This window comes from Synergistaceae bacterium, from assembly GCA_012521675.1.
Taxonomy (GTDB): domain Bacteria; phylum Synergistota; class Synergistia; order Synergistales; family Aminobacteriaceae; genus JAAYLU01.
In genome coordinates this window covers 1-57,671 of sequence record JAAYLU010000065.1, presented here as the reverse complement: position 1 = coordinate 57,671, position 57,671 = coordinate 1, and the positions used below count along the sequence as shown (strand labels likewise).

The 57,671-nt window shown below is 61.7% G+C and carries 48 protein-coding genes and 1 riboswitch (1 of these 49 running past the window's edge); of the genes, 22 read left to right on the top strand and 26 right to left on the bottom strand.

The features are described 5' to 3' along the window. The 3 genes in view from GX181_06415 to GX181_06405 are tightly spaced (at most 46 nt apart) and all read right to left on the bottom strand, a layout consistent with a single transcriptional unit that may run on beyond the window. Positions 1-1,010 carry the 5' portion of a biotin-dependent carboxyltransferase family protein gene (locus GX181_06415; protein ID NLM71574.1) on the bottom strand. It extends 67 nt beyond the left edge of the window, so 1,010 of the gene's 1,077 nt are visible here — the first part of the coding sequence; its start codon is at positions 1,008-1,010; its stop codon lies off the left edge, out of view. After that, complete coding sequence (gene pxpB / locus GX181_06410) at positions 1,007-1,753, bottom strand: 5-oxoprolinase subunit PxpB (protein NLM71573.1); 747 nt, start codon at positions 1,751-1,753, stop codon at positions 1,007-1,009. The genes GX181_06415 and pxpB overlap by 4 nt, the downstream gene beginning before the upstream one ends. Before the next feature lie 46 nt (positions 1,754-1,799). Continuing rightward, positions 1,800-3,035: a divalent metal cation transporter gene (locus tag GX181_06405; GenBank protein ID NLM71572.1), complete on the bottom strand. Its 1,236-nt coding sequence runs from the start codon at positions 3,033-3,035 to the stop codon at positions 1,800-1,802. Positions 3,036-3,293: 258 nt separating this feature from the next. Between GX181_06405 and GX181_06400 the strand changes: the two genes are divergently transcribed. From GX181_06400 to GX181_06375, 6 genes are all read left to right on the top strand, one after another. Next, positions 3,294-3,740 carry a ferritin family protein gene (locus GX181_06400; protein NLM71571.1) on the top strand — a complete coding sequence of 149 codons (447 nt, stop codon included), beginning with the start codon at positions 3,294-3,296 and terminating at the stop codon, positions 3,738-3,740. Between the two features lie 379 nt (positions 3,741-4,119). Further along, positions 4,120-6,846, top strand: a complete 2,727-nt coding sequence (locus GX181_06395; protein ID NLM71570.1) for a molybdopterin-dependent oxidoreductase — start codon at positions 4,120-4,122, stop codon at positions 6,844-6,846. Positions 6,847-6,911: 65 nt separating this feature from the next. Further along, the gene (locus GX181_06390) at positions 6,912-9,182 is read left to right on the top strand and encodes a hypothetical protein (protein ID NLM71569.1); all 2,271 of its coding nucleotides are present in this window, start codon (positions 6,912-6,914) and stop codon (positions 9,180-9,182) included. Beyond that, a complete protein-coding gene (locus GX181_06385) occupies positions 9,179-9,394 on the top strand; it encodes a hypothetical protein (GenBank protein ID NLM71568.1) in 216 nt (71 codons plus the stop codon). The genes GX181_06390 and GX181_06385 overlap by 4 nt, the downstream gene beginning before the upstream one ends. After that, entirely contained in the window at positions 9,394-9,867 is a 474-nt protein-coding gene (locus GX181_06380; protein NLM71567.1) for a C_GCAxxG_C_C family protein, read from the top strand. Before GX181_06385 ends, GX181_06380 begins: the two co-directional genes overlap by 1 nt. Next, positions 9,864-11,147 (top strand): phenylacetate--CoA ligase family protein, encoded by a 1,284-nt coding sequence (locus GX181_06375; protein ID NLM71566.1) that lies wholly within the window; start codon positions 9,864-9,866, stop codon positions 11,145-11,147. Before GX181_06380 ends, GX181_06375 begins: the two co-directional genes overlap by 4 nt. A gap of 106 nt (positions 11,148-11,253) precedes the next feature. On the opposite strand, the gene msrB is transcribed toward GX181_06375, so the two are convergent. The 4 genes from msrB to GX181_06355 form a co-directional block, all read right to left on the bottom strand. Then, the gene (msrB, locus tag GX181_06370; GenBank protein ID NLM71565.1) at positions 11,254-11,721 is read right to left on the bottom strand and encodes a peptide-methionine (R)-S-oxide reductase MsrB; all 468 of its coding nucleotides are present in this window, start codon (positions 11,719-11,721) and stop codon (positions 11,254-11,256) included. A 381-nt stretch (positions 11,722-12,102) separates the two neighbouring features. Beyond that, a complete protein-coding gene (locus GX181_06365; GenBank protein ID NLM71564.1) occupies positions 12,103-12,711 on the bottom strand; it encodes a tRNA CCA-pyrophosphorylase in 609 nt (202 codons plus the stop codon). After that, the gene (gene fdhF, locus GX181_06360; GenBank protein NLM71563.1) at positions 12,708-15,449 is read right to left on the bottom strand and encodes a formate dehydrogenase subunit alpha; all 2,742 of its coding nucleotides are present in this window, start codon (positions 15,447-15,449) and stop codon (positions 12,708-12,710) included. The genes GX181_06365 and fdhF overlap by 4 nt, the downstream gene beginning before the upstream one ends. Before the next feature lie 46 nt (positions 15,450-15,495). After that, positions 15,496-16,512, bottom strand: a complete 1,017-nt coding sequence (locus tag GX181_06355) for a molybdopterin-binding protein (protein ID NLM71562.1) — start codon at positions 16,510-16,512, stop codon at positions 15,496-15,498. Positions 16,513-16,588: 76 nt separating this feature from the next. After that, a riboswitch (molybdenum cofactor riboswitch) is annotated at positions 16,589-16,710 on the bottom strand. Between the two features lie 337 nt (positions 16,711-17,047). Here GX181_06355 and GX181_06350 point away from each other — a divergent pair. The 5 genes from GX181_06350 (at position 17,048) to GX181_06330 (ending at position 24,162) form a co-directional block, all read left to right on the top strand. Beyond that, a complete protein-coding gene (locus GX181_06350) occupies positions 17,048-17,359 on the top strand; it encodes a pyrimidine/purine nucleoside phosphorylase (GenBank protein NLM71561.1) in 312 nt (103 codons plus the stop codon). A gap of 53 nt (positions 17,360-17,412) precedes the next feature. Further along, complete coding sequence (locus GX181_06345; protein ID NLM71560.1) at positions 17,413-20,319, top strand: molybdopterin-dependent oxidoreductase; 2,907 nt, start codon at positions 17,413-17,415, stop codon at positions 20,317-20,319. Positions 20,320-20,396: 77 nt separating this feature from the next. Then, positions 20,397-21,686, top strand: coding sequence for a radical SAM protein (locus GX181_06340; GenBank protein NLM71559.1), 1,290 nt, complete (start codon positions 20,397-20,399; stop codon positions 21,684-21,686). An 11-nt stretch (positions 21,687-21,697) separates the two neighbouring features. Next, positions 21,698-23,962 carry an NAD(P)-binding protein gene (locus GX181_06335; protein ID NLM71558.1) on the top strand — a complete coding sequence of 755 codons (2,265 nt, stop codon included), beginning with the start codon at positions 21,698-21,700 and terminating at the stop codon, positions 23,960-23,962. A gap of 5 nt (positions 23,963-23,967) precedes the next feature. Next, complete coding sequence (locus GX181_06330; protein NLM71557.1) at positions 23,968-24,162, top strand: hypothetical protein; 195 nt, start codon at positions 23,968-23,970, stop codon at positions 24,160-24,162. A 12-nt stretch (positions 24,163-24,174) separates the two neighbouring features. On the opposite strand, the gene GX181_06325 is transcribed toward GX181_06330, so the two are convergent. Genes GX181_06325 through GX181_06305 form a run of 5 tightly spaced genes read right to left on the bottom strand, consistent with a single transcriptional unit; the run spans position 24,175 to position 28,424 of the window. Beyond that, a complete protein-coding gene (locus GX181_06325) occupies positions 24,175-25,215 on the bottom strand; it encodes an ABC transporter substrate-binding protein (GenBank protein ID NLM71556.1) in 1,041 nt (346 codons plus the stop codon). Between the two features lie 24 nt (positions 25,216-25,239). Further along, entirely contained in the window at positions 25,240-26,019 is a 780-nt protein-coding gene (locus tag GX181_06320; protein ID NLM71555.1) for an ABC transporter ATP-binding protein, read from the bottom strand. Next, a complete protein-coding gene (locus GX181_06315; protein NLM71554.1) occupies positions 26,016-27,017 on the bottom strand; it encodes an iron ABC transporter permease in 1,002 nt (333 codons plus the stop codon). The genes GX181_06320 and GX181_06315 overlap by 4 nt, the downstream gene beginning before the upstream one ends. Further along, a complete protein-coding gene (locus GX181_06310) occupies positions 27,014-27,634 on the bottom strand; it encodes a hypothetical protein (protein NLM71553.1) in 621 nt (206 codons plus the stop codon). Before GX181_06310 ends, GX181_06315 begins: the two co-directional genes overlap by 4 nt. Positions 27,635-27,653: 19 nt before the next feature. Further along, positions 27,654-28,424 (bottom strand): hypothetical protein, encoded by a 771-nt coding sequence (locus tag GX181_06305; protein ID NLM71552.1) that lies wholly within the window; start codon positions 28,422-28,424, stop codon positions 27,654-27,656. A gap of 271 nt (positions 28,425-28,695) precedes the next feature. On the opposite strand from GX181_06305, the gene GX181_06300 reads away from it, so the two are divergent. Both GX181_06300 and GX181_06295 read left to right on the top strand, forming a co-directional pair. Then, complete coding sequence (locus GX181_06300) at positions 28,696-29,376, top strand: response regulator (GenBank protein NLM71551.1); 681 nt, start codon at positions 28,696-28,698, stop codon at positions 29,374-29,376. 55 nt (positions 29,377-29,431) lie between these two features. Further along, positions 29,432-32,512: an EAL domain-containing protein gene (locus tag GX181_06295; GenBank protein NLM71550.1), complete on the top strand. Its 3,081-nt coding sequence runs from the start codon at positions 29,432-29,434 to the stop codon at positions 32,510-32,512. Between the two features lie 84 nt (positions 32,513-32,596). On the opposite strand, the gene GX181_06290 is transcribed toward GX181_06295, so the two are convergent. Then, positions 32,597-33,433 (bottom strand): tungsten ABC transporter substrate-binding protein, encoded by an 837-nt coding sequence (locus GX181_06290; protein ID NLM71549.1) that lies wholly within the window; start codon positions 33,431-33,433, stop codon positions 32,597-32,599. A 98-nt stretch (positions 33,434-33,531) separates the two neighbouring features. On the opposite strand from GX181_06290, the gene GX181_06285 reads away from it, so the two are divergent. From GX181_06285 to GX181_06265, 5 genes are all read left to right on the top strand, one after another. Next, positions 33,532-34,227, top strand: coding sequence for an ABC transporter permease (locus GX181_06285; protein NLM71548.1), 696 nt, complete (start codon positions 33,532-33,534; stop codon positions 34,225-34,227). Positions 34,228-34,237: 10 nt separating this feature from the next. Beyond that, positions 34,238-34,891: an energy-coupling factor ABC transporter ATP-binding protein gene (locus GX181_06280; GenBank protein ID NLM71547.1), complete on the top strand. Its 654-nt coding sequence runs from the start codon at positions 34,238-34,240 to the stop codon at positions 34,889-34,891. Positions 34,892-35,016: 125 nt separating this feature from the next. Then, positions 35,017-35,763: a molybdate ABC transporter substrate-binding protein gene (gene modA, locus GX181_06275; GenBank protein ID NLM71546.1), complete on the top strand. Its 747-nt coding sequence runs from the start codon at positions 35,017-35,019 to the stop codon at positions 35,761-35,763. Between the two features lie 38 nt (positions 35,764-35,801). Beyond that, positions 35,802-36,446 carry a molybdate ABC transporter permease subunit gene (modB, locus tag GX181_06270; protein NLM71545.1) on the top strand — a complete coding sequence of 215 codons (645 nt, stop codon included), beginning with the start codon at positions 35,802-35,804 and terminating at the stop codon, positions 36,444-36,446. Next, complete coding sequence (locus tag GX181_06265; GenBank protein ID NLM71544.1) at positions 36,439-37,533, top strand: ATP-binding cassette domain-containing protein; 1,095 nt, start codon at positions 36,439-36,441, stop codon at positions 37,531-37,533. The genes modB and GX181_06265 overlap by 8 nt, the downstream gene beginning before the upstream one ends. 169 nt (positions 37,534-37,702) lie before the next feature. On the opposite strand, the gene GX181_06260 is transcribed toward GX181_06265, so the two are convergent. From GX181_06260 to GX181_06220, 9 genes are all read right to left on the bottom strand, one after another. Continuing rightward, the gene (locus tag GX181_06260; protein ID NLM71543.1) at positions 37,703-39,001 is read right to left on the bottom strand and encodes an NCS2 family permease; all 1,299 of its coding nucleotides are present in this window, start codon (positions 38,999-39,001) and stop codon (positions 37,703-37,705) included. Positions 39,002-39,032: 31 nt separating this feature from the next. Then, positions 39,033-40,754: an adenine deaminase gene (locus GX181_06255; GenBank protein ID NLM71542.1), complete on the bottom strand. Its 1,722-nt coding sequence runs from the start codon at positions 40,752-40,754 to the stop codon at positions 39,033-39,035. Between the two features lie 96 nt (positions 40,755-40,850). Then, the gene (locus GX181_06250) at positions 40,851-42,095 is read right to left on the bottom strand and encodes an HD-GYP domain-containing protein (GenBank protein NLM71541.1); all 1,245 of its coding nucleotides are present in this window, start codon (positions 42,093-42,095) and stop codon (positions 40,851-40,853) included. Positions 42,096-42,235: 140 nt separating this feature from the next. Continuing rightward, positions 42,236-43,855, bottom strand: a complete 1,620-nt coding sequence (locus GX181_06245) for a gamma-glutamyltransferase family protein (protein ID NLM71540.1) — start codon at positions 43,853-43,855, stop codon at positions 42,236-42,238. A 115-nt stretch (positions 43,856-43,970) separates the two neighbouring features. Further along, complete coding sequence (gene buk, locus GX181_06240; protein NLM71539.1) at positions 43,971-45,056, bottom strand: butyrate kinase; 1,086 nt, start codon at positions 45,054-45,056, stop codon at positions 43,971-43,973. A gap of 11 nt (positions 45,057-45,067) precedes the next feature. Then, positions 45,068-45,997 carry a bifunctional enoyl-CoA hydratase/phosphate acetyltransferase gene (locus GX181_06235; GenBank protein NLM71538.1) on the bottom strand — a complete coding sequence of 310 codons (930 nt, stop codon included), beginning with the start codon at positions 45,995-45,997 and terminating at the stop codon, positions 45,068-45,070. A 36-nt stretch (positions 45,998-46,033) separates the two neighbouring features. After that, a complete protein-coding gene (locus tag GX181_06230; GenBank protein ID NLM71537.1) occupies positions 46,034-46,972 on the bottom strand; it encodes a bifunctional enoyl-CoA hydratase/phosphate acetyltransferase in 939 nt (312 codons plus the stop codon). Further along, positions 46,972-48,063, bottom strand: a complete 1,092-nt coding sequence (buk, locus tag GX181_06225; GenBank protein NLM71536.1) for a butyrate kinase — start codon at positions 48,061-48,063, stop codon at positions 46,972-46,974. The genes GX181_06230 and buk (GX181_06225) overlap by 1 nt, the downstream gene beginning before the upstream one ends. Positions 48,064-48,170: 107 nt before the next feature. Beyond that, positions 48,171-50,828, bottom strand: a complete 2,658-nt coding sequence (locus tag GX181_06220) for an HD domain-containing protein (GenBank protein ID NLM71535.1) — start codon at positions 50,826-50,828, stop codon at positions 48,171-48,173. Positions 50,829-50,933: 105 nt separating this feature from the next. Between GX181_06220 and GX181_06215 the strand changes: the two genes are divergently transcribed. The 3 genes from GX181_06215 to GX181_06205 all read left to right on the top strand — a co-directional run bounded on the left by GX181_06215 (position 50,934) and on the right by GX181_06205 (position 53,472). Beyond that, complete coding sequence (locus GX181_06215; GenBank protein ID NLM71534.1) at positions 50,934-51,758, top strand: class IV aminotransferase; 825 nt, start codon at positions 50,934-50,936, stop codon at positions 51,756-51,758. A gap of 87 nt (positions 51,759-51,845) precedes the next feature. Continuing rightward, positions 51,846-52,505, top strand: coding sequence for a bifunctional 2-keto-4-hydroxyglutarate aldolase/2-keto-3-deoxy-6-phosphogluconate aldolase (locus GX181_06210; GenBank protein ID NLM71533.1), 660 nt, complete (start codon positions 51,846-51,848; stop codon positions 52,503-52,505). A gap of 37 nt (positions 52,506-52,542) precedes the next feature. Beyond that, entirely contained in the window at positions 52,543-53,472 is a 930-nt protein-coding gene (locus tag GX181_06205) for an EamA family transporter (protein ID NLM71532.1), read from the top strand. Here the strand turns inward: GX181_06205 and GX181_06200 are convergent. From GX181_06200 to GX181_06185, 4 genes are all read right to left on the bottom strand, one after another. Continuing rightward, positions 53,460-54,038, bottom strand: a complete 579-nt coding sequence (locus tag GX181_06200; protein ID NLM71531.1) for a hypothetical protein — start codon at positions 54,036-54,038, stop codon at positions 53,460-53,462. The genes GX181_06205 and GX181_06200 overlap by 13 nt on opposite strands. A gap of 10 nt (positions 54,039-54,048) precedes the next feature. After that, the gene (locus GX181_06195) at positions 54,049-54,651 is read right to left on the bottom strand and encodes a hypothetical protein (GenBank protein ID NLM71530.1); all 603 of its coding nucleotides are present in this window, start codon (positions 54,649-54,651) and stop codon (positions 54,049-54,051) included. A 64-nt stretch (positions 54,652-54,715) separates the two neighbouring features. Next, positions 54,716-56,149, bottom strand: coding sequence for a cardiolipin synthase (gene cls, locus GX181_06190; protein ID NLM71529.1), 1,434 nt, complete (start codon positions 56,147-56,149; stop codon positions 54,716-54,718). Between the two features lie 26 nt (positions 56,150-56,175). Next, positions 56,176-56,910, bottom strand: coding sequence for an endonuclease (locus tag GX181_06185; protein ID NLM71528.1), 735 nt, complete (start codon positions 56,908-56,910; stop codon positions 56,176-56,178). A 215-nt stretch (positions 56,911-57,125) separates the two neighbouring features. On the opposite strand from GX181_06185, the gene GX181_06180 reads away from it, so the two are divergent. Then, positions 57,126-57,671: tyrosine phenol-lyase (locus GX181_06180; protein ID NLM71527.1), on the top strand; the 546-nt coding region annotated here is incomplete at its 3' end.

Genomic DNA, 57,671 nt, shown 5'->3' with positions numbered 1-57,671 from the left:
CGCGCACCGTAGAAAGCCGACGTCGCGCCTCGAGACAACGAGCGCCAGGAGGCTCGCAGCGAGCGAAGCTCCCTCCGCGCCCTCGCCTCGGTACGCGTAAGCTCGACGGCCTCATCCAGAGTGATCCTCCGGAACTTGACGCCCGCGCCGGGCAGCCGCTGCGAGAGGGCGGCTGTGTCAACCGTGCAGACCACTCCGATCTTCGTGTATCCGCCCGTCGTCTGACGGTCGGCAAGCATCACTATGGGCTGTCCGTGACCCGGCACCTGCACCGCGCCGAGAGGGATGGCGTCGGAGATTATGTCCGCGCCTCCCGCGTGTTCTATGCTCTCCCCCTCCATGCGGTATCCCATTCGATCCGCGCTGTTTGAGATCTGGTACTCGGAGCCGTAGAAAGCCTCGAGGCCCTTCTCCGTGAAGTGGTCCTCCTGCGGCCCGGGCATGACCCTCAGGGGCGCTTCCGGATCCCTCGGGGGACGCAGATCCTCGGGGCAGACCAGCCCGTCGCACAGTCTCCACAGGGGAGCGGGCTCGGCGCAGCGGATCACGTCGCCCTTTCTCAGCGCCCTTCCCTCGTGCCCTCCCACCGAAGCGCGGGTGTAGGTGGAACGGCTTCCCATTACAATAGGCACGTCTATGCCTCCGGATACGCAGAGGTACGCCCTGCAGCCGGACACCGGCCCGCTGAAGCTTATCACGTCCCCCGCGGCCAGCGGCACTACGGTCCAGTTCGGCACGGGCCTGCCGTTGACGGAAAAGCCCAGCTCCGCTCCCGTGACCGCCGCGACGCACTCTCCCTCGACGACATCGAGAGTCGGCCCTATCAGGGTGACCTCGAGCGCCGCATCCTCCTCGTCGTTGCCGACCAGTATGTTGCCAAGCCGGTACGACTGCATGTCCATTGCCCCGGCCACCGGCATCCCCTTGCCCTGGTAGCTCCACCGACCGGAGTCCTGCACGGTGGAAAGCATCCCCGGAAGCCGGACCGAGAAGATCGCCGGACCAGTCATGATGATGCCTCCTCCTCAAGAATCTCCGGCTGATACGAGCGAGACGCCGTAGCGGCCTCTATCTCGTCGAACTCCGCCCTGTCCGCGGGGCGGAAGCGCACCCACATTCCCGCGTCGAGGAAGATCGCGGGGTCGCGTCCGGGATCGAACATCATCATGGGCGTGCGGCCGATAAGCTGCCACCCGCCGGGGCTGGCGATCGAGTAGATGCCCGTCTGCTTGCCGGCTATTCCTACCGACCCGGCCGGGATCAGCTCGCGCGGGTTCTTGAGGCGGGGCGTCTCGAGAGATTGGTCCATCCCCCCGAGGTAAGCGAAACCCGGCGTGAACCCGAGCATGTAGCAGTAGCAGTCGTTGGCCGCGTGACGTCTTACGACCTCCTCCTCCGGGAGTCCCGTGTGCTCCGCGACGTTGCCCAGATCCGGCCCATGCTCCCCGCCGTAGAGGGTCGGTACAACTACCACCTTTCTCTTCGCACCACCCTCGCCCGCGCCGGACGAGGTCATCATCCTCTCCAGGTTTCTATAAAGAGCGTCGACATCGGCGACCACCGGGTCGAAGTAGACCGCCAGCGACCTGTAGGTCGGCACGGCGTCCAGAAATCCCGGCGGCTCCGCCTCCCTGACCGACGCCGCAAGCGCGGCGACGCGCGTGTTGACCTCCATGTCGATGGAGTCTCCATACTCCACGACCACGCAGCCGTCGCCCGCGCCGAGCAGCCTCGGGTATTCTCTGTCAGTCAATCATCGAACGCCTCCTTTCTCTTGACGTCAACCTGCCATCGCAGGATTATTTAAAGAGCTGCACTATGCCCGTGAAGGAGTTGAAGCCCATCCACGCGGTGAAGACCACTATCACCCAGCCGAGGGCCGACATCCAGATCGGATGCCTGTAGTCCTTCATTATGTTCTTGTTGTGGGCGGCCAGAAGGACGCATCCCAGCGACAGGGGAAGGATCAGCCCGTTGAGAGAGCCCGCCACTATCAGAAGGGCGACCGGGCGGCCGACCGTCGCGAGGATGGACGTGGACGCCAGGATGAAGCCTATGATCCAGAAGCGGTAGTAGTTGTCCACGAACTTGAACAGAGTGCGCAGGAAGGAGACGGACGTGTAGGAGGCGCCGACCACCGAGGTGATCGCCGCGGCCCAGAGGACTACGCCCGCTATGCGGTATCCGAGCGCGCCCGCGCCTATCTGGAAGGCCGAGGCCACCGGGTTCGACATGTCGATAACCGTACCGGTCAGCACCACCCCGAGGAAGGCCAGGAAGAGCAGGTAGCGCATAACGCCCGTTATCATGATCCCGTTCACGGAGCCTCTCGTGATCTCTCCCAGATGCTCCTCGCCGACAATACCCGCATCGATTATTCTGTGCGCGCCCGAGAAGGAGATGTAGCCGCCCACGGTGCCGCCGACCAATGTGAGCACCACGAGCCACTTGTACTCCTTGAGCAGATCCACGCTGCTGAACGGGCGTACCATCTCGTAAACCGTCTCCATAACCGGAGGCTTGGTCACGAAGACGATGTAGAACACGAGGATCAGCATAAGGATTCCGAGGATCTGAGTGAACTTGTCCATCGCCTTGCCCAGATCCTTCCACAGGAAGATCGCGATGGCTATGCCTGCGCTGATGAACGCGCCCACCATCTGCTCGGTCCCGAAGAGGACCTCGAATCCCAGCGCCGCTCCGCCGACGTTGCCGACGTTGAACGCCAGCCCGCCCAGCGCCACTGCGAAGCCCAGGAAGTAGCCAAGCCCAGGCATGACCTTGTTCGCCACGTCCTGCCCCCTCATGCCCGAGACCGCGAGCACTCGCCAGATGTTAAGCTGAACCACTATGTCGATCAGAATCGACAGAAGTATTGCGAACGAGAAGACCGTCTTCAGCTCGTTCGTAAACGATATCGTCTGCGTCAGAAACCCCGGGCCTATGGCCGAGGTCGCCATTAGAAACGCAGCTCCCAAAAGAATGCTCAACGTCTCGCTTCTGCTCCTCACCTGAGTCTTTTCCAGTTCCGACATGAACACCTCTCCTTTACTGATTATTCAGATGCTTTGCTGCACGAATACTATTATACACGAGCAACGCCTTTTTTATGCATCGAGATAAAAGAGAAAAAGAACGGATACAGTATCCAGTATCAAATCGAAAAGCTCGCACGGCGCGTACGCGTGCCTGCTCCATTGACATAATCGGCGCATGAGATATATTTGCTGCACGGAGCCGGGCAATTTTGTTTCCACCGGACGAGTGCAATTTTTCCCGAGGAGGCGATAATCATGGAGTACGAGAAGATACTAAGGATGGCGATAGAGAGCGAGGTAGAGGCCTACGAGTTCTACAAGGACGCGGCCGCGAAAGTGACAGACGCCGTGCTCAAGGACACTTTCGAAGAGCTTGCGGAGGAGGAGGTTGATCACAAGCTTCTTCTTGAAGGGTACCTTGCGGACAAGGGTAGAAAAATGAACTTCAAGGCGCCGGACGACTACAAGGTCTCGGAGACAGTGGAGCTTCAGACCCTGTCGACCGATATCGCGTTCAAGGACGCCATCGCTCTGGCCATGAAAAAGGAGCAGGAGGCGATGGAGCTGTACCGCTCCTTCGCCGACATGAGCGAGACAGCCGAGCAGAAGGAGGCCTTCCTGCAGCTGGCGACGATGGAGCAGGGGCACAAGTCCAGGCTGGAGGACATCTACACGAACGCGGCCTTCGCCGAGGCCTGGTAGCGATCCGTGACCGCCCCCGCGGCAGGGGCGGTCTTTTTTTACGCCGGAGCTTGTGTTTTCCTCGACGGGTTTATGCCTTATAATAGACGGGCAAAGGCTGGTTTTCAGAAAATAGCCGACTAATTTTGTCGGAATACGGGATCCGGTTCCATTCAGTGACCGGAGCATGTTACTCCTTCGTTTTGGCAAGGAGGTCCAGAATACGGCGCACGCCGTCCTCCTTGCGCGGAGGGCGGCGTTTATTTGTCAAGACGACGAAAGGAGGAGGGACGGGAGGGATAATTCGTTTCACCAGGCTTTCGGAACGGGACTGAAGAGCGTAGCTGCACAGCGCTCACCCGCATATCGTGTCCGTAAATCGAAAGGAGCTGGAAACAGGATGATTCAGAAGGTGTTTTTTGTCAACGGCGCCGAGCGCAATATCGTGGTCGAGGACGATGCTGTTCTCTCCACGGTGCTTCGCGAGCAGCTCGGCCTGACGGGCGTCAAGGTGGGCTGCGGTCAGGGGCACTGCGGCTCGTGCAACGTCCTGCTGGATGGCAAGGTAACCCGCACGTGCGTGTACAAGATGTCCCGCCTCCCCGAGAGGGCTAACATAGTCACAGTTGAGGGAATTGGCACCCCGGACAACCTGCACCCGATCCAGAAGGCTTTCATCAAGCACGGGGCAGCCCAGTGCGGCTTCTGCATTCCGGGCTTCATCGTCTCCACTAAGGCACTGCTGGACACCAACCCCAACCCGACCCGCGAAGAGGTGCGCGACTGGTTCCAACTCAACCGCAACGCCTGCCGCTGTACCGGTTACATACCCATCGTCGACGCGGTGATGGACGCGGCCAAGGTGCTCAGAGGCGAGATGGACGAGAAGGAGCTGGACTTCGTGATGCCGGAGGACGGACGGATCTGGGGCAGCAAGTACCCGCGCCCGACGGCCGTGGCCAAAGTCACCGGCACTCTCGATTACGGTGCAGACCTTATCCTGAAGATGCCGAAGAAGACTCTTCACGCAGCTCTGGTGCAGGCCAAGGTGTCTCACGCCAACATCAAGGGGATCGACACCTCGGAGGCGGAGAAGATGCCGGGCGTCTACAAGATCGTAACCCACAAGGACATCAAGGGCAAAAACCGCATTACGGGCCTCATCACCTTCCCGACCAACCTGGGCGACGGATGGGACCGCCCGATCCTCTGCGACGAGAAGGTCTTCCAGTACGGCGATGCGGTGGCGATAGTCTGCGCGGATACCTACCCGAACGCCGTCGCGGCGGCGGAGAAGGTCAAACTCGACCTCGAGGTGCTCCCGGCCTACATGAGCGCCCCCGAGGCGATGGCCGACGACGCCATCGAGATCCATCCGGGAACTCCGAACATATACTACACTCAGAAGATCAAGAAGGGCGAGGACACCGCTCCGATATTCGCTCGTTCCGACGTCGTAACCGTCGAGGACGACTTCTACGTCGGACGCCAGCCTCACATGCCGATAGAGCCGGACGTGGGCTTCGCCTACACAGACCACGAAGGCAGGCTTGTAATCCACTCCAAGTCCATCGGAGTGCATCTGCATCTTGCCATGATCGCCCCCGGCCTCGGGGTCGAGCCGGAGAAACTTGTGCTGGTGACCAACCCGGCAGGCGGCACCTTCGGCTACAAGTTCAGCCCGACGATGGAGGCGCTTGTCGGAGCGGCCGCCCTGGCCACCGGACACCCGGTCGCCCTGAACTACACCTGGACGCAGCAGCAGCAGTACACGGGCAAGAGATCCCCCTTCTTCGTCAACATGAAGTTCGCCGCCGACAAGGAGGGCAAGCTGCTGGCCATGGAGACTGACTTCGCGGTCGACCACGGGCCCTACTCGGAGTTCGGCGATCTGGTCACTCTTCGCGGCACCCAGTTCATGGGCGCCGGCTACGACATCCCGAACATCCGCGGGGAGGGGCGCACTGTCTGCACCAACCACGCCTGGGGCTCGGCCTTCCGCGCCTACGGCTCGCCGCAATCGCTCTTCTCCTCCGAGGTGCTGATGGACGAACTGGCCGAGAAGCTCGGCATGGACCCGTTCGACCTGCGCTACAAGAACGTATACCGCCCGGGAAGCACCAACCCGACCGGACAGGCCCCCGAGTCCTACAGCCTGCCCAAGATGTTCGAGGCGCTCAAGCCCAAGTACGAGCTGGCCAAGAAGCGCGCGACGGAGGGATCGACCAGCCGCTTCAAGAAGGGCGTCGGCCTGTCGGTCGGAGTCTACGGCTGCGGCCTCGACGGCCCGGACGGCTCGGAGGCCCGCATCGACATGAACCCGGATGGCACCTTCACGGTATGCACCGCATGGGAGGACCACGGGCAGGGCGCGGACATGGGTGCGATCGGCACCGCGCACGAGGCGCTTCGTCCGATGGGCGTGGCCCCGGAGAAGCTCAGATTCACCTGGCCCAACACCGCCAAGTGCCCGAACTCCGGCCCCGCGGGCGGGTCTCGCTCCCAGGTCATGACCGGCAACGCGATCCGCGTGGCCTGCGAGACCCTGCTGAAGGAGACGGCCAAGCCGGGCGGCGGCTACATGACCTACGACGAGCTGGTCGCAGCGGGCAAGCCGACCTCCTTTGCCGGCAAGTGGTCCGCCGTCGCCGGGGTCGCCTGCGGCCCCGAGGACGGCCAGGGCTCGCCGTTCGTGATCTACATGTACGGCGTCTTCATGTCCGAGGTCACAGTCGACACCGATACCGGCAAGACCGAGGTCGACAGGATGACCCTGATGTGCGACTGCGGCAAGATCAACAACCGCCTGGTCGTCGACGGACAGAACTACGGCGGTCTGGCGCAGGGAATTGGCCTGGCCCTGACGGAGGACTACGAGGATATTGAGAAGCACTCCACCATGCCGGGCGCGGGATTCCCATACATCAAGGACATCCCGGACGACATAGAGCTTATCTACTTCGAGGAGCACCGCGAGGACGGACCGCACGGAGCGGCCGGGATCGGAGAGCTTCCGCTCACCAGCCCGCACGCTGCCATCATCAACGCGATCTACAACGCCTGCGGCGCCCGTGTGACCAGGCTGCCCGCACTTCCGGAGAAGGTGCTGGCAGCACTCGGAAAGTAATTTTATCGACTGGCGGGGAGGCGCGTAACGCGCCTCCCCTTTTCATCTGAAAGACGAGGTGGCTAATGGAAAAAGCGAGACTTATCGAGTTCGAGTCCAAGTGCGTCCAGGACGAGCCTCCCTTCTGCCAGGCCGCCTGCCCGCTCCATCTGGACGGACGGGCGCTCTGTGGCTTCGTTCAAGCGGGGCGCTTCAACGACGCGAGAAAACTGATCGAGAGGGCACTTCCCCTGCCGGAGGTCTTGGCGCGGATATGCGATGCCCCCTGCAGGGAGGCGTGCAGACGGGCCAAACTTGGCGGTTCGATAGAGCTTGGGCTGATCGAGAGGGCCTGCGTCGAGCAGGGAGCGCTCAAGAGGGCCCCCCTGCTGATCCCGAAGAGTGGGAAGAAAGTCGCAGTGCTGGGCTGCGGATTAAGCTCCCTCTGCGCGGCATCCGACGGAGTTAGGAAGGGCTACTCCGTCACCGTCTACTGCGACGAGGACCCGGCATCGCTGCTTACCGGCCTGTCACCCGTCGTGACGGACGACGTCGCGTCGCGGGAGATAGCCTGGCTTCGCAAGGGAGGGGCCTCCTTCCTGCCGTGGAGCGAGCTTTCTCCCCTGGCGGAGCTGATCGAATCCTTCGACGGAGCCTACGCCGGGCTTGACGACCCCCGGGCGGTAGCCGTCCTGGACGACATCGTGTCCACTGATTCGGTCAGCCTGGCCACTCGGGTTGAGGGTCTGTTCGCCGGCGGCGATTCCCCGTCTTTCATAACGAGGGCGGCTGACGGAAGGCGAGGAATGAAGTCGGTGGAGCGGCATATGCAGGGGGCTTCCCTTCACTCGGCACGCGAGAAGGAAGGTCCATACCCCACCAGGCTCTTCACCTCTACGGAGGGAGTCGCTCCCGTGCCGCCGGTCGAGGCGAACGGGGACTCTTTCACTTCGGAGGAGGCTGTCGCCGAGGCGGAGCGCTGCCTGATGTGCGAGTGCCTTGAATGCGTCAAGCACTGCGCCTTCATGCAGAACTACAAGGGCTACCCGAAGAAGTTCGCTCGCGAGGTCTATAACAATCTGTCCGTGATACAGGGGACCAGGCTGGCCAACACCATGATAAACTCCTGCTCCCTGTGCGGCAGGTGCGAGAGGATCTGCCCCGAGGGCTTCTCCATGGCCGACCTGGTGTCCGAGGCGAGGCGTGAGATGATCGAGCAGGAGAAGATGCCCCCGTCCGCGCACGACTTCGCGCTGGAGGACATGAGCTTTTACAATTCCCCGAAGGCCGCCCTGCTGCGCGGCGACCCGGATGTCGCCAGACCCGCCTACCTGCTCTACCCCGGATGCAGGCTGTCGGGCTCCTCCCCGGACGCGACCAAGCATCTCTACGACTTCCTGCGCAAGCGGCTCGACGGCGGGGTCGGGATGTGGCTCCGCTGCTGCGGCGCTCCCGCGGAGTGGGCCGGTCGCGACGACATGGCGAGCGCCGGGCTCGATCTCATGATGGACGAGTGGAGGTCGATGGGCTCTCCTATGGTCATAGTCGCCTGCACAAGCTGCCTGTCGCTGTTCAGGAGAAAGCTGCCGGAGATGAGCACCTTATCGCTGTGGGAGCTGCTCGACGGGATGGAGCTGCCGGAATCGGTGCATGTTCCCGAGCGAGTCCTGGCAGTGGCGGATCCGTGCACAGCGGCCGAGATGCCGGTCGTGCGGTCGGCCGTCCGCAGCATCCTGGCCAAGTCCTCGGTGCGATTCGAGGAGCCGCCCCTGTCCGGCGAGCTGACCTTCTGCTGCGGCTTCGGCGGCCTGCAGGAGTGCGCCAACCCCGACCTCGCCCGCGCGTCCGCTAAGGCGAGGGGCGGCGAGAGCGAGCACGACTTCCTGGTCTACTGCGCCATGTGCCGCAACAGCTTCGTTCAGTCGGGAAAGCCCGCCGCATACCTGCTCGACATCCTTTTCCCCGGCGGCGAGGACGATCCTGCAGGGGGCGTCGCTGTAAGCTACTCCGACCAGAGGGAGAACCGGGTTGCGCTGGTCCGCTCCCTTAAGAGGGATCTGTGGAAGGAGGATGACCTTATGGAGGAGCACGAGTCGGTCATAGTGCACCTCTCGCCGGAGGCGGAGGCCCTGCTGTCCGAGCGCAGAATTATGCTGGACACGGTCAAGAGGACGATCCGGGGAGCGGAGAGGAGCGGCAAAAGAATGAGATCGCCCGACGGCGTGCTGACCGCCTCTCTGAGGCCGGCGTCGGTCACCTACTGGGTGACCTACTCCCCTCGTGACGACGGATCGTATGACGTGCACGGAGGATGGAGCCACAGGATGACAGTGGTCGGTGCGGAGGACGAGCCATGAAAGAGCTGACCAAGTCCTTTGAGAGATACCTGGACGCCGAGTGCGGCGCTTGCGGGGTAAAGATGGAGATGGGAAAGATGGAGCTGACATACCTCGGCAGCGTCTTCACCCTTGATCTTCCTACCTGCCCCTCCTGCGGGATGACCTTTATCCCGGAGGAGCTTGCGACGGGCAAGATGCTGGAAGTCGAAAAGATCCTGGAGGACAAGTGATGAGCGACTTCGACCTCGACGAACTTCAGATCGAACTGCTCTCCTTCGAGGGCAAGGGTTACCACTGCAGCCAGATACTGCTGCTGATGGCCCTTCGCCAGACCGGGGCGGAACACGACGCCTCTCTTATTCGAGCGACCGGGGGGCTGTCGCTCGGGCTGGGGCACAGCAACGCCACCTGCGGCGCTCTGCTGGGAGGCGCGTGCCTTCTGGGCTACTACGCCGGGAAAGGCGCGGACGGAGAGACGGAGCACCCGATGTTCAGAATGATGGTCAGGCGGCTGGTCGAGTGGTTCCGGGACGAGCTGTGCGCGGGGGAGAGCATCATGTGCGGCGACATACTGGACAAGCACGGTCGGGCGCGCTGCGGCCTCCTAGTCCGCTCCGTCTGGGTCAAGTCCATGGAGCTGCTTATGGAGGGCGGCATCGACCCGACCGACGCACCGCCCGCCTTCGACAATTCGATAATATGAGACCGACCCTTGACGAGTGGGTCGCGGGCAGGACGGGAGAGCCTTTCGGCAGGGCGGGGATAGAGAGATACCAGCTTGAGCGCCTTCGTTCCGTAGTCGAGGAGGCGCGGAGGTGCAGCCCTTTTTACGCGGAGAGGCTTTCCGGGATCCCCGAGGGCTTTCCGGCGTCACTGGATGACTTTTTCAACCTCGCACCGACACTTCCGGACGACATCGCGAACAGCCCGATGAGCTTCATGGCCGTCCCCCAGGACGAGGTAGCCCGGGTGGTCACCCTTCGTACATCCGGCACCGCGGGCGAGGGCAAGCGCCTCTTCTTCACGGAGGAGGACCTGGCTGCTACGATCGATATCTTCCGGGTGGGAATGACCACGTTTCTGCCCCCCGGAGGGAGAGCGCTTGTGCTGCTGCCAGGAGAGAGACCCGGCAGCATAGGGGATCTGCTGGTGCGCGCGGTGGCACCGGAGAGGGAGTGCGTGCTGCACTCCCCGCTCGACGGGAGGACGGCGCTGGAGCAAGTCGCCGAGATTGGAGCGCAGTGCCTGATAGGGATGCCCGCCCAGGTGCTGTCGCTGGCGCGAGGGCCGGATTCCAGGCTGGGAAGAGGGCTGTCTCAGGTGTTGCTGTGCGCCGACTACGCCGCGCCTAGCCTTGTGTCCGCGATAGAGAGGGCCTGGGGATGTTCTGCCCGGCGTCACTACGGCCTGACGGAGACACTGTACGGAGGGGCGCTAGAGTGCGAGGAGAGGAACTGGCTCCACGTGATGGAGGGCAACTACCTGTTCGAGGTCGTCGATCCGACGACGCTTGCCCCGCTGCCGGAGGGAGAGTTCGGCGAGGTGGTGCTGACCACCCTGTGCGCGACCGGCACACCCCTCCTCCGCTACCGCACAGGCGACAGGGGGCGCTTCCTTCCCGGCCCGTGCCGATGCGGCTCCATCCTCAGAGGCTTGGAGATCACCGGCAGGGCGAGCAACGGCGTAACAACCGGCGGGGCGTTCATCCCAATGCACGAGCTCGACAAGGCCATGTTCGCGATCCCCTGGCTGGGCGACTACTCGGTCTCAAGCGACGGAGGCCTCTTGAACTTCGAGCTGCACGCTCCCGCCCGAGCCGGGAGATCGCCCGAGCTCACCGAAGAAGAACTATCCGACCTGACTGACGCGCTGAACCGGTTGCCGCCAAGCGCGAAGGCAGCCCTGGAGAGGGAGGCCCCCTCGTTCAGATTCCGCGTGCAGCAGCACGACGGAGTCACGAGCGTCAAGAGGATGGCGCGCTGAGCCGATCATTGCACTGGGAGTCAAGGCAGTGGAGCTTGTCTCGTGGTATTGACCGCCCTCCGCTTATTCCACTGATTTGATCAGTCGCGCACCTAGACGAAGAACCTCATTCGTCCGCCGGGAGGAAGTCCAGCGACGCGGAATTGATGCAGTAGCGAAGCCCTGTTGGCGGCGGGCCGTCGTTGAACAGGTGCCCGAGATGGGCGTCGCACCGTGAGCAGTGCACCTCGGTGCGGATCATCCCGAAAGAAGTGTCGCGCTGCTCCGCTATCGGCGCCCCCTCCAGGGCGGTCCAGAAGCTGGGCCACCCGGAGCCGGAATCGTACTTTGCGTCGGACGAGAAGAGCTCGGCACCGCAGCAGACGCAGGCGTATACTCCCCTCTCGCGATGGTCCCAGTAAGCACCTGTGAACGCGCGCTCAGTCCCCTTCTCGCGCGTCACGTGGAACTGCTCCGGGGTCAGAATGGCACGCCACTCCTCCTCGCTCTTCTCCACTCTCTGGAACGCAATCCCGGCCCGCGCCGAAAACAAAAGCGCAGCGCAGATGCAGCACGCAAGCAGGCAAATCCTCATGTTGCCACCCTCCCTGTTGATGATTTTTATTGCAGAACAGAATGTGGAGACTTGAGAACCCTCCCCTCGGCCCTCCCGCCTCGGGATAGCGAACGATCCGCCCCCTCCTACCCGAATGCGGCACGCCCCTGGCCGCCTTCTCATTCTCGTTCGGGACGACCGGCCCCACTTGTCATCCCGACGACCGGAGGGAGGAGGGATCTCACTTTTCGTCGCCATAAAACCAGATCCCTCGGCTATAAACCTGCCTCGGGATGACAGGAATGCCAGTCCTTCTGGATAACGGTATCCGCTTTGTTCATTCGGGATGACGACGCTGGCGCATCCAACAGGACTCAACAGCAGGAGGGAGGGCTCTCGCCCTCCCTCCGTCCTTGCGCTTTAGTTCTCGCCTACCGCCTTGCCCGGATTCCGCTTGTGATAGTAGTCATCCGTCAGCCCGGCGCAGCCTCTGCAGACCGGACCGTGATCCGGCGGATAGGCCTCGCCGCATACGGGGCAGATCACCGGGGGGACCTTGTCTCGAACCTTTATGAGTTCGGGCTCCACCGTGACCTCCTCGACGTCGAAGAGGGCCGGGCCCGCCTCGTTTATCTGGTCGAGTATGGCCTCGAGGCTCTGCTCGTGCTTCGGGATCAGCTTCAGGTACCACTCCTGGACGCGTGGCCAGTCCTTCAGCTTGTCCATGCTCAGCGATATGCGCACTCCCTCCCCCGTCTGCTTGTCGTAGAATACCCCGGCAAATCGGCCGGTGTCCACGACCTTGAGCCAGTGGTTGCCCACTGTGCAGGGGGTCAGGAGCTGGACCGTGTCCGCCATGCACTTGCGCGTCTCGCAGATCACGTCCATCAGGATGCCCTCGGGGAGCAGCTCCCACGCCATGTTGACCATGTGCAGGGCCAGCACTCCTCCGGGGGCGGGCTTGCCGTGGAAGAGTTCAAGTTCCTTGAGAAAAGCCTCGTAGGACTCGAACCGTCCGTACTTCATCACGCTATCTTCTCGATCCTAACCGCGCACGCCTTGAACGACGGGGTAAGTGTGTCGGGATCGAAGTGCTCCAGGTCGCCGCTCAGCAGATGGTTCGCGTTGGTGTCCCAGAAGTGGAAGGACATCCAGACCATGCCGGGGGCGATCCTCTTCGAAACGTTGGCCTTGATCTTGACCTCGCCGCGCCTCGATACTACGCGGATGGTCTCGCCGTGGGCGATCCCCAGCCTCTCCGCGTCCTGCACGGAGATGTCGGCGAACTCCTCCGGCATGCGCTCGTTCATGCCCTTCGAGCGGCCGGTCTGGGTCCTTGAGTGGTAGTGAACAAGGCGGCGTCCCGTGCTGAGCACTATCGGGTACTCCTCGTCGGGGACCTCGCTGCTGGGCACCCAGTCGATGGCCTGGAAGAGTCCCTTGCCGCGGGAGAACTTGCCGTCCTTGTGCAGTATGGGAGTTCCGGGATGCTCCTCGGTCGGGCAGGGCCACTGGATGCCGCCGATGTTGTCCATGCGGTCGAACTTGACTCCCGCAAATGCCGGACAGAGTTTGGCTATCTCGTTGTCCCACAGCTCCTGTCCGCCGGTGGACGGCCAGTCATGGCCGAACCTCCTGGCGATCTCCTTGAAGACCCACCAGTTGGGCTTCGCCTCGCCCGGCGCCTCCTTGACCTTGCGCACGCGGCTAACCCTGCGCTCGGTGTTGGTGAACGTGCCCTCGTCCTCGCACCAAGCGGCCGATGGAAGGATCACGTCGGCGTACTGGGTGGTCTCTGTGTTGAAGATGTCCTGGGCGATGAGGAACTCCGCGGAGTTCAGGCAGTGAGCCACGTGACGCGGGTCCGGTTCGGTGGCGACGAGGTTCTCGCCGAAGATCCAGAAGGCCTTCAGCTTGCCATCGGCCAGGCCGTTGACCATGTGGCCGATCATCATGCCCGGCTTGTCGGGCAGCGACTCGTTGCCCCAGAAGTCCGCGAACTTCTTGTTGAGCTCGGGGTTCGCCACGCTCTGGTAGCCCGGGTACATGTTCGGAAGCGCGCCCATGTCGCACGCGCCCTGCACGTTGTTCTGTCCGCGCATCGGGTTCACGCCGCCGCACTCCACTCCCATGTTGCCGAGAAGCATCTGGAGGTTGGCCAGCGTCATGACGTTGCGCTTGCCCGACACGTGCTCGGTGATGCCGAGCGTGTAGATCACCATGGCCGGCTTGATGCTGCCGAGCATCCTGGCGATGTCGATTATCGTCTGCTCGGGCACTCCGCTGATCTCGGCGGCCCGGCTGACGGGGTACTCCATTATCTTCGCCTTGAACTCGTCGAAGTTCTCGCAGTTCTTCTCGACGAACTCCTTGTCGTACAGGTCCTCGTTGATGAGGACGTTCATAACTCCGTTCAGGAAGGCGATGTCCGAGCCGACGCGAAGCTGGGCGAAGATGTCGGCGTAGTCGGCGAGCTCCTGCCTCCTCGGGTCGACCACGATGAGCTTGGATCCGGACTCCACCCCGTTCTTGAGGAAGGTCGCGGCCACGGGGTGCGCCTCGGTCATGTTGGTTCCGATGCAGAACATGAGCTTCGCCTTCGCGAACTCGCCCACCGTGTTGGTCATTCCGCCTGCTCCAAAGCTAGTCAGTAGCCCCGCTACTGTGGGAGCGTGTCATACACGTGCACAGTGGTCGATGTTGTTTGTTCCAAATACCGATCGGAAAAGCTTCTGCATGCTGTAGGAGTCCTCGTTGAGGCTGCGTGCGCAGCTTACTCCGCCAACGGCGTCCGGCCCGTGCTTCTGCATCACCTCCTTCAGCTTGGTGGTGACCAGGTCGAGCGCCTCGTCCCATGAGGCCTCGCGGAAGGTGTCGTCGAGGCTTCTGTCCTTGCCCCTGCGAACGCGGATGAGGGGCTTGGTCAGCCTCTCGTCGGAGTAGATGAAGTCGTAGGCGAAGCGGCCCTTGACGCAGAGCCTGCCTAGGTTGGGCATTCCGTCCTCGGTGCCGGTGACCCTTACGATCTGGTCGCCCTTCATGTGAAGGTCGAGCTGGCAGCCGACTCCGCAGTACGGGCATGTGGTGCGGACTGTCTTCGTCTGCCACGGCCTGCCCTGCCCCATGGACTTCTTCTCGACCAGCGCGCCCACGGGACAGACCTGCACGCACTGTCCGCAGAAGACGCAGTCGGAGCCCTCGTCCTCTAGCTTTACCCCGACGGGCGGGTCGATCTGTGTATTTATTCCTCTGAACATGAAGTCGATGGCGTGGTAGCCTGCCCTCCAGTCGCATGCGCGGACGCAGCGGCCGCAGAGGATGCACTTGTTCATGTCGCGGACGTAGAAGGGGTTCGTATCGTCGAGCTCGAGGTGGGTGTTGACGTCGCCCTCCTCGCGGAACGGCGATTCTTCAATCCCGAGCTCGTAGGCGAGATCCTGCAGCTCGCATCTGCCGTTGGCCTCGCAAGAGAAGCAGTCGAGGGGGTGCCTGATGAGTATCATCTCCACGACGGCCTTGCGCGCGGCGTGGATCCTGGGGCTGTTGGTCTTTATGACCATTCCCTCCGTCAGGGGAGTCGTGCAGGCGGTGAGAAGCTTGGGGTTCTTCTCCGCCTCGACGACGCATACCCGGCAGGCGCCGCTGGGCGGCAGAGCGGGATGATCGCATAGAGTCGGTATGTAGATGTCGTTCGCCCGGGCCGCCTCCAGGATCGTGGACCCGGGTTTCGCCGTGATCGTACGCCCATTGATTACGGCGGTGATCATTTTTGTCTCCATGGTTCGGTCTCCTTTTTCAAAGATTTTCGACAGGCTACCGCGCCGCGAAGGCGCACATAGGATAGCCGCAGGAATTGCAGTTAACGCACAATCCCCCCTTTCCCCATTCTCTGACCTCTTTTCCGTCGGGAGGAACGCCTCCGAAGATCCTGTCGAGAAGTATGTCGAGCGACGTCCTCTCAATGAACGCTGCCGCGGCCGGGACCCCGAGCACACAGGAGCCTCCCGAGACCGCCATCATTATATTGGTGCCCGGAATGACCGGCACCCTTCGAAAAACAACTCTATCGCAGACCTCGCTTATCGCCGAAGGGGTGAGATCGTCGGCGTCGACGCTCATTCCTCCGGTGCACAAGACCAGGTCGGCCCCCTCGTGGAGCCACGCGGAGATCGCTCCCGCTATCATGTCCCGGTCGTCCGGAACCGTGACTCCACCGAGGAACTCTCCCCCGTAGAAAGCAAGCTTTTTCTCAAGCCTGGGTTTGAATGCATCCTTAACAGTACCGTCGAACAGCTCCCGCCCAGTGATGACAAGGGCGCTCCTGAGAGGCAGCCACTCCCTCACCGAGATGGGCTTGACCGCCTCCGCCCTGGCGACCTGATCCTCTCTCGCGACCAGCGGCCCAATCCTGAAGGAGGCGACCGTATGCCCCTTCTTCACAGGGACCTTGTTCGGCAGTGTCGTGAGAATCCAGTCCGGATCGTCGTTGACGAAATCGACGTCCGAGTCCTCGTAGAGCAGCAGCCCGTCGCGATTGGCCTTCAGGGAGCACTTGCCCTCCTCCGGGCCGACCAGGTCGACGCCGTACCCCGCCAAACGCCTTCCCAGCCGGAGGGCCGCATCGTCCTCGTGAACCTCGTCCGGGCTAAGCTTCAGGAACGAGATATTGGATTTGCCCATGCGCCGGAGAACTGCAATGTCCTCCGGTCGAATGGTGTGTCCCCTGCGGAACTTCGCCCCCTTGAACCCGGTGTCCGGGTCGATGAGGGTCAGGTCGTGCTCTATGACTCTTCCGACCGCCTGCTCCACTGGAACTATCTCTCTTTCCATGCGCCGAACTCCTCCTGAAAACACACAAAAAACGGGGACGCCGGTCAAAAAAGGTCGACGATCCCCGCAGACACATCAGCAGGCAGCTCGTCCTCCTTTCCTAACACGGGAGGCATGTCCGTTTCCGGACATACCCTGTCGACCGCACCCCTTGGGGATCGACCCTTTAGGAAGCGCGGCTCGGAGGCTTTTACTCCGCGGGGCTCGCCTTGCGACCTCGCAAATGCAAAGAAGTTGTCCGTTTCACAAACTTCGTCCCGCTGGGCGGTATTATACCCTATATCCGACTCCATTGCCAACAAGAAAATAGTTTTCTGAATGCGAACTTCATCTCTGATAAGATCAAGGCGCCACCCCTTCCTTTTGGCACATTTCGACCGAGAGAGCCCTGTTGATTTTAATTGGCAAAACATGTCAAAACAAAACAGTTCCAACCAAAAAAATCAAAATATTGCATATCCACTCCCTCTTTACTTATACTAGTAGAAACCCGCGGGCTCCGCGACGGAGCCCGCATCTGAAAGGGGCGATCCTCATGGATGTCTTCAAGTCCGTGGACATGGCGGTGACGGGAAATGTCTACGAGGGAGGCAAGGTGACCAGCCGTTCCTTCTGGACCACGGAGGGAGAGAGGAAGACCGTGGGCATCATGCTGCCCGGGAGCTACTCCTTCTCCACCTCGACCCGGGAGAAGATGGAGATCAGCAACGGCGTCGTAGAGTACCGGCTCGACGCGAAGGACGATTGGAAGAAATGCCCGAAGGGCGAGCACTTCATGGTGCCGTCGGACCATACTTTCGAGATACGCTGCACCGAGATTGCGGAGTACGTGTGCAGCTACCTGTAGCTTTTTTCAGCACAAGCGACGAATAAGGAGGAACTGACGTGGCTTTTCGCAAGATGTGGCTCAAGATCAACGGAGTGAACAGAATTTTTATCTGCGACCCCGCCAAGGATTCGCTGGCGGAGGTGCTTCGCAGGCTGGGTCTTACCAGCGTCAAGATCGGATGCGACACGGGGGTCTGCGGCTCCTGCTCGGTCATTTTGGACGGCAAGCTGGTGCGCTCGTGCACAAGGAAGATCTCCAACGTGCCGGAGTACAGCGAGGTCATCACGCTTGAAGGCATAGGGACCCCAGCGAACCTGCATCCGCTGCAGGTCGCCTTCATGAAGCTGGGCGCGGTGCAGTGCGGCTTCTGCACACCCGGGTTCATCGTATCCGCCTACGCCCTCTTCATGGAGAACGACAGCCCGACGCGCAAGGAGGTCCGCGACTGGTTCCAGAAGCACAGGAACGTATGCCGCTGCACCGGCTACAAGCAGATAGTCGACGCTGTGATGGAGGCGGCGAAGGTCGTGCGCGGGGAGGGTGCGATGGACGAGATCGGCCCCTCCTTCTCCACCGAGGACGGCTACTACGGCAAGCCGGTGGTCCGTCCGACCGCTCTGGCCAAGGTATGCGGCCTGGCGGACTACGGCGACGACCAGGAGCTGAAGATGCCGGCGGAGACGCTGCACGTGGCTATGGTCCAGCCGAGGGCGGCGCACCACGCGAAGATACTGAACATCGACATATCCGAGGCGGAGAAGATGCCCGGCGTCAAGAAGATAATCCTGGCGGCCGACATCAGGGCCGCGGGCGGCACCAACATCATGGCGGAGGGGCAGATGCACGAGCGCACGACCGTCATGGCGCCGAGCCGCGAGGTGCTCAACGAGAAGAAGATCTTCCGCTACGGAGACGTGGTGGCGCTTGCCGTTGCCGACACCAAGGACCACGCCCGTGCGGCCGCGGCCAAGGTCAAGGTCGAGATCGAACAGCTTCCGGAGTACCTGAACTTCCTGGACGCGGTTATGCCGGACGCCATGCGCGTCCACGAGGATACGCCGAATATCTTCTGCATGCAGCCGCTTCTGAAGGGAGCGGGGCTCGAGGACGCGTCCAAGGTCGCGGAGATCATCGATTCGTCGGCCTACAGCGCGGAGGGCAGCTTCTACTCCTCGCGCCAGCCGCACCTGACCATCGAGGGCGACAGCGTGCAGGCCTACTTCGACGAGGACGGCTTCCTGACGTTCCAGTGCAAGTCGCAGGGAGTGTACTCCTCGATAGGGCGCATCGGCAACTCGATCGGCGTGCCGAGGGACAAGCTCCGCGTAGTTATGAACCCGACCGGCGCAAGCTTTGGCTGGTCGACCAACGCGGGCGACCTCTGCCTCGCAGGCGCGGCGGCGGCGGTCATGAAGGCCCCGGTCTCTCTGTCGATGAGCTACGAGGAGCATCAGCACTTCTCCGGCAAGCGCTGCCCCTGCCACTCCAACGGCCGGGCCGCGTGCGACGAGAACGGCAAGATCACGGCGGTGGAGTTCGACTACGGAATGGACCACGGCGCCTACTCATGGGGCGGCGACGACATAGTCACCAAGCAGCCGCGATTCGCCTTCTTCCCCTATTACGTGCCGCACGCCGCCGGGCTGGCCCGCATAGCCAACACCAACCACAACTTCGGCACGGCCTACCGCAGCTACGGCTCCCCGCAGGCCTACACCCTCAGCGAGGCGCTCATGGACATGCTCGCCGATAAGGCCGGAATCGACCCGTTCGAGTTCCGCTGGAGAAACATAGCCCGCGAGGGCCAGACCAACATCAACAGCTACCCCTTCCGCCAGTACCCGATGGAGGAGATGATGAAGATGATGCGCCCGAAGTACGAGAGGGCGGTAGTCGAGGCGAATGCCGCCGACACGCCCGAAAAGAGGCGCGGGGTCGGACTCTCCTGGGGAGGCTTCAACGTCACCGAGGGCGGCACGGACAAGTCCACCGTCGCGCTCGAGATCAACCCGGACGGGACCTTCACCAAGTACGACACCTACCAGGAGCTCGGGCAGGGAGGTGACATAGGCTCCCTCATGCTGACCCTGGAGGCGCTCAAACCCCTCGGAGTGACGCCGGAGCAGATAAAGCTGGTACAGAACGACACCAAGCTCTGCCCCGACTCGGGAATGTCGGGCGCCAGCCGCACCCACTTCATGAGCGGCAACGCCACAATCATCGCGGCGGAGAAGCTGCTAGGCGCGATGCGCAAGCCCGACGGCACCTACAGGACCTACGAGGAGATGAAGGCGGAGGGGCTAGAGACCAAGTACTTCGGCACCTACTCCAACACCTCGCTTCCCGGCCTGTGCAGGCTCGACCCGAACACTGGAGTGGGCGACCCGACCCCGGCCTTCACCTACTGTCTCAACCTGGCGGAGGTCGAAGTCGACACGGCCACGGGCAAGACGACCGTGCTCCGCTTCACCTGCGTCAGCGACGTGGGCAAGATAGGCAACATCGATTCGGTCAACGGACAGGCCTTCGGCGGGATTTCGCACGCGATCGGCTTCGCCCTGGGCGAGAACTACGACGACGTCAAGAAGCACACCAACATAGCTTCGAGCGGAGTGCCGTACATCGATATGATTCCAGACGAGATCGAGGCGATCTACTACGAGCGTCCCGACGAGGCCGGCCCCTTCGGCTCCTCCGGAGCGTCCGAGGGCTTCCAGTCCTCCGGGCACATGGCCGTGCTGAACGCCATCTACAACGCCTGCGGAGTGCGCGTGCACGAGATGCCCGCCACCCCCGAGAAGGTGAAGGCGGGAATAGACACGCTGGCCGCCGGTGGTAAGATAGAGCCGCCGAAGAAGTACTTCCTCGGCTCCGATCTTTACGAGGAGCTTGAGAATATAAAGGCCAACCCCGTCAAAGTCGGGCCGGACGACTACTTCGTCCCGCTTGGAGGCGCCGAGGGGGAGAGATTCTTCTAAAGGACTCGAATTGCTGATTCAAGGGGCGGACCGGGTCCGCCCCTTTTTTATCGAACTAAGCAAAGCGGAGGTCGCACATGAAAAAAACAGCCAGACACACCTACAGCGTATGCCCCGTCTGCCTGGAGAGGATCCCCGCAACACAGGTCGAGCGCGACGGGGCGATCTACCTGGAAAAGAGCTGCCCGCGGCACGGTGACTTCTCCGCGCTCCTGTGGCGCGGCCTGGTGGACATCGACTCCTGGAGAGGCGAGGAGCCGACGATCGCGACCGGGGAGAACGAGAGCTGTCCGCACGCGTGCGGTCTCTGCCCGGAGCACCGCCAGGAGACCTGCTGCACCGTGCTGGAGGTGACCAAGCGCTGCAATATCCGATGCACCTTCTGCTTCGCGGACGGCGGCGAGGGCGAGGACATACCCTTAGAGACGATTCACGCCCGTCTGAATGCCCTCGCGAAGCCCGGCAAGACCCTGGTTCAACTAAGCGGCGGCGAGCCGACCGTGCGCGACGACCTGCCGGAGATAGTCAGAGCGGCCTTCGAGGCCAGATGCGCCCACGTTCAGCTCAACACCAACGGCATTCGACTGGCGGAGGACCCCGCCTACGTGGCGAGGCTGGCCGAGGCGGGGCTGTCCTTCGCATTTCTCCAGTTCGACGGCACGGACGACGAGATCCACCGCTCTCTCCGAGGAAGGGACTTGGCGGAGATAAAGAGCCGCGCAATCGACAACTGCGCCGCCAACAATATCGGCGTCACCCTCGTCCCGACCCTGGTCCCGGGAGTGAACACCCACCAGGTGGGAGAAATCATCAGATATGCGGTCGCCCGCTCCCCCGCCGTCCGAGGCGTCCACTTTCAGCCGGTCAGCTACTTCGGTCGCATACCGTCGCAGCCAAAGGACGAGGACCGATTCACCCTGGACGAGCTGCTAACCGCCATTGTCGAGCAGACGGACGGGCTGGTGGGGATGGACACCCTTCTCCCCGCCAGGTTCACCCACCCGCTGTGCGGTTTCCACGCGGACTTCGTGGTCACCCGCAAACAGGGACTCTACCCCCTGCACAGGAGAGGTTGCAGCTGCGGGTCTCCCGTCACGGCCGACCAGAACCGCTCCTTCATCACCAGCAAGTGGAAGCGCCCCGAACAGGACGAGAGCGCGACGGAGACCGGCTGCTGCGAGGCGGACCTCAAGACGCTCGATGGCTTTCTGAAGTTCGCCCGCACGTTCAGCTTCACTCTGACGTCCATGCCCTTCCAGGACGCGTGGAACCTCGACCTGGAGAGGCTGCGCAGGTGCAGCCTGCACGTCTTCGACGACGGGAAGTTCGTACCGTTCTGCTCTTACTACCTGACAGCGCAGGGATAGGGAGCCAAGTCATGGATGAGATGAAACGTAGGATAATCGAGAACTGCCTTGAGAAAGAGGCCGCTTTCTGCACTTCCGCCTGCCCCTTCGGGCTGGATGTGAGGGAGTTCACGGCGCGGATGAAGCGCGGCTCGTTCAACACGGCCTTTCGCCTGTACTCGAACACCGTCGCATTCCCTGCCATCGTGGCCGCACTGTGCGACGAGCCTTGCAGAGCCGCATGCCCGAGGGGCGAGGTGGACGCCCCGGTTTCGCTGAGGCTCCTGGAGGACGCGGCCATAGTGCATGCGGCCAACCGAGCCCCGAACAGCTACAACCTGCCCGCAAAAAAAGAGAGGATAGCCGTGATCGGCGCGGGCATCGGCGGGCTAGCTTGCGCCCTGAGGCTCTCTAACAAGAAGTACCATGTCGACCTGTTCGAGATGAGCGGACGAATAGGAGGAGGCCTGTGGGACGAGCTGGATTCCGATGCCTTCCTCAAGGACATCGAACTCCAGTTCTCCAATGAGAAGTACGGACTCTTCCTCGACCGAAAGATCACGGACATGGAGGAGCTTAGACGGGATTACGACGCCGTGTATGTCGCCACCGGCCCGAAGGGGGAGTCGTTCGGCCTGCGGCCGGAATGTCCCGACGGCGTGCCGTTCGCCTCGGCTCTGCCCGGAGTCTTCCTGGGGGGCGGGCTGCTCGGGGCGGGGCGCATGGAGGCGCTGAACCAGGGACTGAAGGCGTCCCTGTGCATCGAGGATTTCTTCAAGACCGGGGCGATGAGAAGCCATGTCCCTCCTCCTCCCACCAGGATGAAGCTCGCTCCCGGCACGATGGCGCACGCTCCCGCGGTGCTACCGTCGTCGGGCGCTTCGTACACGAAGGAAGAGGCTGCTTCCGAGGCCGCTCGCTGCATACAGTGCCGCTGCGACGCCTGCGTGCGCCACTGCGGCATGATGAACTACTTCAAGAAGTTCCCGAAGAGGATCGAGGAGGAGGTCAGGATAACCATCACCCCCGGCACGCTTGACGGCGACGGCACGGTGGCCACCAGGCTGATCTCCACCTGCAACCAGTGCGGTCTATGCGGAGAGGTCTGCCCGGAGGGGATAGACGTCGGCGAGTTCCTCCGGGGCGCGCACCAGGCGATGCACGAGAAGGGCGCCATGCCCTGGGCGTTTCACGAATTCTGGCTTCGCGACATGGATTTCTCGAACAGCCGCAGGGCCTCGCTCTACGCTCCCCCTCCCTCCGGCGCACCTTGCACTTTTCTCTTCTTCCCCGGCTGCCAGCTTGGCGCGTCGGACCCGAGGTACGTGTCCATGACCTACGGCTTTCTGCTCGAACGGTCGCCCGGCACCGCCCTCGGGCTTGGCTGCTGCGGCGCTCCTGCGGTCTGGGCGGGCGACATGGCTCTGTTCGGGTCCGCCAGGGAAAAGTTTCTTCGCGAATGGCGCGAGCTGGGCGAGCCGGAGGTGATACTGGCATGCCCCACCTGCATGACGATGTTCGAGCGCTACATGCCGGAGGTTGAGTGCAGACTGCTGGTGGACGTTTTGGCCGAATCCGGCGTATCCCCCGCGGACAGGGGGAACGGCGCGGCCGTGTCGGTGTTCGACCCGTGCGCGAGCAGGAACATGCCCGGCTCCCAGAGGGCCGCGAGAGATTTGGTCCGCGCCGCGGGATACGAGCTTGCTCCTCTGCCCTACGAGGGGAGGTACGCCCAGTGCTGTTCGTTCGGCGGGCACATCGACATAGCGGCCCCCAACTACTCGGCCTGGCTGGCCGACCGCAGGCGCAACGACGGAGAGGCTCCCTATGTGGTCTACTGCTCGAACTGCCGCGACGTGCTCTCGCACGAGGGCAAGCCGGTCAGGCACGTGCTGGATCTCTTCTTCGGCATCAATGATTCGACCTCGCCCCTTCCCTCCTTCGACGAGCGCAGAAGGAGGCGCGAACGCCTGAGGACCGAGATGCTGTCCGAACACTGGCCCGGGTTGGAGCCTTTCGGAGGTGAGGATGGGGTGAAAAGCGGGGCAAAGCTGATCATGTCGCCCGAGCTGCGCGAGAAGATGAACAGGGGGCGCTTCCTGGAGGAGGACGCGCTGACCGCGGTCGAGCAGTGCGAGGCGAGCGCGCGCAGGGTTAAAGACCCGGAGACGGGCAGATTCCACGGGTACGAGGAGATAGGCTACACCACCTACTGGGTGGAGTACGAGCCCTCTCCCGAGGGCTTCATCCTGCACAACGCCTATTCGCACCGGATGAAGATAGAGCTGGAGGACTGACGGAGATGGAAGAGACCAAAAGGCTTGTCTGCGCCAAGTGCGACGTGGAGATGATCCCCATGTCGACCGGGTTCAGCTACCTTGGACACGTGTTTCGCACCGACGTGCCCCGATGCCCGTCGTGCGGGCAGGTCTTCATCTCCGAGGAGCTTGCCTCGGGGCGGATGGCCGAGGTCGAGACGACACTGGAGGACAAGTAGGCACGCCAGACCCTACATTGCGTCCTTCATGACCTCCTCGTACAGGGCGTCCGAGAGATCTATCGAATAGAACAGCCTGAAAAACTCGACCACGTCCTCCTTGGTGTTTGTCTCCTGCTTCTCCGGGTATAAGAGATGCCCGAGCCAGAGGATACCGAGCAGTCGGTTCACCGACGGCGGGTTGGCGACGAAGCTGTACGGATTGTTCGGTATGCGGTGCACGCGACCCTCTCTCACAGCCTTGATGCCGCTCCACGCGGAGTCCTCCAGTATCCGACACCTCACATCCTCCGTCTCGGCGAGTATGACACCGGGATCCCAGAGCAGAACCTGCTCAAGGGACACGGCGCTGCCCGCTCCCTTCGGATCGGGCTGGACGTCCGCGACGTTGCACGCTCCCACCCTGTCCAGGACCTCGGCGTGGAATGATCCCCTGGCGTTGGTGTTCAGCCCCGCCACTCCCATTGCAGCGTACACCCCAGGCGCCTCTCCGCTCCGCAGGCCATCCTTCACGGACGCCGCGCGGGACAGTATCTCCCCGGCCCTCCGAGAGAGCATCCCGGCCCTCTCCTCCTCTCCGAGTAGGTCGCCCAGCGCTATGAAGGCCTCAGGGAGGGTGTCGAGCGTCGCCCGGACGAAAACGGTCGGTATTCCGACCTGCTCCTGCAGCGCGTCCATGTCCTCACGGATGCTCTTCTTGGCCTCTCCTACGTCCACGATCACCTGCGGCGCCGCTTTAATCAGGGCCTCCATGTTCAAGGAGACGTTCCTTCCGTAGAACTGTCCGAAGAGGGGCAGCTCCAGGTACTTTCCACCGATATACCCCTCGGCCTCCTGGGAGAAGCCCGCCGCTATCCCGGACAGTTTGTCCGGTGCCAGGGTGTAGAGGATTATCTGGGCGAGAGGACCCGATGGCGCGACCCTCTCTATCGACGAGGGCAGCTCCACCTCTCTCCCAGCCGAATCCACGAACAGCCTCGCATCCGCCAGGGGCGCACACGCCAGCAGGAGCGCCAACACCAGCGAAGCCTGCGCAACAAACCTTCCTCTCATCTTTCCACCTCTTGTTCTTCTCCGTCAAATATAGTCGAGCATCAGCTCGCGGGCCGCATCCGCGCGGAGCACGACCGGCTCGAACGGCACTCCGTACATACGCTCGAGCGCTCCGGCGCTCAGCACCTCCGACGGCGTCCCCGGACGCTCGATCGAGCCGTCGATCAGCAGCATGGCCCGGTCGGCGAACGACAGGGCATGCTCGGGGCTGTGGGTGGACATGATAACCAGGTAACCCCGGTCCGCAAGCCTCCTGGCGCATGCCATCACACCGATCTGGTGGCCGTAGTCCAGGCTGGAGCAAGGCTCGTCCATTAAGAGGATAGGCGCGTCCTGCGCGAGCGCCCTCGCTATCAGCACGAGCTGCCTCTCCCCTCCCGACAGGCGGTCGCATCTCCTGTTCGCGAGGTGCGATATCCCTGCCTCCTCCAGCGCCCTCATCGCGCGCAGATTCTCCCTTTTTCCAGGCGAGGACCAGAAGCCCAGCGCCGCCGTCGTGCCCATCAGCGTCATCTCGAAGGCCGTGTGGGCGCAGGCGTTCCCGTGGCTCTGCGGGATGTAGGCGAAAAGCCGCGCCCTCTCGGATGGGTTCAGCCGCCTCGTGTCCGTGCCCCCGGCTCTTATCTCCCCGCGAAACGGGATCGCGCCGAGGATGCAGCGGAAGAGGGTGCTCTTCCCCGAGCCGTTGCGACCGAGCAGGGATACTAGCGATCCGCCGAAGAACTCGAACGATACGTCCGACAGGACGCTTCTCTTTCCGTAGCGTGCGGCAAGGCCCTTGACGCTCAGGCCCGCCCCGCTCATGACTCTCTCCTGTCGCGCATTATCAGGAACAGGAGGAAGGGCGCCCCGACGAACGCGGTCAGTATCCCTATCGGGACCTCGCTTGTGGACAGAGTCCTCGACAGGATGTCCGTGGCGGGAAGCAGAGATCCGCCGAGCAGAATCGAGGCCGGGATGCTCCTTCTGCAGTCCGCGCCGACCGCAAATCGGGCGAAATGCGGAACCACCAGCCCTATCCACCCGATCACTCCGCTGACGGATACGCATGCCGCCGTGACGAAGGTCGCCCCGAGCACGGAACCGCCTCGCACCATCCGGACGTCCACCCCCATGGAGCGGGCCTCCTCCTCGCCGACGGACAGGATGTTTATGCGCCACCTCATAATAAAAAGGACCGACAGGCCGGATAGAATCAACGGGGCGGCGAAGAGCACGTCCTCCCTCCTGGCCGAGGCGAGAGAGCCCATGAGCCAGTAGGTGATCGCAGGCAGAGAATCGTTGGGGTCCGCTATCAATTTGAGGTAGGAAAGCCCCGCGGAACAGAGAGAGCCGACCATGATTCCCGCGAGCAGGAAGCCCAGGATAGGATCCACCCTGGAGCGGACGTTCACCAGCACCACCAGACCCACTGCCGAGATGCCGGATAGGAATGCGAACAGGGAGACTGTCTTCCAGCCGAACCCGTTCAATATCGCGAACGCAGCGCCCAAGGCCGCTCCGGACGAAGCGCCCAGAAATTCGGGGGATACCAGCGGGTTCCTGAAAATGCTCTGGTAGACCGTTCCGGAACATGAGAGTCCGGCACCGACCAGCGCCCCGAGCAGAACCCTTGGAAAGCGCACCCGGAACAGAACCGTCTCCACCTGCGGGGACAGGCCTCCCTCCGGTTCCATCGACAGCATCGCCTTGAACACGGTGCCGAACGGTACCGGGAATCTCCCCACACTCATGGAGAGGAGAAAGACCACGATGAACAGCCCGGCCATGAGGGCAAAGGCGACAGTGTGGCGGGAGTTCATCCCACGGCCTCCTGCGGAGCGGCGAGGAGAGGGCGCATGAAGGCACCGACGATTTCCGCCTCCCTCTCCTCCGGACGGGAGTCAATCCTGATCAGCTCCGCGCCGAAATCCTCCGTCAGGCGGGATCTCATCTCCTCGTACCTGTCGAAGTACTCGGGCGGCAGCCCAAGCCCGGAGGCCATGTTGCGGGCGTTCTCCCGCGCCTTGAAGACCCCCGCGCACGGCACGCCGGAGGCCAGCGCCTCCGCGATCCGCGCCGCGACCCTCGGGTTCAGCAGCTCCACTCCCCCTATTTCGTCAAGGATAATCAGCCTCTTCATCCCCGAATCCGCGAGCAGCGACATGATCCCATCCTCGAGCGCCCCGGGCCGGCGGACCGAACCGTCGACCGTGTGCTCGATGAAGATGTTGGGCGCATCGCTGGAGTACGGAAGCGAGGGCAGTTCGGAGGCGCTCGGCGGGGTCAAGGAAAAGCCTTTCACCCTTCCATCCTCGCCCAGCAGGCGACGAACGATGAAGCCGCCCGCCGTCATCCGCAAGGGCCCCATGCATCTCATCAGCAGGCTCGTCTTGCCTATGCCTATCGGCCCCTCCAGAAACAGGCTTTTCGCTCCCATAACGGCCCCCTCCGCCCTCTCACTCCGCCTCGAAGCAGAACCTCTCAAGCCCCAGCAGCTCGGCGGGGATGGCTATCGTCGTGCCGAAGAAGATCGTCCTCTTGCCCGCGAAGGCCTCCAGTATGCCGTCGATCGTCCCGTTGGACATGGACGACCCGGTGGCCAGAGCCACGTCCGCCAACGAGGCCGCGCGCGTCAGGTCCTTCTCCCCGTCCAGGACCGTCACGCCGTGGACGGTCCTGCCGATGTTCTCGGGGTTGAGATCGAGCACCAGAACTCGCTCCGGGCCGAGCGACTCGGACAGCCCCTTCAGAATGGCGGGCTGGTAGCCTATTATGGCGACCTTTTCGCCATTGACCAGCTCTTCGGCGAGCCTCCGCCCCATCTTCTCGCCGCAGGTCTTCGGCGAGGCGTCACGGCAGTGGATCGTCTTGTCTCCCCAGTTCAAATGCAGCCCGATCGCGTTGATGCCCGCGGTCGCTATCGCCCTCTCCCTGTCCTCCGACAGGGGCAGGCTCAGCATCTCCGAGACGGTGCCGCTCCACGACGACAGATGAGAGGTGAAGGCCTGGCCCTTCGCCCCTCTCACCACCGCCTCGACCAGCCGCTCCTCCCCCCTCTGCAGGGCGAAGTCGGTGAAGGGCGCAGGGTCGCCTATCGCCTGCTCGACATTCAGCGCACGGATCTCCACTATCTCGTCGAGAAGGTCTGGGGCCTCGCACTCCAAACGGTCCCGAACGGCAACGGTCAGTCTCGTCATCAGATCCAAGCTGCTCATCTTTTTCCTCAAGACTGGGACACCTCCAAATGGGATATGCAACTGAGTTGCATAATACTATCACCCAACATCTCGCTTTGCAATATTTATGATACTTTTTTCACCGCCTACACGGCCTTGTTTCACTTCTCGCGCTTGAATCGTTAGTTTTCATGTATAATTATGGGTTAGTGAGACCCTGAACAGACGGGCGCCTCCGCGGTAGATAGTGTTCTAAGCACTCTTTAAGAAGGGAGAGCTGGGATTGCACCCTCTGAACGTCCTCATCGCCGAACCGGATATCATGTTGCGCACTCTTTATCGCGACATTGTAACTGAAAACACCGGCTACTTGTTCGCCGGCTTCGCTGACGACGGCGTATCCCTCGGCTCTCAACTGGCAAGTTCGTCCATCCACCTGGTTCTATTGGACATACTTCTGCCGGCGTTCAACGGTCCAGAGGACTTCAGGAGATTGCGAGCGGAGCAACCGAGGGTCGACTTCATCATCCTCTCGTCCGAGAAAGCCCCGGACATAGTGAGAGGCACTATCTGCTCGGGTGCCTTCGACTACCTGATAAAGCCCTTCGAATGGGATCGCTTCCGGCGCGCCCTCAAGGCATACGAGGAGTACCACCGCAGCTTGGTCGGGAGAAAACGTCCATGGAAGCAGGAGGACATCGACCGGGTAACCGGCTTCAAGAAACGCATGGCTGATTTTTCCCGGGGAATCCCGAAGGGCTTCCAGGAGACACTGATCAACCGCATAACCAATCTGCTTGACGAGTCGGAGCTTCCCCTATCCGCCCAGGATACCGGGCGGATGCTGGGGATCTCCAGGTCCAGCGCGCGCCGCTACCTGGAGTATCTCGCCGAGGAGTGCGGGATATCGGTGAAGTTCCAGTTCTCCCAGGTAGGGCGCCCCAAAAAACTGTACTTCATACCTGAAAAGCCCGTTGACCACCGGCGGGAGGAGGAAGCATGAAGACCGAACCGCTCATTGACGGACCGGCCTTTGAAAAAACATGGAGGGGTATCACATGGAGTTAGCACCTCTTCTAACGTCTCTGCTCTTCTTCGGGATCTTCGCTATTTACCTTTTCTTCGGAATCTACGCGGTTCACCTGAATAAGGATGACAGCCTCAACAAGACCCTGTTTCTTCTCTGCTTGTCATTTGCCGTACACTCCCTTGGAGTATCGATAGCAAGCTCCGCCCCCAGCCCGGAGTCATGTCTTATTTGGAATAAGTTCGCCTTTTCCGGACACGCCGCCCTATACGCGCTGTTTCTGCACTTTGTAATGCTCCTTACGAGCACGGTAAAAAAGCGGAGAGGGGGATTGTTTCCACACCTTCTCTACTTGCCGACCATAGTCCTGATCTTCGCGTTCTCTCTATCGAACGACTTCTCATCCTCGCTTTACAAGCTTCAGAGCACAGAACTGGGATACGCCCACACTCTTGAAAGAGGCGAATGGTTCTATGCATTTTTAACGTACCAAGTCCTGTACGTCCTCCTGGGGCTTGCCCTGCTATGGCGATGGGGCAGGGGTTCACAGGACGGAAAGATAAAAGGGCAGGCGAGGATACTCATGTTTTCAGCGATCCTCGCCTTCGTGCCCCCTTGGTTCATGGGCCACCTGCTTCACTCTCTTCGGCTTTACAATGTGCCGTCCCTAAAGGCGTTCTTCCCTCTTCTGCTGCTGGCGGGGATGTATATCGCCATGGTAAAATTCGGGCTGATGAGGACGTCGCCCGACCCGGACGACGAGCTCTTCCTGGAGGAGCTGACCAACTCAAAGCTGGTGTTCAGCCTGGGGGCGGCGTTCATCATGGGCGGGATAACAACCGGCCTTGCCCACTTCTTCCCCTTCGCAGTCCAGAGCGATCTTTCCATGCGCTCGATGCTCCAGGCGAGCTACATCTTCTTCCTCTTCGGGTTTTTGACGCTGGCGACCCAGTTCATCGCGACCCTCGACATCAGAAAGAACGCCATGCTGCTCGTCATGCTGCTCAGCATTCCCGCCTTGACCTGGCAGTTCATTGAGTATGCGGCCATAACCATCTGGGTCTTTCCCGTGGTGATAATGATGGTTACCCTACTGTTCACATCGCGTTTGCCCCTGATCCTCGTCACCGCCGTGGCGATCGCGACACAGATACCGGTGGTCATAAACGCGCCGTCCGATTTCGTGATCATGGACACGTTCGACTACGCGGCGAGGATCAGCATCCTCCTGGTGGCCTTTTTCGTCGGGTTGCTGGTCAACAAGACATACGTGGTCAGGGTGAAGGAGATCGAGCTGCAGACCCGTTCGCAAAAGCTGATCTCGGAGATATCCACCGAACTTGTGAGCATCAATATATCCAGCTTGGACCGGAAGGCAAATCTGCTTCTGGAGAAAATCGCGACATTCTTCCAAGCCGACAGGGCCAGCATATTTCTGTTCGATGCCGAAAGAGAGGACGCTCTCTACTCCTACGAATGGAACGCCGAGGGAGTCCCTCCCGTTCCACGTCACGTCAACCCCATAGCCCGCGATGCCTTATCCAAGTGGATCGATCATTTTAGTGAGAACAAGTTCTTTTTCATCGACAACACCAAGATCATCTCCGATGCTCTCTCGGATGAAAGGGGAGAGCTCTTGCAGCAGGGAGTCAAGTCCGCGGCGGCCGTCCCGATAGAGGAGAACGGGGAGATACTCGGCTTCCTCGGAATGCAGTCGACAAAGGAGAGCAGGAAGTGGTCCGAGACTCACACGGAGCTGCTTAACATCCTGTCGAACCTGCTCGCCGACGGATTCATACGTATCCGCTCGGAGAAGGAGATCGAGCTAATGGCCTACTACGACCAGCTCACCGGCCTGCCGAACCGCACCCTCTTCTCAGATAGGCTGGCCCAAGCCATACATCTTGCGAAGCGTAACAACAGGCTGGTCGGCGTAATCCTCATGGACCTGGACAGTTTTAAGATGATCAACGACACTTTGGGGCACAGCGGAGGCGACGCGCTGCTGAAGGAGGTGGCGCGCAGCCTTCAGCAGCGCCTTCGCAGGTCGGACACGGTGGCCAGGTTCGGCGGAGACGAGTTCCTGATCCTTCTGAACGACGTCGCGGACTACGTCAGCATCGCCAAGGCCGTGGAGGACATAATGGAGATATTCGTCCACCCATTTTACGTGCACGGACAGAACTTCTTCATCTCGGGCAGCGCCGGCGCGGCTGTCTACCCCCACGACGGAACCGACGAGGAGACGCTGCTTAAGAACGCCGACGTGGCCATGTACATGGCCAAATCCAGGGGGAAGAACCAGTACGTGATGTGCACGGAGGACATGAAGGACGAGGTCATGAGGGCCAATGAGCTCTCAAGCGAGCTGTACGGGGTCCAGGACAGGGGCGAGCTGGTCATGCACTACCAGCCGCAGTTCAACCTTGAAACGGATGAGATAGTCGGGGTCGAGGCCTTCGTCCGATGGAATCATCCGGTGATGGGCATCATCCCGCCGGGCTCCTTCATCCCCCTGGCGGAGATGAACGGCACCATAGACGGCATAGGGGAGTGGATACTGCGTTCGGCCGTGGGGCAGAGAAAACGCTGGACGAAGAAGGCCCCGGCCGGGATGAGGATCGCCGTGAACCTCTCCGTGGTTCAGCTCTACAACCCGGACTTCGTGGACAACCTCGCGGTCATCCTGAAGGAGGCCAGGCTGGACCCGAAATACTTGGAGCTGGAGATCAAGGAGTGCGCCGCCATAAGGGAGACGGAGCTGGTGCTGGGCAAGTTGAAGAAGCTGAAAAAACTAGGGGTGTATATCTCGATCGACGACTTCGGGACCGAGTGCTCCTCCCTCAGCCGCCTGAAGATTCTACCGATAGACAGGTTGAAGATAGACATGCCCTTCGTCCAGGGGACGGAGAGAGACGCAAAGGACCGGACCATCACTACAACGATCATCAACCTGGCCAAGGGGCTGGGGGTCGAGGTGATGGCCGAGGGGGTCGAGACGGAATCGCAATTGAACTACCTGAGGCAGGAAGAGTGCGACGACGCGCAGGGTTTCTACTACGGCAAACCGATGCCCGCGGACGACCTCGAGAGGCTTTTCCTCATGGGATGACCCGGCGGGGCCATTCATAAAAAAAATGGGCCAAGGCTGTCGATGACTGCCCCGGCCCTGGATTCTCAAAGACGGATCGCGTCTTTACTGCTCGGCGTTAGGGAAGAAGAGCTGCTTGCCCAGCAGGGAGAAGTCTGCGATGGCCTTCTGGGTCGACGGCGAGGCCATCCAGTCTATGTAGGTCATGGCCAGGTCATAGCGTGTGTTCTCCCACTTCTCCGGGTTGACGGCTATGACACTGTACTGGTTCTTAAGCGAGTCGTCGCCCTCCAGCACTATCGCCAGGCCGGCGTGCTCCTTCTGCGAATCCTCGTACTTGATGAAAGTCCCTCGGTCGGTGAAGACGTAGCCCTTGCGCTCCGCGCCTATCATGAGCGTCTCGAGCATACCCTGCCCGGTCTGGATGTACCACTTCTCCCTGTCCGGCTCCTGCACGCCGGCCGCGGCCCAGAGGCGAAGCTCGGCCATGTGAGTGCCGGACTTGTCCGCGCGGCTGGCGAACGGCTCTTCCTCGGTCGCAATCTTTTTATAAGCCTCCGTGACGGAGAGCCCCCGGATCTTCGCCGGGTCCGAGTCGGGCCCCACGATTATGAAGTCGTTGTACATGACCTGGCGGCGGTTGACTCCCGCACCCTCTTCCACGAACTTGGCCTCGGCCTCGGGGTCGTGAACCAGCAGCACGTCGACATCGCCGTTTCTACCGTACTCCAGGGCCTTGCCTGTGCCGACCGCTACCCACTGAAGCTCGATGTCCTTCTCCTCCAGCAGGAGCTCGGCGAGGTAGTCGAGCAGGCCGGTGTTGTCGGTGCTGGTGGTGGTGGCCATGCGAAGGACCTCCGTCGCCGAGCAGGCACCCGCACCGAATACGACCAAGACAACGATCAGAACGAAGGCACAAAGTCTGCGAAGACTCACAACTATCTCCTCCTTGCTTTCATGCGTTTTTACTGCGCAGGGGATATGATATCATATTTCCCCGTCAACCAGTACGACTGCTTCCGATGAAAGGGTGTTGCGCGTTGAACTACCTCTCCGAGGGCTTCATACAGGGCTTCTCTCTCCTCTTCTCCGGCGACGAGGAGGTCTGGTCCGCAGTTTTCGAGACTCTGAGGCTATCGAGCCTGTCAATGTCCGTCTCCCTTCTCATAGGCATACCCGCGGGTTTCGCGCTGGGGCACTTCTCGTTCCCCGGCAGGCGAGGGATTCGACTGCTGGTGGACACGCTTCTTTCGATACCCACCGTGGTCGTCGGCCTGTTCGTCTATTCGTTCATATCCAACCGAGGCCCGTTCGGCAGGTTCGAGCTGCTCTTCACCACCACTGGAATGGCGATCGGACAGACGATATTGGCCCTGCCGATCATCATCGCGCTCACCGCCTCCGCAGTCGAGAACACCGATCGTCGCCTCCGTTTCACTCTTCTCACGCTTGGCGCCAGGGGACGGAGGCTGCTGCTGTCCACCCTGTGGGAGGCTCGCCACCAGATACTGCTGGCCGCGGTCACAGCCTACGGGAGAGTGACAGCCGAGGTGGGCGTGTCGATGATGCTCGGCGGCAACATCAAGTGGCACACGAGGACCGTGACTACCGCCATAACGCTCGAGACAGGCAAGGGCAACTTCGCCACCGGGATAGCGTTGGGGGTGCTGCTGCTGTGTCTCTCCTTCGGGCTCAACTGGAGCGTCTCATTCCTCCGCGGAAGGAGCGCGGTGTGATCCGGTCGCCATGAAGACCCCTGTCTACAAGCTGAAGGACATAGTCTGCGGCTACGACGGCAAGCCGGTCCTGTGGATCGACTCGCTGGCCCTTAATGACGATGGCCCCGTGGCCTTCGTCGGGCATAACGGCAGCGGAAAGAGCACCCTGCTGAACCTCCTCGCGTTCCTTCTGCCTCCCATCTCGGGGAACCTTCTTTTCATGGGAGAAAGTGCCGATATCGACGGCAAGGACGCGCTGAACGTAACCATGCTGATGCAGGACCCCTACCTGCTGAGGCGGTCCGTGTTCGATAATGTCGCCTACGGACTGAAGGCCCGCGGGGCCAGGGATGTCCGCGACAGGGTCGTCGAGGCGCTGGAGATGGTCGGCCTCTCCCCTGACTTCGCGCGGAGGGAGTGGTACCAGCTCTCAGGCGGGGAGGCCCGGCGAGTCGCGCTCGCCTCGCGCCTGGTGCTCAGGACGAAAGTACTGCTTCTGGATGAGCCAACCGCTAACGTGGACGAGGAGAACGCACAGCTGATAGCTCGAGTCATACTCGACGCGCGCAAACTCTGGGGCGCCCTTCCCTTCATAGCCACGCACGACCTGCAGTGGCTCGACGGAGTGACCCAAAAGAGAATCTTCCTGCGGCGCGGGAGGATCGAGAGGATGGATACCTGATACGATCGCGCGATTTTTCCGGAGGTGATTCTCACCCTGACCCCTTGTACCATTCTTACCTCTTGCCAAGAATCGTCTACGCCGCTACAATAATGCAACCATGTTGCATTTAGGAGGAATTCCGTATGAGAGTCTTTCTTAACAGGCTGTTAATCTGCTCAATGATAATCGCATTCGCCTTCGGCGTTTCCAGCGCCGCGGCAAATGACAGGGCGGGGATCGTCGCGGCCGCCGCGTCGCTTCAGTCAATGCTCGCTGAAGTCTTGCCCTGGTTCAACGGAGCCCGGGACACGGAGCTCGAAGGAGTATTCGGAGCGTCCGGCAACCTGGCAAGGCAGATAGAGACGGGGGCGCCGTTCGACCTGTTTCTCAGTGCGGACGAGCAGTGGGCGCGCTACGCGGAGGAGAGGAAGTTGCTGGAAGGATCTCCCCTTCCATTCGCGGTAATGCCGCTGGTCCTCTGGCACTCCGGAGAGGCTTCACCCTCCCTCGATCTGCTCGGTGACAGGACGAAGAGCGTCGCAATCGCCAACCCCGAGACGGCGCCCTTCGGAAAGAGAGCCCGGACCTACCTGTCCGAAAAGGGACTGCTTGAGGATTTGGAGGCAGATGAAAGGCTTTTCATAGGGGGAGATGTGCTGAAGACAGGCCTTGCCGCAATGAGCGGCGCGGCGGATCTGGCTATCCTGCCGCTGAGCACCGCGGCCTCGCTCGGCGAGGGAGCCTGGACACTGCTGGACGCCGAGCCCCAGACACTGTTCGGAGGGCTCGTCAGTGGGCGGGCATCCCGGTCGGCGGTTGAGTTTTGGGAGTTCATCCGCTCACCGGAGGCACTCCCCTTTCTCGAGAAGTACGGCTTCATGGCACCCTGAGGCGCCGGACTCGGTAGCTGCGTGATTTGTCCGGGACGATGATACGCCCGCTGTTGCTCAGCCTGCGAGTCCTCTGCTTCGCTATCCCGCTGCTGATACTTCTAGGGGGCGGGATAGGATGGATTCTGGCCCGCTCCCGGTTTCCCGGCAAGGGATTCGTCTCCCTACTGGTGCAGCTTCCATTGATACTGCCCCCGTCCGTGATGGGCTTCTACCTGCTCTTTGCGATCGGCAAGTCACCCATGCTGAAGCCGCTCGGAATCCTCTTCTCCTTCCGCGCGCTGGTGCTGGCGGCGGTGGTCTCGGCCCTTCCCATCATGATCCAGTCCGCCCGCGCTGCGTTCTCCTCGGTGGAGCGCGAGCTGGAGGACGCCGCGCGCACTCTCGGCAAGGGAGAGTGGACTGTATTTCGCACCATCACCCTTCCGCTGTCCCGCCGCACTCTGCTGGTAGGTCTGGCTCTGTCGTCCGCAAGGGCACTCGGCGACTTCGGCGTCTCCCTGATGATCGCGGGCAACATTCCGAGCAGGACCCAGACTCTTCCCCTCTATATCTACAACCGGGTGGAGACGCTGGACTTCGCGGGGGCTCATGCCGCATCCCTGCTGCTTGTGGGCGCAGGATTCGCGAGCCTCTACCTGGTCAGGCTCCTAGAGGAGGGGAGGAATGAGCACCATGCTTGACGCGGAATTCTCCGATTCGTTCGGCGGTTTCTCCATGAACGTAAACCTGTCCCTGGGGGAGGAGACGGGGGTTCTGTTCGGTCGAAGCGGTTCGGGCAAGAGCATGACCCTCAGGACCATCGCAGGGCTGCGCACCCCGAAGGAGGGCCTGCTGACCCTCGGCGACAGGACCCTCTACTCGTCCTTCGGAGGTGTAAACCTTCCTCCGAAGGAGAGAGGCGTCGGACTGCTCTTCCAGGGGCTTGCCCTCTTCCCTCACATGACGGCATTGGAAAATGTCGCCTACGCCTTGCCGAAAGGCAGGGCCGGGCGAGAAAAGGCGGCCCTGTGGCTGGCGCGCATGAAGATGGAAGGATTCGAGGACAGGTTGCCTTCGCGCCTGTCCGGGGGGCAGCGCCAGAGGGTGGCTCTTGCCCGGGCACTCGCTGCTGAGCCGGCACTGCTGCTGCTCGACGAGCCCTTCAGCGCACTGGACGGACCTCTCAGACGCAGCCTTCGCAGAGAGTTGAGGGAGGTTCGGGCCGAGGCGGGAATACCGATGCTGTACGTAACGCACCAGATCGAGGACCTATGCTCGCTCGGGGACAGGGTCTTCGTGATCCGCGACGGGCTTGTGGAGGAGAGTTTCCCCGTGGAGCGCCTTTGGGAGAAGGGCGCGCGGGGCGAGGCTTGGAGCGCCCTGGGATGGGGCAACCTGTTCAGAGGCCGGATAATCGGCTGCGACAGCGAGTGCGGCTACCGGTTCGAGGGCGACAGCCTGTCGCTCTCGCTTGACGGCGGATCACACACGACGGGGGAAAGCCTCGTGTTCGTCGCGCCTGACAGGATACGCATACTCTACCCGGACATTCCGATCGACCCGGACCTTCGCGGCAACGTCTTCTCCGCCGTAGTAGAGGAGACCACGCCGCTGGCAGGCGCGATGCGCCTGTACCTTACCTCCGAGCACGGGATAATCTGGCAGGCGGAGCATCCGTCGGAGTCCTACCAGGCATTGAACTTGCGCCCCGGTTCAAAGGTTCGCTTCGCTGTGCCTCCGTCAAGCATAGAGTCGTGGGGCGGAGAGCGCAACGGCGAGAGACAGTGACTACGGAATTGGTCTGAGATCCCTCGGCAAAAAACGCCTCGGGATGACACAAACCAAGAATGGCAAACACAAAACAGCCGCCTCGGGATGACACGGATCACGGGATGGCAAGTACCAGGTACGACAAAAAAAGGAGCGCCCTGGAGGGCGCTCCTTTTTCCGTCCGTTGCTAGAAGAACAGCTCCTTGGCGACGAATAGCACCGCCAATCCCATCATTATGACGCTGACGTCCTTCGACTTTCCGCTGAGTATCTTTATCCCCACGTAGGAGATGATGCCGAACTCAATGCCGACCGCGATGCTGTAGCTGAAGGGCATGACCATGATGGCGATGCAGGCCGGGACGAGCTCCGTCCAGTTGTCGTAGTCCATGTCCTTGACGCTCATCATCATGAAGACTCCTACCAGCACCAGGGCCGGGGCCGTCGCGCAGGACGGCACTATCGCCACTATGGGCGAGAAGAAGAGGGCTAGGATGAACAGGGTCGCAGTGACGAAAGCGGTGAGTCCTGTCCTGCCTCCCACCTCCACCCCGCTGGCGCTCTCCACGTAGGATGTGACAGTCGAGGTTCCGAGCACGGCGCCCGCCACTGTTCCAACGGCGTCGGCCATCAGGGCCTCCTTCGCCTTGGGCAGGCAGCCGTCGCAGTCAAGCATGTCCGCCCGCTTGGTGACCCCGACGAGAGTGCCGACCGTGTCGAAGAAGTCCACGAAGAAGAAGGAGAACAAGACGATCCAGAAGTTGGGGTTGGCCAGTCCCGAGAAGTCCATCTTCATAAAGGTGGGCATGACCGAGGGGGGCGCCGATATCAAGCTCTCCGGCGCCTGGGCGATGCCGAGCGGTATCGCCGCGGCTGTGATCACCAAGATCCCGATGAGTATCGCGCCTCTGACCTTTAGAGCCTGCAGCACGGCCATGATGAAGAATCCCGCTACTGCTAAACCTACCTCCAGGTTCTTGAGGTCTCCGAGGGCCACCAGCACCGCGTCGTCCTTTACAATTATCTTCGCGCCCTGCAGGCCGATGAACGCTATGAACAGCCCTATGCCGGCCGAGATCCCTATCTTGAGGGACATGGGGATGTCATTGACCACGCTCTCGCGCAGCTTGGTGAGGGTCAGCAGAATGAAGAGTATTCCCTCGATGAACACCGCCGCGAGCGCGACCTCCCAGGAGATCCCCATCCCCAGCACGACGCCGAACGCAAAGAAGGCGTTGAGCCCCATGCCCGACGCGAGCGCTATCGGGTAGTTGGCCATGAACGCCATCAGGTAGGTGGCGATGGCCGCGGACAGACACGTGGCGGTCATAACCGCGCCGAACGGCATCCCGGCCGCCGATAGGATGCCGGGGTTGACGAAGATGATGTAGGCCATCGTCATGAAGGTGGTTATCCCCGCCATGACCTCCGTCTTAACGTCCGTGCCGCACTCCTTGAGCCTGAACTGCTTCTCCAAAAACGACATTGTTTTTCTCCCGCCTTTCTGTTATGTGGTCTTATTCTATGAACATCGACTGCAAGCCGCCCCTGCCGAGATCGACATACCCCTGGTCGGTCAGCTTCAATTCGGGTATGACCGACAGCGAGAGGAAGCTCATAGCCATGAAAGGGTGCTCCAGATCCGTCCCCAGGCCCGCCGCAGCCCGCTCGACCTTCTCGAAAGAATCTATGACTTCGTCCGCCGGCGATGGGTTCATCAGCCCGCCCACAGGCAGGGACAGAGACGAGAGCACATTCTCGCCCCTTACGGCGGCTATCCCCCCGCCCTGCTCAACGAGGAAGGCGAAGGCCCTCCTAATGGAAGCGATGTCCATCCCGGCCGCTACGAAGTTGTGAGCGTCGTGGGCCACGGAGGAGCAGATAGCGCCCTCCTTCAGCCCAAGCCCCCGGACAAAGCCCACGGCCAGCCTGCCCGTCCCCTGGTTCTTCTCGAGTACCGCGAGGTACGCCAGGTCGCGCGAGGGATCGGCGACGGCCAGTCCATCGCGGACGGTCGGCTCGATCAGCAAATGTTCGGTAACCACCTGCCCCCTCTTGACGCCGATGGCCCTTATCCTAGCGCCGCTCGGCACCTCGACCCGGAAGGACTCCCCGGGCGGAACGGAGACCGGCTTCGTCCTGACTACGGGCGGCTTCGCGCGGGGTAGCTGGCCAGCCAGCAGCCTTCCCTCCTCGGCGACAAGCTCGCCGTCCTTCCAGACCTTCAGTGCGTTGCAGTTCTCAAGCGAGTCGACCGCGACCAGGTCCGCCCGGCGGCCCGGGGCTATGGCGCCCCTGTCGCGCCAGCCGAAGTACTCGGCCGTTGATAGGGTGATCATTCGAAGGGCAATCAGGGGGGGAATTCCAAGTCGGGTTGAAAGTCGCATCTTCTCGTCCATGTGGCCGAAGTCCCTGAGGTAGCGGGCGGTGAGGTCGTCGCTGACCATCATGCAGCGGCTTGAGCGGGCGGGGTCCTCCTTTACCAGCTTCGCGAGCTCGGCGAGGTTTTTCTCGGTTGCACCCTCGCGGATCATGAGCCACATGCCGCGCCGTAGCTTCTCCCGGCCCTCGTCGATGGCAAAGCTCTCGTGGTCGGAGTCGCAGCCGGATAGAAGGTAGGCGCAGAGCTCCTTTCCGGAGAGCCCGGGGGCATGCCCCGAGCGGGGTCTCCTTCCGGATGCGTACAGCTTGGCCCACAGGGCCGCATCCCCGTGGATGACGCCGGGGTAGTTCATCACCTCGCCGAGCGAGTCGCACATGCCTCGCTCGAACATCTCGGCTATCGCCTCCGCGTCAAGCGGCTCAAGCGGCGTCTCGAAGGGCGAGGCAGGAACGCAGGAGGGGGCGGTGAAGAGGATGTCCACCGGGCAGTCGAGGCTTTCGCGCCACATATACTCGACCCCGGCCATGCCACAGGTGTTGGCTATCTCGTGCGGGTCTGCCGCTGCCGCGGAGGTGCCGCGCACAGAAGTCAGCTCGGAGAAGCCCGCAGGGGTCAGCATGGTGCTCTCGATATGGCAGTGCCCATCCAGAAAGCCCGGCGCAAGCACAAGACCCGAGAGGTCCTGCTCGTCGCGTCCGTCGTACCCATGCCCCACCCCGGCGATGCGACCGCCGTATATCGCCACGTCGACCTTCTCGTACTCCAGGGTGAATACATTCGCCACCAGCGAACCCCGCAGCACCAAGTCGGCAGGAGAGTCGCCCCTGGCGACCGCCAGCAAGGAATCGATGTTCACGCCCGATCCCCTCCTTTTCGTTCGATAAGTATAATCGAAAGGGCGGTGCTTCGCAATCGAAGAGCCGCCCTTGACGTTTGCCGAAACAGGGGAGGACTATGTCAAGGCCTTCTCCAGGGCCTTCGAAAAAAGCTCGTCCCACAGGGGAAGAGCCGCCTGCAGGGAGATGCGCTTGTCCCCTCCCCGAGTAAACATCCGGGAGTCGCCCTCCTTGAAGAGCCTTTCAACAAGTCCTTCCGGACACGTCGCGCCCAGCAGGACGTCCAAGCGGTCTTTCAGGGTGAAGACGTCCCCCAGCGGCCTCCGGACCTCTTTCGACAGTGAGGCCACCGTTATGCACTCAGGCCGCTGAGAGCGTTCATTCAGGCCTCCGGGCGTCTGGACCGAGGCCACCGAGCCGTCCTTCATCAGCAGGAGGGAGCCTGCCGGGAACGGCACGACCACCCTGCCCATCAGGGGAGCGATGTCCGGGTCGAACTGGCTGCCGGCACCATCGAGGACGACCTCCAAAGCCTCGAAGGGGAGCATGCCTCTCTTGTAGGGTCGCGAGCTCGTCATGGCGTCGAAGGCGTCGGCGATCGATACGAGCCTCACCAGCATCGGTATGTTCTCGCCATCGAGGTGTTTCCCCTTGACAAGGCCGTAGCCGCTTCCGTCGAGGCGCTCGTGATGGAAGGCGACGATGGCCCGTACCATGGGCATGAGGTAGTTGTAGGAGCGCAGCAGGTCGAAGCCCTTTTTGGGGTGAAGGCGCATCACGTCCCACTCGGCCTCGTCCAGCGGTCCTGGCTTGTCCAGGATATCAGGGGGAACGAATGTCTTGCCTATGTCGTGGAGCACGGCCCCCATACCCAGGTTGAGCCTCGCCGTATAGTCGAACCTCTTCAGGACACCGCTCTCCCAGGCCGCCCTGCTCAGGACCACGGAGAAGAGAGTAACCGACCATGAGTGCTCATAGGTGTATTCGCTGTGGTTGGAGAGGGATCTTAGCTCGGAGAAGACATGGCCCTCCCCGGCGAAGAGTGCTTCGATCAGGATCGATATCTGACCCTCCACCTCGGCGAGCAGCTTGGGGGAGATCCTCCGGCCGCGCGACGTCTGGTGCATTATTTTCTGCACGCCCTGTTTCACCGTGGCCTTCAGGCCGACCGGTATCGGCGATTTATGGTCGTAGCTCTTCTCGTCGGGGGTCCTGACCCTGATGGTCATTATCCCGTTTCGGATCATGGCGTTCTTCAGCGACGGCGTTATGGGCGCCCCGCTGACGACCAGCGGTACTCCGCTGGGAGAGAGGATGTCCTCGTCTATGACCCAGGGGGGCTGGATTTCACTTACAGGCAAGACAACGCGAATGACACTCACCCCCGACTGCTGTTCAAAGACCTTTTCAACATCGTAATGCAAAAAGCCCGGCGGTGCAAGCATCCGGCAGTAAAAACGGGCTTTCGGGGAGACGCACGCTTTTTGCTAACGTGCCACCATCACCATGCCGCCGCGCAACCGTCGGTCCTGGACTCGGTCGCGCCCGCCAGGGTTCCGTACGGCGTCCTCCAGATTACCTGCCCTCGTCCGAAGCCGCCCGGCTCCATCTCGTATTTCATGGAGTGTCCCCTCCTCGCCAGGCTGTGCGCAAGGTCTTGGTTGAACGAACATTCGACCGATACGTCGACCCCGCCGGTCCACTGCCATCGCGGCGCGTCCAGGGCCTGCTGGGGGTTCATGGCGAAGTCGAGAGTATTCATGACCACCTGCACGTGACCCTGCGGCTGCATGAAGCCACCCATCACCCCGAAGGGCCCCACCGGCACTCCCTCTTTGGTGAGAAAGCCGGGGATTATCGTGTTGTACGGGCGCTTTCCTGGGGCGAGGACGTTCGGATACCCATCCTCCAGGGAGAAGCAGTGGCCCCTGTTGTTGAGGGCAATGCCCGTCCCCGGAATCACAACGCCAGAGCCGAAGCCCATGTAGTTGCTCTGGATGTAGGAGACCATCGTCCCTTCGGCGTCGGCCGTGCAGAGGTAGACCGTGCCTCCCGGCTTGGGGTCTCCTGCTCTCCAGTCGGCGGCCCTGTCGCCAATATCGGCGCGGCGGGAGTCGGCGTATGCCCGGGAGAGCAGCTCCTTCACCGGCACTTCGGCAAAACGAGGATCCGCTACGTAACGGTGAGCGTCCGCGAAGGCGGCCTTCATCGCCTCTATCTGAAGGTGGACGCAGGCCGGGTCGTCGTGATACGAGAATTCGAAGCCGTCGAGCAGCGACAGGGCTATCAGGGCGGCTATCCCCTGCCCGTTCGGGGGGATCTCCCAGACGTCGTACCCGCGGTACTTCACCCCTATCGGCTCCACCCACTCGGGCGAGAAGGACGCGAGATCCTCCCCGGTGATGTACCCCCCGCTGCTGCGGGCCGCGTCGATGATGCGGGAGGCGATGGCACCCTCGTAAAAGTCCCTCGCCCCGCTTGCGCCGATCCGCTCAAGGGTCGAGGCGTGGGGCTCGGACCTCCAAACCTCTCCCGGTCGGGGCGCTCGTCCGCCATTAGCGAAGGTATCGAACCAGGCGCGGAACTCCTCTCCCTTCTCGGATGAATATCTCTTTATCCCCATCTCCCAGTAGCGGGAGGTCGACACCGACACGGCGTGCCCGCGGCGGGCCAAATCGATGGCGGGAACCAGGTCCGTCTCGAGCGACAGCCTTCCCATCCTGGACGCAAGCTCCGCCCAGGCGGCGGGAGCACCGGGGACCGTCACGGGCGCCCAGCCGAACCTGGGCATTTTCCCCGTGTCCTTCCAGCCGCGCGACTCGGCGACGGACATGGTGATAGCCGCCGGGGACGGGCCGCTGGCGTTGAAGCCGTAGAGTTTGCCCTCCTTCCAGATCAGCGCGAAGGCGTCGCTGCCGATCCCGTTTGCGGTCGGCTCCACGACGGTCAGAGCCGCGGCAGTCGCCACGGCGGCGTCCACGGCGTTTCCTCCCGCTTTCATTATGTCAAGCCCCGCGTTCGCCGCCAGAGGATGAGAGGTGCACACCATCCCCCTGGATGCGTACACCACGCTCCTCCTGGAGGGGTAAGGGTAGTAGTGAGGGTCGTATTTTAAATCCATCGCTATCGCCTCCCGGCTGTTTCATCAAATTCCTGAACAAAGAATACGGAGCGCCGCACCGAAAAGACATGCGACGCTCCTTCGCCTCTTCAATAATCGCTCCCGGCCGCTGCCGCTAGACTCTCTTGTATTTTCTGGACGGCTCGTCCCCGCCCAGGGCCCTGAGGGCGCCTTCTGCGAGGGCCAGCATCTCGTCCTCTCCCGGATAGATCTTAACCTGCGCGACGAACTCCACCCTGGAGCTTATGAGGTCCGTGAAGCGCTCGTTGTAAGCCAACCCCCCGGTGAGCACTATCGCGTCCACCTTTCCCCCCAGGGAGGCGGCGCAGGAACCGATCTCCTTCGCTATCCGATAGGCCATGGCCTCGAACAACATGCGCGCGGTCTCGTCTCCGGAGTCCATCCGGCGGACTACCTCCCTCAGGTCGTTGGTACCGAGGTGGTTCACCAGGCCGCCCTTTCCCGTGAGCATCTTCAGCATCTGCGGGAGCTCGTACTTCCCGCTGAAGGCCATCTTTATCAGACCGCCCGTGGGCAGGCTGCCCGCCCGCTCGGGCGAGAAGGGGCCATCCCCGTCGAGGGCGTTGTTCACATCTATGACCCTGCCCTTCTCGTGGGCGCCCACGGAGATCCCGCCCCCCATGTGGGCGACTACCAGGTTGCACTCGGAGTAGGGCTTGCCCAGTTCGGCGGCTGCCCTCCTGGCCACGGCCTTCTGGTTGAGTGCGTGAAATATGGAGCGGCGCTCGATCTCAGGCAGGCCGGAGAGGCGCGCCACCGGGATCATCTCGTCCACGACCACCGGGTCGACTATGAACGCGCCCGGGTTACGACCCTCGGCCGCCAGCCTCATCGCAAGCGGTGCTCCGAGGTTGCTTGCGTGCTCCCCCCACTTGCAGCTCCGAAGGTCCGAGAGCATCTCCTCGCCGACCTCGTACGTCCCGCTCTCGATCGGCCTCAGCAGGCCGCCCCTGCCGACCACCGCGTCGAGCTCCGATGCCGAGGTTTCGTGCGCGGCGAGGCACTTGCGTATCTCCTCCAGGCGGAACTCCTCCTGCTCCATCACGCCGGAGAAGCGCCCAAGGACATCCGTGTCGTAGCGCTGCGTGTCGCTCCAGAGCTCTTTGGCACCGTCCGGACCGCACTCGTACAGGGCGACCTTGGTGCTGGTGGAGCCGGGGTTCAGCGCAAGGATCTTCATCGTGGATATGCCTACTTGTTGAAGTCGGACAGGACCACCGCAGCGGCGATAGAGAGGAGCTTCGCCCTGTTGGAGTCCGCCCTGCTCGTCAGCACTATCGGCGCGGAGGCGCCGAGGATCAGCCCCGCCGTCTCGTTCTTGGAGAAGTAGACAATCCCCTTCGCGAGCATGTTGCCCGAGTCGATGTCGGGCACTATGAAGATGTCCGCCTTGCCCGCCACGGGGGAGACTATCCCCTTCGTCCTGGCCGACTCCTCGCTGACGGCGTTGTCGAGGGCGAACGGTCCGTCCACTATGCAGTTCTTGATCTGCCCGCGCCTGTTCATCTGGGTGAGGGCCGCCGCGTCCAGGGTCGCGGGCATGTCCGGGTTCACGACCTCGACCGCGGCCAGAACCGCCACCTTGGGCTCGGCAACTCCGAAAGAGCGGGCAAGGTCGACGGTGTTCTGCGTTATATCGGCCTTCGCGGCGAGGTCGGGGTACATGTTGAAGGCCGCGTCGGAGATGAAGAAGATCCTGTCGAAGCCCTCCACGCTGTGGAAGTAGCAGTGGGAGATGGTGTTCCTTCCCCTGCGAAGGCCGCACTCCTTGTTGAGCATGGCGCGGAGGAAGTTGTTGGTGTGGATCTGCCCCTTCATGTAGATGTCCGCCTTCTTCGACGAGACCTGGGTCACTGCGGCGATGCCCATCGCCGGTTCGTCACGCTCGTCTATGAGCTCGTAGTTGGACAGGTCGACCCCGGACTGCTCCGCGGCCGTCTTCATCTTGTCGCCGTTTCCGACCAGGATGGCCTCGGCGAATCCCGCCTTGCGCGCCTCCTCTATCGCGGTAAGAAGCCCCGCGTCCTCCGCCATTGCCACCGAGAGCTTCTTCGGGCCCTTCTCCGCGCCTATCTTGCCTGCGTACTCCAAAAGCTGCGAAAGCGAACGAATCTGTTCCATTAAAACGAGTCCCCCTCTTTTAGGATGTGATATTTATCAACCACGGGCGACCACGGCGCCCAGTGAGATCGAAAGCAGCTTGGTCTCCACGCTGTCGAAGCGGCTGGTGAGGACTATGGGCTTCCTCGCCCCGAGGACGACGCCCGCGCCCTTGCAGCCGGTCATGTAGATCAGCACCTTGCCCACGAAGTTTCCGGACTCTATGTCCGGGACAAGCAGCATGTCGGCGTTGCCCGCCACGGGTGAGGAGATGCCCTTTATCCTGGCCGCCTCCTCGCTCACAGCATTGTCCAGGGCGAGAGGGCCGTCCACGAGGCAGCCCTTTATCTGACCTCTCTCGTTCATCTTGGCGAGCGCCGCCGCATCCATCGTGGCCTTCATGTCCGGGTTGACCGCCTCTACCGCCGCCAGCGCGGCTATCTTCGGCTGAGGGACGCCTATCCTGTGGAAGCAGGCGACCGAGTTCTCGATTATCTTCACCTTGGCGTCGAGGTCCGGGTAGGTGTTCATGCCTCCGTCGGAGATTCCGACGACCTTGCCCCCGAGGGCCCCTATCTCGAACAGGAAGAGGTGCGACAGGAGGGACCCGGTCCTCAGGCCCCACTCCTTGTTAAGCACGGCCTTTAGAAGGGCCGACGTCTTGACCAGCCCCTTCATGAGGAAGTCCGCGTCGCCGGAGGAGACCATCTGCACGCTTCTGGCTATCGCCCTGTCGTCGTCGGACTCGTCGATTATGGTGACGCCGGTCGTGTCGCAGCCGTCCTTCTCCGCTGTCGCCCGGATGCGTGCCTCGTCGCCGATCAGGATGGTCTTCACGACCCCCTCCCTCTGCGCCCTGCACGCGGCGCCCAATGCGTCATCGCCGTACGGGCAGGCCAGCGCCAGCGTCATCGGACGCCCCTTCCTGCTCTCCTCGATCAGAAAATCGATCCCCTCCCCCGCACGGCGGGAGAGCGACTTGCCATCTGCCGTCATCAGCGATCTCCTCCTGTTGCGTAGTCGGAATAAATCTTCTCCTTCTCCTCGTCCCTCAGAACACGGAAGGCACCCTCGGCCAGAGCGGGCATCTCGTCCTCGCCCGGGTAGGTCAGCACGGGCGCAATCCACTGAACCCGCTTCTGTACAAGTGTCACAAAATCCCCGTCGTAGGCGACGCCGCCGGTGAGCAGGATCGCGTCCACTTTGCCGGAAAGGGCCACTGCCATGGCACCTATGTCGCGGGCCACCCAGTAGGCCATGCCCTCGTAGGCCAGTTTCGCCACCCTGTCGCCCTTCGCCGCCATTTCCTTGACCTCGCGGACATCGCTGGTGCCCGTGTAGGCGACGAGGCCTCCCCCGCCGACCACCCTCCTGAGCATCTCCTTCTCGGTGAGTCCGCTCTCCAGGCAGCGGCGTATCAGGTCCCCGGCTGGAAGCCCCCCGCTCCTCTCGGGAGAGAAGGGGCCGAAGTCGTTGGCGTTGTTGAGGTCGGTCATGCGCCCCTTCTCGTGGGTGCAGACCGTGATGCCGCCTCCTACGTGCGCGACGACGAAGTTGAGCTCGTCCCACATTTTTCCCAGGTCCGCGGCGGCTCGGCGTACCGTGGCCTTCACGTTGAGAGTATGACTCAGCGACACCTTGGGCAGCTCCTTCAAGCCGGTCAGCTTGGCCATGGGGATCATCTCGTCGACCGCGACGGGGTCGACGATGAACGCTGGGATTTTCCTCGGGCGGCAGATCGCGTCCGCCAGGATCCCGCCAAGGTTGGAGGCATGCTCCCAGGGCTTGCCCATCCTAAGGCGAGCGAGCAGCGAGTCGTCGACCAGGTATGTGCCTCCCGGAACCGGTTCGACAAGGCCTCCCCTGCCGGCGACGGCGGAGAGATCGTCGAAAGAGGCGCCCTTTGACGCCGTCGCCTCCGCTATCGTGTCGAGCCTAAACTGAAACTGGTCCGCCACCGAGGGAAAATGCGACAGCCCCTCGGGATCGTGTCTGACCGTCTCTCTCCACTCCTCATGGCCGTCGGTGAACCATGCGATCTTGGTGCTCGTCGAGCCGGGATTGATTGCGAGCACGTGCAACGACATACGAACCCTCTCCTTTCGCATCAGCCGCTTCGGTGTGTCACTGTTTTCAGATTCAACACCTATTGACAGAACTCATTATACATTACGTGCGCAAAACGCACAAAGGGTCAGGGAAGGGCCAGCTCGTAGTTTTTCTCGTCGAAGAGGAACCCGTCCTCCATCACCGCGAGGCACAGCTCGACGGCGAGCGGGTCGAACAGTTTGCCGCTTCCGGAGCGTACCTCGTCCAACGCCGCCTCGATTCCAAGCCCGGGGCGATAGGGCCTGTGAGAGGTCATCGCCTCCACGACGTCCGCGACTGCGATCAGGCGCGCCTCCGCCATGATGTCGGAGCCCTTCAGCCTATTGGGGTAGCCGGAGCCGTCGAGCCGTTCGTGATGCTGGAACACGATCTCCGCCAGGGGCCAGGGAAACTCCGCCGATGAGAGTATTTCCCATCCGTGAAACGCGTGCTCTTTTATTATGGCGAACTCCACGTCGTTGAGTCGCCCCGGCTTTGAGAGGATCGACGACGGGACGACGATCTTTCCGAGGTCGTGCACAAGGCCGGCGTAGTAGACCTTCTCGACGAAATCCTCGTCGAATCCCCCGCGAATAGCCATCGCACGAGCGAGCCTGGCCACCTCGAATTGGTGCCCTACCGTGTAGGGGTCCTTCATAGCCAGGGTTCGCCCGAGGATCTCGACCATCCCGTGGGACGTACCCTCGAGGATCCTCGCGTTCTCCGTCGCCGATGCGCGCCGCCTCTCCTGCTGGATGACGCTTCCCATAAGATCGCAAAAGACCGTGAGTGCGGAGTCGATCGAGGAGGGCAGCGAGTCCTGCAGCATGCGCAGCCCTACCCACCCCCGGGCGGATTCGCCGGAGAAGACCGGCATGATCAGGAGAGGGCTCCCGAAACGACGGAGCAGCTCCCTCGCGCGGGCGGCGTTTTCAAGGGGCAGCTCCCTTCTAGCGTCCAAGAGAAGGCGTCCTTTCTCCTCCAGGCGTCGGTTGATCTCGTCTACCCCCTCTGTGGAGAGGATGTCGGACACATGCGGAGACGAACTCCAGGAGGCCTTGTCCTCGTAGAAGAGCGCCTCTCGCTCTATCATGCCGGAGGGGTCAAACTCGACGAAGAACCCATTGTCCGCTCCTGCTAGAATTGCCATCTCCTCTAGGGTCCGGGGGATCCCTCCGAAGGAGCTGCCGGACAGCAGAGTACGGGATGCAGCCGCTACGGCGGACTCCGAGATTATGTGGTGCTCCATCGCCTGTTCGTCCCTGACTCGTCCTGAGATGTCGGTGTATATCGCGTAACCATAGGCACCGCCGTCGGGCCAGGGGAACAACGACCCCTGGATGCTTACTTCGACGCGTTTTCCATGCTTGCCGGTGCGGACGCTCTCCTCGTGGACGGCCTCGCCCCGTTTCAGCCTGTTCGTCACCTCTACGGCCTCGGGCCTGATGCCGGAGTTCGCCGCGACCAAGTCGTCCACGTCCCTTCCGATAGACTCTTCCCTGGAGTAGCCGAACAGCCTGGTGAACGCTTTGTTTACGTTGTGGACCACGTTCTTGTCGTCGATCACTACGAACGCCTCGGGGGCGTTGCCGAACAGCCCTTCCCACATGGATTTCCGAAGGGTCAGAGACCGGGCGGCCCTCCTCCGGCGGCGCTCGTTGAAGAGCAGCAGGGAGATGTACAGAACGCATGCCGCTATCACGGCCGCGTTGACGAGGACAAGCCGCCAATTCAGCACAAACGAGGGAGGAGGCTCGTGAACCACTATCGCTCCCTCGGGAAGAGCGCTCGCCGACAGTCCAAAACGGAAGAGCTCGTCGTGGTTGAGCACGGAGATGAAATCCCTGTCTGTCAGCGCGGGGATGTCCGCGGGCGGCTCGCCGTGGAGAAGCCTCAGCCCGATCTGGCCGGCTTTCTCGCCGTGCATACCCGCCCGAAGAACGCTTCCCCCCAGGGCGCCCTCGTCTGGAAAAATGCTCCAGAGGCTGAACAGCGGGTAGGAACACGAGTCCCTCACGATGGCGGAGCTCTGGCGGGGGGAGAAGTAGTTGCCCCTGCCGTCCCCGAAATACACGAGCATGAGGATGACGGTCGCGGGGGGAAGGGCCGAGAGGCTGTCCTGAAGCTGCGATTTCGTGAGGCCGAACAGATCGATTATGTTCAAGTTATCCCTCAGGCCGAAGAGCTCCCTTCTCGCGCGGCTCACCACGCCCATCCCGGCGTCGGACATGTCGCTCACGAGCGCCAGGTTTTGTGTGCGCGGGAAGAGCTTGAGGGCCAGCTCAGCCGTCCCGCGAATATCCAGACCCTCGAAAATTCCAGTCATCATGGGGCTGGCCCGAGGGTCGTACATATCGTCCACCATCACCCCGCAAAAGACCGCCGGCACATCGGGGAAGAACCTCGGCTGGATGCTTTTGACGAAACTCAGCGCCTCGTCGCCGGTGCAAACTATCAGGTCCAGCTGCCTGCCCGAATATTTCCTGATGACGTAGTCGCGGAAGGCCTTTATGGACTCGGCCGAGCTGTCGTGCTTGGAATCCAAGAACTCCATCTGCAAGTCGAGCTCGGCGCCCTCGGACAGGAGAGTCTGCCTGATCCCTTCGATGGTCTCCGCCGTCCACGAGTCGGTGGAGTGATAGGAATTTATCATCATCACCCGGTAACCGCTGTTCTTTGCCAGCGCTCCACCGCACGTGAAAAGCAGGAGGAGCAACGAAATTGCAACCCGGCCGGCCGGGCGCAGTAGAGTCGACTTGGGCATAATTGGTCTCCCTTACGAGTATTTCGCGGACAAAAGCCGTGCATTTTATCTATAATACCCTTATACTGCAAAGGTTCCAAGACCGAATTTTCGAGGTGAGACTTTATGTCATTGTGCTATATGGACGGCGAGTTCATGCCGAAGGAGAGGGCGACACTCCCCGTCACCGATTACATCATACTGCGCGGGGTCGGAGTCTTCGAGTCGATCAGTACCTTTAGAAGGCGTCCACTGATGCTGACCCCTCACCTGGAGCGCCTGGCAAACTCGTCCGACAGCGCCTCCATGACGCTTCCCCTCTCCATCGAGGAGATAAAAGAGGTCATACGAGAGGGGATATCGAGGATGACAGAGGATTGCCTGGTCCGACCCTACATCACCGGAGGGGACATCTCCATATCCGGGACTTTCCCGGCGGCGCGGCTCTTCATACTGTTCGAGAAGGTCCAGAAGCCGGCGCCGGAGGTATACTCCAACGGAGTGCTGCTCTGCCCCGTGGACGGAGGGCGCCACATACCGGGCATCAAGAGCATCGACTACATGTTATCCTACTCCGGCTTCGCCAAGCACGAGGACGCGTTCGAGGTACTCTACTGCCCCGACGGGGAGATAACGGAGGCCGCACACAGCTCGTTTTTCCTTTACTCCGGGGGCAAGCTGATCACCGCTCCTCTCTCCCGCGTCCTCAAGGGAACCATGAGGGCTATTATTCTGCAGCTCGCCTCGGAAAAGGGGATGGAGATCGAGGAGAGGTGCCCTCTCCTCTCCGAGTTGACAGACGCCGATGAGGCCTTCATCACCGGCTCGGTGAAGGAAGTGGTCCCCGTGGTCAGGATCGGCGACCAGGTCATTGGGAACGGAAAACCGGGATCGGTTACAAAGATGTTGCACCGAACGATGCTGGAGGAGATTGTGCGCTGGCTCGAATGAGAAACCTCCTTTGACGCCGCCGTCTCCATCGGAGGGAACGGCCTTCTGCCATCATTTCAGGAAGATCATGCCGGGAGGATGCGGAAAATGAACGTTCAAAAGCATGAAGTGCTCCAGCGACTGTCCGACCTCGGAGTGGTCGGGATAATAAGCGCCAGGGACATGGACGACGGGGTGTCCACAGCCGAGGCCGTCTTCGAGGGAGGAATCGACGTGCTCGAGTTTTCGACCTCGTGCCCGTATGTCTTCGAGATCATGTACGAGGTGGTCGAGCGAGGACGATGCAAGGGATTGACCCTGGGCGCAGGGGCGGTTTCCGATGCCTCCACCGCGAGACGGTGCATCGACGCGGGGGTAGACTTTATCGGCTCGTTCTTCTTCGACGAGGACGTCGCGAGGATGTGCAACAGCTTCGGCACGGCCTACATACCAGGAGTCGGCACAATATCGGAGATAGCAAAGGCCATGGAATGGGGCGTGGATCTGACGAGGGCCTTTCCGGGAGACGTTCTGGGCCCCAAGTTCATCAGGGCCGCCCGCACCGCCCTGCCGAAAGCCAGGGTCATGCCCCTGGGCGGGGTCGCACCGGTCAACTTGGATGACTGGTTCCAAGCGGGCGCCTTCGCCGTGGGGGGAGGAGCGGGACTCCTCAAGCCGGCGGGAGTCGAGGGCGACTACCAGGCCATCGCGAAGACCGCAGAGCACGTGGTCACTCAGATAGCCCTTATTCGAGCATGCCTGGAATAGTCGGCTCATTACTTCATTTCAGAAGGGATTGAACAGTATGTCCATGCACTGGGCGGGCGTCATGGCCGCGTTGGTAACCGGCGTCTCTTGGGGAGTGGTGAGCCCCGTCGGTCGGATACTCGCCCTCAGGGGCGTAGATATGACCACCACCGTAGTTCTGCGTGCATTTTTCGTGGCGATTTTCATGCTCCTGTGGATTCTCCTGACGGATCGCAGGGCACTCCGGCTGACGCCCAAGGAGGGCATCTCGCTGGCGATCTACTCCATCTTCGCCATCCCAATGACCGGCGCCTGCTTCATGTACTCCCTGGAGTACCTCACGGTTCCGCAGGCTTTGATAATCCACTACACCTTCCCGCTCGTGACCCTGTTGGGCGACCTGTGGATCACGAAGGAGCGCCCGACACCGCTCCAGTACGTGGCGGCGGCGCTGGTGATCGCGGGCGTATGGACGGGGGTTTTCTCGAAGGGCGAGCCGGGGGAGAGCTTCTCGCTTCCCGGCATACTCTGGGGAGCGATGGCGGTGGTCGGGCTTTCAGGGCAGTTCATCGCCGGACGGGTGATGATCTCGCGCGAGAAAATGCCGGCCGCGAAGCTGCTTTTTTACTCCCACCTACTCGGTTGGCTGATAATGGCGACGATAAAACACCTCTCGGCCGGATGGGGCGACATCCCCGCCCTGGGGGCTCACGACCTGGGGATGATACTGATCATAACCTTCTTCGGGAGCATCCTGGCCTACGGCGCCTACTGCGTGTCGCTGAAGTACATCTCTGCGGCGACGTCAAGCCACATCTGCACGATAGAGATACCCACGGGCATCATCCTGGCGGCGCTTATGAGCAACGAGATGCCCACCGCACGAGAGGTGACGGGAAGCCTCATGATCGTAGCGGCGATACTGCTCGCCTCCATGCCGAAGGGCTCGCTTCGAGGACAACGAGAGGATGACGGTCAGTCCATGTAGGCGATGCGCTTGTTCTTCTCCTCGATGAAGCGCTCCCTGAACATGTGCTCAACTATCAGATCCGTGTCCTCCTTCGACACCTGGCTCGAAAAAAGAGTCTCGATGCTGGAGGAGAGCGTCTTCCTGGTCTTGGGGCGTCGGATCTTGTCCTGCTTCTTCAGTATCTCGATCGCCTTGGCGTACTTCTGCGCGAGCTCGGGCGCCAGGACCGCCTTCTCCTTTATCTCCTCCGGCGTGATGATCCGCTTGACTTTCTGTCCAAACCTGGCGACGTGCTTCACCAGCGGGTCGTACCCGGCGTCCTTCGATAGGATGTAGTGAGTGGCGCCGCTGTAGACGTTGTACTTGGCCAGGTAGTAGGCTATGTGGAAGTCCAGTGCGTTCCTGCCCGAGCCGCTTATTGTGATCCACTCGACGCGCTCCCCAAGCGGCTGCATCTTGACTATAGTCTCGGTGGGCAGCTTCTTCTGGTTCTGCCCTATGAAGATCAGAAACTTGGTCTCCTCCACGTCCTCGATATTGACCCCCGGCATGTTCTCGTAGTCGATGTAGACTATCTTCTTCATGTCCGCCCCCTTACCCCTGGAAGAACGTCTCGCCGGGAACAAGGTCGAAGGTCACCCTGCCGACCGCCCCGGAGCCGCTTGTTATCGCGATAGGCAGTTTTTTGTAGGTCGCGGTCGGCATGTTCAGCATAATGCGCCCGGCCTCCCTGTCGAAATGGTAGGAGTCCTTGCCGCCGAGCGGGGTGAAGTGCATCTCCCGCGGCAGGTGAAACGCGGACCAGTTGACCGGCGCAACCTGGGCCAGCAGGTTGATGCAAAAGTCGACTATCTCCAGGATCCCCTCGTACACCATGCAGACGTTGAGAAAGACGTTCACCGGGTAGTCGAGGTAGCGGTGATGTCGTCCAAGGACCCTGACCTTCCTGCCCGCCAGCAGGTACTCCGCGGTGTAGTCCGGGTCGCACGGCTTCATTCCCTGTTTTTCAAGGACGTCGAAGTCCCATAGCACATCCACCCCCATCACGGAGCCGCAGAACCTCGGGTGCCCGCTCAGCTCCTTCACGTAAGGCAGCCGCCCCGCCATTGCCGCGACCGGCGATCCCCCTCTGGCCTCGACAGGGTGAAAGACATCCTGGACTCTCTCAAGCAACATCGGCATCATGCCGGTTTGCATCTTGAACACCTCCATAGGCGTCGGGTGGAAAAAAGAAACATTGAAACAGCCCCCTGCGCCCGACCTACAGCAGGGGGCTGAACAGCTTTGTTATTCCGTGTATGACTCGCACGACCGTCGGGCGCTCGCCCCACTCCTCCCGTGTCAGTCGGCGCGAAGAGGCGATATATGCATGCTGCGCCTTCCTCACGGCCTCCGTCTCCCCCCTACCGTACAGCACAAGGTTGAGCTCGAAGTTCAGCGCGAAGGAGCGGATGTCGAAGTTGCTCGTCCCGAGGAAGGCCAGGTCGTGGTCGACGGTCATCGTCTTGGAGTGCAGGATCCCCTCGGAGAAGAGATAGATCTCCACCCCCGAGTCGAGCAGCGCGCCGTAGTACGCCTTCGCCGCGTTGCCGACGAGGAACTGGTCGCTCTTCTCCGGGATCACCAGCTGTACCCGGACGCCGCCGAGGACCGCCGTCTCCAGCGCGTGCAGCAGCTCGTCGTCCGGTATCAGGTAGGGGGTGGTTATCACGACCCACTTCCTTGCGCCGTGAAGCGCGGAGACGACAAGCCTCTGGTAGTTCTGCCACGGGTAGGAGGGACCGCTGGGCACCGTCTGGACCACCGCGTCACCCGTCAGCTCCGGGACGGGGAAGGCCTCCGAGGTCTCGAGCAGCTCCCCCGTCTCCACGAACCAGTCCTCGAGGAAGACCCCCTGGAGCTGAAGCACGACCGGCCCCCTGAGACACAGGGTCAGGTCCTTCCACTCGAGCCCTCCCGCCTTTCCGCCGTAGGACGGCTCTATCACGTTGTGAGAGCCGGTGTAGCCGACGCAGCCGTCTATGACCGCGATCTTGCGGTGGTTGCGAAGGTCGTAGCGGGCGGTGGTCGGAGTCCTGCGAAAGAGCTTGGGGGGCAGGGCCTTCTCTACCCGCACGCCTCTCTCCCTCAGGGCCTTCGCGTCGCGTTTGAGGAAGGACTTGGCACCCAGGGCATCCACCAGCACACGGCACTTGACCCCTCTCGCGACGGCCGCCTCGATGGAGCGGAAGAGGGGCTCGGTCATCCGGTCTCGCGCGAATATGTAGAAGAGCAGGTGAACCGTCTCCTTCGCCCCGTCGATGTCGGCGGACAGGGATCGGATGAACTCCTTCTCGTCCTCGATCAGCAGGAACTCGTTGCCCCTGGTGACGCACATGTCGCCGAGCTTCCTGCCCAGCGCCCCGAACCGTACCAGGTCCTCCGGCAGCCAGTGGGCCTCGTCGTCGAACAGGCATCGGAAGGATCTCCTGCCCTCCTCGAGGCCGAGAAGCATCTTCTCGTGCCGCTCCGTCCTCTTCTCCGGCAGAGTGGCGGAGCCGAAGAACGAGTAGAGCAGAAAACCGGGCCACGGCCAGAAGTACACGGCCAGCAGCCACGCCGTGGCCGCGGACGGAGTGTGCTTCTGGGGTATGTAGCAGAGCATCACCAGGCGAATCACGATGGAGGAGATGTCGTAGGCCGTGTAAAGAAGCATCAGAGCCGTCACCCCTTTTCCCCCTCTCAGGCTACGATAAAGTCGTAAACGAGCGGAAGATGATCCGACAGGCGCACGTACGGCACGTCGAACGCCTTCATCCTTATTCTCGGGTCGTACAGGACGAAGTCAAGCGCCAGCGTCGGGACGCTGCTTGGGAAGGTCGGCCTGTTGGTGTAATTCGCGTTTTTAAAGCCCGTCATCTGGAAAAATGGACGAAGCTCGCTCTCTCCACGGTACGTGTTGCAGTCCCCGGCGAAGATCACGGGTTTTTTTGAATCGATGCAGCGTGCGGCTATTTCCTCCAGCTGAACCTTGCGGGCCGTGTACCCCAGCGGGAGGTGCGCCAGGAAGAGAGCGAAATCCTCGAACTCCACCTCCAGCAGGGTTTTCTTTACGCCCTTGCTCAGCATGTGCTCACTCTTGTTCACCACTGGCAGCTTCGTTACCACCGCGTTGCCCTGCGACTTAAGCAGGGGCACCCTCGATACTATCGAGCCTGAGTCGTACTTGCAGGCAAAGACCGATTCCCCCCCGATAAGAGACGCCAACGAGTCCGCCTGGCTGCGGCCGTTCTGCCTGTAGGAGCCCTCGTCGACCTCCACCAGGCCGACAAGGTCGGGGTTCAGGTTCGACAGGTACTCCGATATTTGGAAATAACGTTCCTCAGTCCTTCTAAGGCAGCCAGAGTAGGGAAAGGGGAAGTGATAGCCCACGCCGGACCCGGTCCCGTACCTGATATTGTAAAGCACTAATCTCATTCGGACCTCCTGAGACTCCAAAAATATCGCTCATTATACACCAAACACGGCATTTTTCCGCTAATTATGACGTCGTCCGAGGGCAGGCCGCAGGGAATCCCCTAATAATTATTTCGCATTTCTTTTGAGGATTATTTTGCATTCTTGCACTGGAAAGTGTAAAATCATGGTCAAGGTATTCGCTTCATCTTCAAATCAAAAGGAGGAGCGTTCTCATGGCAGGAAGCATCCGCGGCACAAGAGTTTCGAAGGTCCCACCGGAGCCCTTCCGCATCAAGATGGTGGAGCCAGTCAGCATCCCTGACAGGGAGGAGCGAGAGAGGGCCCTGGAGAGGGCTAGGTACAACATGTTCGGCCTCAGGGGCGCCGACGTCTACATCGATCTTCTCACCGATTCGGGGACGGGGGCGATGAGCAAGCAGCAGTGGGCGGCCATGATGATGGGCGACGAGGCTTATGCGGGAGCGGACAGCTACTACAACCTCAAGAAGGCCGTCAAGGAGGTCCTCGGCTTCGACTTCACGATTCCCGTGCACCAGGGTCGCGCCGCGGAGAACGTCGTCTTCGGCTCGCTGGTGAAGGAGGGGGACGTGATACCGTTCAACATGCCCTTCGACACCACCCGCGGTCACATCTTCAACGTGAATGCGTCCTCGGTGGACTGCGTGATAGACGAGGCGTTCGACCGCACGAACCAGCACCCCTTCAAGGGCAACGTGGACATAGCCAAGCTCGAGAAAGCCATAGCCGAGCACGGCAAG

What these genes read in the sequence shown, in the direction of transcription:
- GX181_06330 (NLM71557.1), top strand. Translation starts at nt 23,968, where the DNA reads ATGGAAGAGACCAAAAGGCTTGTCTGCGCCAAGTGCGACGTGGAGATG.
- GX181_06280 (NLM71547.1), top strand. Translation starts at nt 34,238, where the DNA reads ATGAAGACCCCTGTCTACAAGCTGAAGGACATAGTCTGCGGCTACGAC.
- GX181_06300 (NLM71551.1), top strand. Translation starts at nt 28,696, where the DNA reads ATGTTGCGCACTCTTTATCGCGACATTGTAACTGAAAACACCGGCTAC.
- GX181_06320 (NLM71555.1), bottom strand. Translation starts at nt 26,019, where the DNA reads ATGAGCGGGGCGGGCCTGAGCGTCAAGGGCCTTGCCGCACGCTACGGA.
- GX181_06375 (NLM71566.1), top strand. Translation starts at nt 9,864, where the DNA reads ATGAGACCGACCCTTGACGAGTGGGTCGCGGGCAGGACGGGAGAGCCT.
- GX181_06335 (NLM71558.1), top strand. Translation starts at nt 21,698, where the DNA reads ATGGATGAGATGAAACGTAGGATAATCGAGAACTGCCTTGAGAAAGAG.
- GX181_06380 (NLM71567.1), top strand. Translation starts at nt 9,394, where the DNA reads ATGAGCGACTTCGACCTCGACGAACTTCAGATCGAACTGCTCTCCTTC.
- GX181_06390 (NLM71569.1), top strand. Translation starts at nt 6,912, where the DNA reads ATGGAAAAAGCGAGACTTATCGAGTTCGAGTCCAAGTGCGTCCAGGAC.
- GX181_06230 (NLM71537.1), bottom strand. Translation starts at nt 46,972, where the DNA reads ATGACGGCAGATGGCAAGTCGCTCTCCCGCCGTGCGGGGGAGGGGATC.
- modA (NLM71546.1), top strand. Translation starts at nt 35,017, where the DNA reads ATGAGAGTCTTTCTTAACAGGCTGTTAATCTGCTCAATGATAATCGCA.
- GX181_06195 (NLM71530.1), bottom strand. Translation starts at nt 54,651, where the DNA reads ATGCAAACCGGCATGATGCCGATGTTGCTTGAGAGAGTCCAGGATGTC.
- GX181_06345 (NLM71560.1), top strand. Translation starts at nt 17,413, where the DNA reads ATGTGGCTCAAGATCAACGGAGTGAACAGAATTTTTATCTGCGACCCC.
- GX181_06315 (NLM71554.1), bottom strand. Translation starts at nt 27,017, where the DNA reads ATGAACTCCCGCCACACTGTCGCCTTTGCCCTCATGGCCGGGCTGTTC.
- buk (NLM71539.1), bottom strand. Translation starts at nt 45,056, where the DNA reads ATGAAGATCCTTGCGCTGAACCCCGGCTCCACCAGCACCAAGGTCGCC.
- GX181_06235 (NLM71538.1), bottom strand. Translation starts at nt 45,997, where the DNA reads ATGGAACAGATTCGTTCGCTTTCGCAGCTTTTGGAGTACGCAGGCAAG.
- GX181_06400 (NLM71571.1), top strand. Translation starts at nt 3,294, where the DNA reads ATGGAGTACGAGAAGATACTAAGGATGGCGATAGAGAGCGAGGTAGAG.
- GX181_06220 (NLM71535.1), bottom strand. Translation starts at nt 50,828, where the DNA reads ATGCCCAAGTCGACTCTACTGCGCCCGGCCGGCCGGGTTGCAATTTCG.
- msrB (NLM71565.1), bottom strand. Translation starts at nt 11,721, where the DNA reads ATGAGGATTTGCCTGCTTGCGTGCTGCATCTGCGCTGCGCTTTTGTTT.
- GX181_06355 (NLM71562.1), bottom strand. Translation starts at nt 16,512, where the DNA reads ATGGAAAGAGAGATAGTTCCAGTGGAGCAGGCGGTCGGAAGAGTCATA.
- GX181_06215 (NLM71534.1), top strand. Translation starts at nt 50,934, where the DNA reads ATGTCATTGTGCTATATGGACGGCGAGTTCATGCCGAAGGAGAGGGCG.
- GX181_06385 (NLM71568.1), top strand. Translation starts at nt 9,179, where the DNA reads ATGAAAGAGCTGACCAAGTCCTTTGAGAGATACCTGGACGCCGAGTGC.
- GX181_06325 (NLM71556.1), bottom strand. Translation starts at nt 25,215, where the DNA reads ATGAGAGGAAGGTTTGTTGCGCAGGCTTCGCTGGTGTTGGCGCTCCTG.
- GX181_06245 (NLM71540.1), bottom strand. Translation starts at nt 43,855, where the DNA reads ATGGATTTAAAATACGACCCTCACTACTACCCTTACCCCTCCAGGAGG.
- GX181_06405 (NLM71572.1), bottom strand. Translation starts at nt 3,035, where the DNA reads ATGTCGGAACTGGAAAAGACTCAGGTGAGGAGCAGAAGCGAGACGTTG.
- GX181_06210 (NLM71533.1), top strand. Translation starts at nt 51,846, where the DNA reads ATGAACGTTCAAAAGCATGAAGTGCTCCAGCGACTGTCCGACCTCGGA.
- GX181_06350 (NLM71561.1), top strand. Translation starts at nt 17,048, where the DNA reads ATGGATGTCTTCAAGTCCGTGGACATGGCGGTGACGGGAAATGTCTAC.
- GX181_06340 (NLM71559.1), top strand. Translation starts at nt 20,397, where the DNA reads ATGAAAAAAACAGCCAGACACACCTACAGCGTATGCCCCGTCTGCCTG.
- GX181_06185 (NLM71528.1), bottom strand. Translation starts at nt 56,910, where the DNA reads ATGAGATTAGTGCTTTACAATATCAGGTACGGGACCGGGTCCGGCGTG.
- GX181_06265 (NLM71544.1), top strand. Translation starts at nt 36,439, where the DNA reads ATGCTTGACGCGGAATTCTCCGATTCGTTCGGCGGTTTCTCCATGAAC.
- buk (NLM71536.1), bottom strand. Translation starts at nt 48,063, where the DNA reads ATGTCGTTGCACGTGCTCGCAATCAATCCCGGCTCGACGAGCACCAAG.
- GX181_06260 (NLM71543.1), bottom strand. Translation starts at nt 39,001, where the DNA reads ATGTCGTTTTTGGAGAAGCAGTTCAGGCTCAAGGAGTGCGGCACGGAC.
- GX181_06310 (NLM71553.1), bottom strand. Translation starts at nt 27,634, where the DNA reads ATGGGAGCGAAAAGCCTGTTTCTGGAGGGGCCGATAGGCATAGGCAAG.
- GX181_06395 (NLM71570.1), top strand. Translation starts at nt 4,120, where the DNA reads ATGATTCAGAAGGTGTTTTTTGTCAACGGCGCCGAGCGCAATATCGTG.
- GX181_06200 (NLM71531.1), bottom strand. Translation starts at nt 54,038, where the DNA reads ATGAAGAAGATAGTCTACATCGACTACGAGAACATGCCGGGGGTCAAT.
- GX181_06295 (NLM71550.1), top strand. Translation starts at nt 29,432, where the DNA reads ATGGAGTTAGCACCTCTTCTAACGTCTCTGCTCTTCTTCGGGATCTTC.
- cls (NLM71529.1), bottom strand. Translation starts at nt 56,149, where the DNA reads ATGCTTCTTTACACGGCCTACGACATCTCCTCCATCGTGATTCGCCTG.
- modB (NLM71545.1), top strand. Translation starts at nt 35,802, where the DNA reads ATGATACGCCCGCTGTTGCTCAGCCTGCGAGTCCTCTGCTTCGCTATC.
- GX181_06205 (NLM71532.1), top strand. Translation starts at nt 52,543, where the DNA reads ATGTCCATGCACTGGGCGGGCGTCATGGCCGCGTTGGTAACCGGCGTC.